The organism is Nitrospirillum iridis, from assembly GCF_014205765.1.
In the GTDB taxonomy this organism is placed as follows: Bacteria; Pseudomonadota; Alphaproteobacteria; order Azospirillales; family Azospirillaceae; genus Nitrospirillum; species Nitrospirillum iridis.
This window is the reverse complement of the sequence record NZ_JACIIZ010000027.1, coordinates 1-42,129: the sequence shown is the minus strand read 5'-3', so window position 1 is coordinate 42,129 and position 42,129 is coordinate 1. Positions and strand designations below refer to the sequence as shown.

Genomic DNA, 42,129 nt, shown 5'->3' with positions numbered 1-42,129 from the left:
GTCGTCCGGGGATAGGGGCGCCCGGGCTTGGGATGGACGTCGGCATAAGCCTTGGCGATGCCCACCATCTCGGGTGTGACCGAGGGATAATCGTCACGGATTTCCTCAGCCGACAGCCCGCCGGCCAGCAGGGCCGCAATCCGATGCACCTCGATGGCGGTTCCCTTGAGCAACGGCTCGCCATCGGCGCGGAACTCGACCTTGTCGGCCAGCGCCGACAATTCCTGCGCCCGCGCCTCGACCTCCGCCTCGAACGCGTCCATTGTCACGCTCAGCCGGCCGAACCGCACCTCCCGCGTACCCTCCGCAGGACTCCGCTTCAGAGCCAGGTAGAACTCGGTCCGGCCTTTGGGCGTCAATTCCTCGCGCAGGGTGCGGACGGCGTGGAGATAGACCAGATCCCGCCAAGCGATGGCCCGCACCGGCCCACCGCCTTTGGTGATCAACCGGGCCTGCACAGGCCCCTCGTCCATGGCCTTGCGCACCGCCTTGATTGGCTCCCGCAGGACGAAGGCGGCTTCGGCGGCGGTGAACTCGAGCATGTTCGGCATAGTGATGTCTCCAATTCTACTCCAATATTAGGGTTGCATTGGGCGATGTCAAGTCGATGGACGTCATCCTGACAGGCCATTCCGCCGGCCGTTTCTATTTCTACGCTGCCCTACGATGGGGACTGTTGGCTGTTGCGATAGCCTAAATCCGGTCTTCTTTATCTATCCCGTCTCTCTCAAGACGGGCCAATCCCATGACCGGCGGGCGCATCCTTTGGGGTCAGATCACGGCGGCACTGGTGTTGGTGCTGGCCGGCGTCTGGCTCGCCACCCAGTGGGTCGCCTGGCGCTTGGGCCATGCCCCCGCCTTGGGCCGGCCCTGGTTCTTCCTGGGCGCCAGCCCCGTCTACCGCCCTGAGCAGTTCTTCCTCTGGTGGCTGCGCTTCGACGCCTACGCGCCGCGCGTCTTCCTGGTTGGCGCCTGCATCGCCAGTGCCGGCGGCGTCGGCGCGCTGCTGGTGGCCGTGGTTGGCTCCACCCTGCGGGCCCGTGCCGCCGGCCAGGTGGCCACCTACGGATCGGCCCGCTGGGCGGTGGCCGAGGAGGTGCGCGGTGCCGGCCTGCTGGCTGACGCCGGGGTGATGCTGGGGCGTATGGGGTGGCGCTACCTGCGCCATGATGGGCCCGAGCACGTCCTGGTGTTCGCGCCCACCCGCAGCGGCAAGGGTGTCGGGCTGGTGGTGCCAACCCTGCTGACCTGGACGGAGAGCGTCCTGGTCCATGACCTCAAGGGAGAGAACTGGACGGTCACCGCCGGCTGGCGCACGCTGTTCTCCCACTGCCTGCTGTTCGACCCCACCAATCCCCGGTCCGCCGCCTATAACCCGCTGCTGGAGGTGCGGCTGGGCGCGTGCGAGGTGCGCGACGTCCAGAACGTGGCCGACCTCCTGGTCGATCCGGATGGCGCGCTGGAGCGGCGGAACCATTGGGAGAAGACCAGCCACGCGCTGCTGGTCGGCGCCATCCTGCACGTCCTCTATGCCGAGGCGGACAAGACGCTGGCCGGCGTGGCGGCCTTCCTCTCCGATCCCGCCCGGCCCATCGATCGCACCCTGCGCGTCATGATGCGGACCCGGCACCTGGGTGACCGGGTGCATCCGGTGGTGGCCCAGGCGGCGCGGGAGTTGCTGAACAAGTCGGAGAACGAGCGCAGCGGCGTGCTGTCCACCGCCATGTCCTTCCTGGGCCTCTACCGCGACCCGGTGGTGGCCAAGGTGACCGGGCGGTGCGACTGGCGCATCACCGACCTCATGGAGGGCGAGCGGCCAGTGTCGCTCTACCTGGTGGTGCCGCCCTCGGACATCAGCCGGACCAAGCCGCTGATCCGCCTGGTGCTGAACCAGATCGGTCGCCGGCTGACGGAGCGCCTGGACAACCCCGCCCGGCGCCGGCGCTTGCTGATGATGCTGGACGAGTTCCCAGCCCTGGGGCGGCTGGATTTCTTCGAGACGGCGCTGGCCTTCCAGGCCGGCTACGGCATCCGCGCCTTCCTCATCGCCCAGTCGCTGAACCAGATCCAGAAGGCCTACGGCGAGCACGACGCCATCCTGGACAACTGCCACATCCGAGTGTGCTTCGCCACCAACGACGAGCGCACGGCCCGGCGCATCTCCGACGCCCTGGGCACGGCCACCGAGCAGCGGGCCATGAACAACTACGCCGGCCACCGCCTGGCGCCCTGGCTCAGCCACCTGATGGTGAGCCGGCAGGAGACGGCGCGACCCTTGCTGACCCCGGGCGAGGTCATGCAACTGCCGGCCACCGATGAGTTGGTCATGGTGGCGGGCACGCCGCCGATCCGGGCGCGCAAGCTGCGCTATTACGAGGAGCCGCAACTGCGCGGCCGCGTCCTGCCGGCCCCGGCCCTCAACGACACTGTCTATCCCGACTGCCCTCCGGGCCGGCCCGACGACTGGTCCGGCCGGCCGGCCTTGGGTGAGCCCACCGGGCCTGGCGGCGGCGGCGCGGGCGGTGCCGATGGCGAGGAGGGCGGCATCCGGCAGGAGCCGGAGCTTGCCGGTCATGAACAGGCAGCACCAATCCTGGATCCCACCGACGAGTTCTCCGTGGCCGACGACGGCCCTGACGACGAGGGGCCGCGCCAGCGGGTCATGGCCAGGCTGCCCATCGCCCGTGCCGCCGCGCTCGACCCCAATGACGGCATGGGGCTGTGACATGAAGAGCCGCCTCAACTGCTACTTCGATCCCAAGCTGGCCGACCAGCTGACCGAGCTGGCCCTGCGCCAGGGTGTGCATCGCTCGCAGCTGGTGGAGGCGGCGGTGGCCTCCTTCCTGTCGCCCGATGCCCTGGACCGGCGCGAGGCCGCCTATGCCCGCCGGTTGGACCGGCTGTCGCGGCAGCTGGAGCGGGTGGAGCGTGACCTGACCATCGCCATCGAGGCCCAGGCGCTGTTCGTGCGCTTCTGGCTGTCGGTGACGATGCCCATCCCCGCCGAGCACCAGGCCGCCGCCAAGGCCCAGGGCAGCCAGCGATACCAGAACTACATCGCCACCCTGGGCCGCCGGCTGCAGCGCGGCGAGAGCCTGGTGCAGGAGATCAGCGTCGAGATCTGGCCGGAGCGTCACCAGGCGGTCAGCCCGGACAGGGCGGACGCCGAACCGGCGCCAGGCAGTGAACCGGCGGAGGCGGCCCATGTCTGACGGTCCCACCCTGATGGCTGCCCGCACGGCACGCATGCTGCGCAGCGCCCTGGGGCCGCTGCTGGCCGATCTGCTGCGGACACCGGACATCGTGGAGATCCTGCTCAACCCCGATGGCCGGCTGTGGGTCGACCATCTGTCCGCGGGCCTGGCCGACACCGGGCATCGCCTGTCCGCCGCCGATGGCGAGCGCATCATCCGCCTGGTCGCCTCCTGCGCCGGGGAGGAGGTGCATGGCGGCCGTCCCACGATCTCCGCCGAACTGCCCCTGGATGCCGATGGCCAGGGCGGGGAGCGGTTCGAGGGCCTGCTGCCGCCCGTGGTCACCGGCCCCACCTTCGCCATCCGCAAGCCGGTGGCCATGGGCCTGGGCCTGGACGATTACGTTGCCGCCCGGGTCATGACCGCCCGCCAGGCCGCCACCTTGCGCGCCGCGGTGGCCGAGCGCTGGAACATCCTCATCGCCGGCGGCACCGGCACGGGCAAGACCACGCTGGCCAACGCCATGCTGCGGGAACTGGCGCAGACGGGCGACCGCATCATTCTGATCGAAGACCGGCGGGAGCTGCGCTGCGACGTGCCCAACGTGGTGCCCTTGCGCACCCGCCCGGGCGTCATGGGCATGGGGGACCTGGTGCGCGCCAGCCTGGCCCTGCGCCCCGACCGCATCCCCGTGGGCGAGGTGCGTGGTCGCGAGGCCCTGGACCTGCTGAAGGCTTGGGGCACCGGCCATCCCGGCGGCATCGCCACCCTGCACGCCGGCTCCGCCCCTGGCGCCCTGCGCCGGCTGGAGCAGTTGGTGCAGGAGGCGGTGGTGACCGTGCCCCGGCCGCTCATCGCCGAGACCATCGACCTCATCGCCGTCCTGGCCGGCCGGGGCCCGCAGCGGCGCCTGGCCGGGCTGTGGCGTGTCGCCGGCCTCAAGGGCGACGACGGCTACGCCTTGGAACCCCTGGGCGCCGGCCCCCTGGCGCTACCCACCCCTCATCCATCGGGAGACCCGTCATGAAGCGTTTTCCCCTGCGCTGGTCGCTGGCCATCGCGGTGTTCCTGCCCCGGGCGGCCCTGGCCGCCGGCACCAGCATGCCGTGGGAGCAGCCGCTGCAGCAGATCTTGGACTCCGTCCAGGGTCCCGTCGCCAAGATCATCGCCGTACTGATCATCATCGGCACCGGCCTGGCGCTGGCGTTCGGGGAGACCTCCGGCGGCATGCGCCGGCTGATCCAGGTGGTGTTCGGCCTGTCCATCGCCTTCGCCGCCGCCAGCTTCTTCCTGACCTTCTTCAGCTTCTCCGGCGGGGCGCTGGTGTCATGACCGGCGACCTTCCCGGCTGGCTGGTGCCGCTGCACCGCTCCTTGACCGAGCCCATCCTGCTGGGCGGCATCCCGCGCGGCCTGGCCATCGCGCTGGGCACGCTGGCCGCCGCCATCGGGCTGGGCTTGCAGCTGTGGCTGGCGGGGGTGGCGGTCTATGCCCTGGGCCATGGCGTGGCCCTGTTCCTGACCCGCCAGGACCCGCAGTTCCTGCCGCTGTTCGCCCGCCACCTGCGGGTCGCCCGCCTCTTGCTGGACGTCTGACCATGCTCGACCTCCGCGAATACCGCGCCGAGCGCCGGGAACTGGCCGACTACCTGCCCTGGGCCGGGCTGGTCGGGCCAGGCCTGGTGCTGAACAAGGACGGCAGCCTGCAACGCACCGCCCTGTTCCGGGGCCCCGATCTGGACGCGGTGCCGTCGGCGGAACTGATGGCGGTGGCGGCGCGCGTCAACAACGCGCTGAAGCGCCTGGGCGAGGGCTGGGCCCTGTTCGTCGAAGCGGCCCGGCGGCCGGCCACCGGCTACCCAAACAGCCGCTTCCCGGATCCTGTCTCCCGCCTGGTGGACGAGGAGCGCCGGGCGGGGTTTGAACAGGAGGGCGCCCAGTTCGAGAGTGAGCAGTTCCTGACCCTCTGCTACCTGCCGCCGCCGGAGCGCACGGCCCAGGCCGGCCAGTTGCTCTACGACACCGCCGGCCGGCGGCGGGAGGTGGACTGGCGCTTGGTGCGCGACGCCGTCGTGGCGGAGGGGGACCGGGTGCTGGACCTGCTGGTGCCGCTGATGCCGCTATGCCGTTGGCTGGACGATGCCGAGACCCTGGCCTATCTGCACGGCTGTATCTCCACCCACGGGCGGCATCCGGTGACCGTGCCGCCGGTGCCCTTTTACCTGGATGGCTTGCTGCCCGACTGCGCCCTGACGCCGGGGGTGGCGCCGCTGCTGGGGCGGGCGCATTTGCGCACCCTGACCCTGCGCGGCCTGCCCGACGCCACCTGGCCGGGGCTGCTGGACGCGCTGAACCATTTGGCCTTGCCCTATCGCTGGGTGGTGCGCTGGCTGCCGCTGGAAAAGGCGGAGGCGCAGAAGGAGCTGGCGACCAAGCGGCGGCACTGGTGGGCCAAGCGCAAGGGCATCGCCGCCCTGCTGCGCGAGGTGCTGTGGCAGCAGGAATCCCGCCTGGTCGACAGCGATGCCGAGGCCCAGGCGCTGGACGCCGATGGGGCCTTGCGCGAACTGGGCTCCGACGCCGTCAGCTATGGCTATTTCACCGCCACCGTCACCGTCTGGGATGAGGACGAGGCGGTGGCGGCGGAGCGGGCGCGGGCGGTGGGCCGGGTGGCGCGCGGCCTGGGTTTCGTGGCGGTGGAGGAGGGGCTGAACGCCGTGGAGGCCTGGCTGTCCAGCCTGCCCGGCCAGTGCTACGCCAACGTGCGCCAGCCGCTGGTCTCGTCGCTGAACCTGGTGCATATGCTGCCGCTGTCGGCGGTATGGGCCGGGCCGGAGCGCAACGCCCACCTGAACGGTCCGCCGCTCTTGGTGGCGCGCACCGCCGGGGCGACGCCCTTTCGTCTGGCCACCCACCAGGGCGATGTCGGCCACACCCTCATCCTGGGCCCCACCGGCGCTGGCAAGTCCTCGCTGCTGGCGCTTATGGCCCTGCAGTTCCGCCGCTATCCCAAGGCCCGGGTGGTGCTGTTCGACAAGCGGCGCTCCTCCAAGGCGGCGGTCTGGGCCGCCGGCGGCGTGTTCCATGACCTCGCCCTGGGCGAGGGGCGGGCAGGAGAGCAGGCCATCGCCTTCCAGCCCCTGGCCCGCATTGATGAGGCGGCGGAGCGTGCCTGGGCGGCGGAGTGGATCGAGACCCTGCTGGTGCAGGAGGGCGTGCCCCTGACGCCAGCGGCGCGCGGCATGGTGTGGTCGGCGCTGGGCAGCCTGGCCGGGGCGCCGCTGGCCGAGCGCACGCTGTCCGGCCTGGTGGCGCTGCTGCAATCCAATGCCCTGAAGGCGGCGCTGGAGCCCTACACCCTGTCCGGTCCCTTCGGCCGGCTGCTGGACGCCGATGCCGAAAGCCTGAGCGACGCCAGCCTGCTGGCCATCGAAACGGAAGACCTGCTGGGCTCCAAGCGGGCGGCGCGGGCCGTCCTGCTCTACCTGTTCCATCGCATCGAGGGCTGGCTGGACGGCCGGCCCACCCTGATCGGGGTGGATGAGGCCTGGGTGGCACTGGATGATCCGCTGTTCGCCGCCAAGCTGCGGGAGTGGCTGAAGACGGTGCGGGGCAAGAACGCCCTGGTGGTGTTCGCCACCCAGAGCCTGGCGGACATCCTGGACTCCCCCGTGGCGCCTGCCGTCATCGAAAGCTGCCTGTCGCGCATCTTCCTGCCCAACGCCCGCGCGATGGAGCCGGAGAGCCGGCAGGCCTATGTCCGCCTGGGCCTGAACGACCGCCAGATCACCACCATCGCCCAGGCCGTGCCCAAGCGGGATTACTGGTTCCAGTCGGCCGCCGGCTGCCGCCTGTTCGAGTTGGGCATGGGGCCCGCCGCGCTCGCCATCTGTGGCGCCTCCCAGCCCGAGGACTTGGTGCAGGTGGACCGTGTCTTGGCCGAGGCAGGGGCAGAGGGGTTCGGTGCCGCCTGGCTGCGTGCCCGTGGCCTGCCTTGGGCGGCTGACTTGGTGGAGGGCTGGTCATGAGGCGGCGGCGTTGGACCTTTGCCCTGCTGGGCCTGGTGCTGCTGGCGCCGCCGGCGGGTGCCCAGTGGGCGGTCATCGACCATGCCAACCTGGTGCAGAACACGGCGGCGGCGGCGCGGGCGTTGCAGGAGATCAACAACCAAGTCACCCAGATCCAGCAGCTGACCCAATCGCTGCAGTATCAGGTGCGCAACCTGACGACGCTGCCCAATTCCAGCCTGGCGCAATTGCAGACCTCCATGACGCAGCTGACCAGCCTGGTGACTCAGGCCCAGCGGCTGAGCTTTGATGTCAGCCGGCTGCAGCAACAGATGCAGGTGCTGTACCCGGCCTACGACGGCGCTGTGACCCAAGCGGGGGTGGTGGCCGATGGCAATGCCCAACGCGCCGCCGCCGTGGAGGCGCATCGCCAGGCCCTGGCGGTGCAGGCGCAGGTGGTGCAGGGCGGGGCCGCTGACCAGGCGCAGATGGCGGCCCTGGTGGATCAGAGCCAGGGGGCGGTGGGGGCCTTGCAGGCCACCCAGGCCGGCAACCAGCTGCTGGCGCTGCAGGTGCGCCAGCTGGCCACCACCCAGGATCTGCTGGCCGCCAACGCCCGGGCCCAGACGGCGGAGGCCCTGCGTATCACTGAAGAAGAGGCGGCGGCGCAGGCGGAGTGGCGCCGATTCGTGGGCGCGGGGGTGGGGTATACTCAGATACCCGTTCAGGTGTTTGGAGGCTCCCCATGAAGACGCGCACTCTCGTCGCGGCGGTCGCCGCCGCTGCCGTTGTCACCGCCGGTTCCATCGCCCTGTTGGCCCGCGCCGCCGACCCCACCGTGGAGCAGTTGCTGGCCGACCATGCCCTGCTGCACCAGGAACTGGATCGCTGCCGGGATCTGGGCATGAAGGCGGTGGACGATCCCCGCTGCAAGGTCGCCGATGAGGCTGAGCGGCGGCGGTTCATGGGCAAGGGCGCGGGCCAGTATAACCCGCCGCCTGTGAACCTCTTCCCCAATACTCCCGACAAGCTGATTCCGGCCCAGCCTCCGCAGACCGCGCCGCCTAAGACGGAGCCTCCCCATGGCTAACGATGTCTCCGTTATCGACCACTTTCTGGATGTCTATGGCCAAACCATCGACAGCGGTTTCGGCTTGATCGCTGGGGACGTCGGCTACCTGGTGACCGTGCTGATCGGTATCGACGGCACCCTGGCTGGACTGGCCTGGGCTTTGGGGGAAGAGGAAGTCCTCCAAGTCCTGGCCAAGAAGGTCTTGCCCGTAGGTTTCTTCGCGCTGCTCCTGAACAACTGGAAATTCCTGGCAAAGACAGTCTTCGATGGCTTTGCCGCGCTGGGATTGAAGGCATCGGGCGCTACTCTGAGTTATCAGGATTTCCTGCACCCCGGCCGTCTTGCTCATGCCGGTGTGGAAGGCGCCCAGGTGCTGCTGGACCAGTTTCAGCGCCTATCCGGGTTCCCCAAGGTGTTCAGCAACTTGAGCGAGGTACTGCTGCTGACGGTGGCGATCCTCATCACCCTGCTGGCCTTCTTCATCCTGGCCATCCTGCTCTTCCTGGCGGTCATCGAGTTCAAGCTGACGACCCTAAAGGGCTTCATCCTGGTGCCCTTCGCGTTGTGGAAGGGCACGGCCTTCATTGCTGAGCCGGTGCTGGGCCAGGTGGTCACCTCCGGTGTCCGCATCCTGGTGTTCGCCGTCATCACCGGCATCGGCACCCGGCTCTACACGGAAATCCTGCCCACCGATCCGGCGCAGGAACTGAGCCTGCAGGACACAATGACCATCCTGTTGGCGGCCATGACCGTGGCCGGCCTGGCCTTCGCCGCCAACCGCTTGGCGGGCGGCCTCACCTCCGGCGCGCCGCAGTTGGGCCTGGGGGCCGCGGCGGCGCCGGTAGCCATGGTGGCCGGCACCATGGCCCTGGCGGCGGGGGGTGCCGGCATGGCAGCCCGCGCGGCCAGCGCCGATGCGGGGGCGGGGGGCGGTGGCTTGGGCCGGGCCATGGGCGGGGCGACGCCCTCAGCGCCGGCAAGTCCGCCATCCCCGCCGCCGGTCCCACCGGCGCCATCGTCGCCCGCCTCCGGCACCCCGGCCTGGGCGGAGCGCTTGCGCCAGCAGGTGGTGGTGCGCGCTACAGACCATCTGTCACGCGACGATGGCGGCGGCGGTTCTGCCATGCGGCCCCAGTTGAAGGGGGATGAGCCATGAGATGGCGCCGCCGACAGGTCCGGTATGGCGAGACACCCGCGCCGATCACGCCTTACCAACGGGCGGAGCAGTTGTGGGATGAGCGCATCGGCAGCGTCCGGGTGCAGGCCGCCAACTGGCGCCTCATGGCCTTCGGCTGCTTCGGTCTGGCCGCCGTGCTGCTGGGCGACGATGTGCGCATGCGGGCCCGCGCGGTGGTGACGCCTTTCGTGGTGGAGGTGGACAAGCTGGGGGCGGTCCAGGCGGTGGCGCCGGCCACGGCGGACTACCGCCCCAGCGATGCCCAGATCGCCTATTTCCTGGGACGCTTCGTCACCGAAGTGCGTGGCCTGTCGGTGGACCCGGTGGTGGTGCGCCAGGCCTGGCTCGACGCCTATGGCCAGATCACCAGCCGCGCCAAGCCGGCGCTGGACGCTTATGCCCGCCAGGCCGACCCCTTCGGACACCTGGGCCGTCATGCCGTGACGGTGGACATCACCAGCGTGGTGCGGGCCAGCCCCGATTCCTTCCGCGTCGCCTGGATCGAACACCCCTTCGAGGATGGGACGCCGCAAGCGCCCCAGCGCTGGTCGGCCATCCTGACGGTGGTGATCCAGACGCCGCACACCGAGGCCCGCCTGCGGCAGAACCCGCTGGGTCTGTACATTGACGCCATCAACTGGGCCCAGGAGTTGGGGCCGGGAGGATCGCCATGACGCGTTGGCTTTGCCTGGCCCTCAGCCTTCCCTTGGCCGCCTGCGCCCACAAGCCGCCGGCCATCACCTACGACGTCCCCCAGCCCGCCCAGCTGGAGCCGGCACCCCCCAAGCCGGTGGAGATCGTCACCCTGCCGGAGCCCTTGCCCCTGCCGGGGCAGCTCAAGCCATTGGTACCGGAGAGGGCAGCGGTCGCGGAGGCTGCGGACCCCGCCAAGCGGGTGCAGGCCGCCAATGCAGGCGCCAAGGTGCTGCCCACCCGTGATGGCTATATCAACGCCATGCAGGTGTTTCCCTACAGCGAGGGGGCGCTCTACCAGGTTTATGTGGCACCGGTGCATGTCACGGATATCGCCTTGGAGCCGGGGGAGGAACTGAAGTCGGTGGCCGCCGGCGACACCGTGCAATGGAAGATCGGCGACAGTGAGAGCGGCAGCGGCGAGGGCCGGCAGGTGCATGTGCTGGTGAAGCCCCTGGCCGCCACCCTGCCCATGAACAACCTGGTGATCCTGACCGACCGCCGCAGCTATCACCTGGAGGCCCATCCCACCGCCGCCACCTACATGGCCGAGGTCTCCTGGCGCTATCCGGCCGACGCCCTGGTGGCCTTGAAGGCGCATAACCGGGAGGAGGAGGGCCGTGCCCAGGCCCAAGCCGCCGATGGTGTCGATCTGTCCGCCCTGCGCTTTCGTTATGAACTGAGTGGCGACAGGCCGCCGTGGCGGCCGGTGCAGGTGTTCGATGACGGCCGCAAGGTCTACGTCCGCTTCCCCGCCGGCATCAGCCAGGGGGAGATGCCGCCTCTGTTCGTAGTGGGATCGGACGGCGGGACGGCTGAACTGGTGAACTACCGGGTGCGTGGCGCCACGCTGATCGTCGACCGGCTGTTCGCCGCCGCGGAACTGCGCCTGGGCGCCGATCCGCAGCAGGTGGTGCGCATCACCCGCACCGACGGCCGGGGCTGAGATGGACCCGACCCAGGAGCCCCCGCCCAAGGCGGACCCGGCGGCGTTCGCGCTCCGGGCGCGGCCACGCCCGGTGACGCGGCTGTCGCGCCGCACCTTGGGCATCGCCAGCGCGGTCCTGGCCCTGCTGGTGGTCGTGGCGGTGTGGTGGGCGCTGACCTGGAAACCGCCGAAGCTGACGGCCGATCAGCAGCTTTACGCCACTGAGGTCAAGCCGGACGACAGCCTGGCCGGGTCGCCACCGGGCTATGCCGACCTGACCCGGCGCCCGGCGGTGCCCTCTGCATCGCCGTCGGTGTTGCCGCCGCCGTTGCCGATGCCGGCGTTCACCAGCCCCGGCGGTCCGGCGAACCAGGCGGTGCAGGAGCGGGACCGCCAGCGCCAGCAGGCCGCCGCGTCCCCGGTGTTCTTTACCGTTACGGCTCGTGCCGCCGGTCCGTCACCGGAAGCGAAGGAGGCGCTGGGGCAGGGGGCGGCCGTTCCCGCTGGGGATGAGGTTGAAGACAACGATCCCAATCAGCAGGCCCATAAGCGCGCCTTCCTGCACGGACCGGCGGAAACCGCGACCGTGACGGCCCACCGGCTACAGCCACCGGTCTCCCCCTACATAATCCAGGCCGGGACGGTCCTGGCGGCGGCGCTGGTGACCGGGCTGAACTCTGACCTGCCAGGACAGGTTGTCGCCCAGGTGACGGAAGACATCTACGACAGTGTCACCGGCCGCTTCCTGCTGATCCCCCAGGGCGCCCGGCTGCTGGGCAGCTACGACAGTGCCGTGACTTACGGCCAGTCGCGTATCCTGGTGGTGTGGACACGCCTGCTGTTGCCCGACGGCAAATCGCTGGTCCTGGACCGCCTGCCGGCCACCGACACGGAGGGCCATGCGGGCCTTGAAGATGAGGTCGATTACCACACCGGCCGCCTGCTGCGCGGCATGGTGCTTTCAACGCTGCTGGGAGTATCCGGCGAGTTGGCCAGCAATGGCGACACCCAGACCAGCGGCGGCGGCAATATCGTGGTGGCCGTGCGCCAGAGCGGCGACAACGCCGCCAACCAGGTGGGACAGCGATTGGCCGCCAAGGACCTGGGCGTGCAGCCCACGCTTATGGGCCGGCCGGGGCTGCCCCTGCGCGTGTTGGTGAACCGCGACATGGTTCTTGATCCGTATTCTCAGAAGTGAATGCCTCCGACAATCCCGGCGCTGTTCAGCTTCAGTGAACGAATGGCTTGGGCTATGGTCCGCCCCCACTGGTTAGAGTTGGGTGAAGGCGAAGCATGGTTAGAGAATCTCTACGGGAGCGGTTCCTTGCGGCGCTTGCCGAACGCGGGGGGCGAGCGGGGAACATGGGGCTGCGCGATGACCTCGGCTGGCAGGACGCGACCTATGATCAGGTCAAGGCGGAACTGCTCGACGAGGGCGTGATCATCTCCGGCAGAGGACGGGGCGGATCCGTCGCCATGGCGGAGGCCGCTGCCGTAGCGGCCCCGGCGGCACGGGCTGTGAAGGCAGCGCCCCCGCCCGCACCCGAGGGAACGACGTCCTCTGCTCCGGGCGCAACGCCGGCGAGCTCGAAACCCAACGGCAAGGGTCGGCGGCGGACATCGGTGGTTAAGAAGTCAGACCTCTATTCTTCCCTCTGGGCTTCCTGCGATGAATTGCGTGGTGGCATGGATGCCAGCCAGTACAAGGACTACGTCCTGTTCATGCTGTTCATCAAATATGTTTCGGACAAGTACGCCGATTCCGACTACTTCAAGCCAGCTGTCGTCATTCCCAAGGGCAGCAGCTTCCAGGACATGATAGCTCTCAAGGGCAAGAGCGACATTGGCGACAAGATCAACACCCAGATCGTCCAGCCGCTGATTGAAGCCAACGATCGTCTCGCCCGCAGCGACTTCCCCGACTTCAACGATCCCAACAAGCTGGGCGAAGGCCAGGCTATGGTTGATCGCTTAAGCAACCTTGTCGGCATTTTCGAGAAGCCGGAACTCGATTTCTCGCAGCACCGCGCCGAGCACGATGACATCCTCGGCGATGCCTACGAATACCTGATGCGGCACTTCGCCACCGAGAGCGGCAAAAGTAAAGGGCAGTTCTACACCCCATCGGAGGTCAGCCGGGTCATCGCCAAGGTGATCGGCATCTCACCTGACAATACCAAAGGCTCCACCACCGCCTATGACCCTACCTGCGGCTCGGGCTCGCTGCTCCTCAAGGTAGCTACCCAGGCAGGCAAGCACATCACGCTGGAAGGGCAGGAAAAGGATGTGACCACGGCGGGCCTGGCCCGCATGAACATGATCCTGCACGACTTCCCGACGGCCAACATCCTGTCGGGCAACACCCTGGCCGCGCCCAAGTTCAAGGACGGCGAGAAGCTCCGCACCTACGACTACGTCGTCGCCAATCCGCCCTTCTCCGACAAGACCTGGAGCACCGGCCTCACCCCTGCCAACGACCCCTTTCAGCGCTTCGCCTGGGGCGAGCCGCCCGCCAAGCAGGGCGATTACGCCTATCTGCTGCACATTGTCCGTTCGATGAAGAGCACCGGCAAAGCCGCCTGCATCCTGCCCCACGGCGTACTGTTCCGTGGCAATGCCGAGGCCGCGATCCGTCAGCGGCTGATTCGCTCGGGCATCCTCAAGGGCATCATTGGCCTGCCGGCCAATTTGTTCTACGGCACCGGCATTCCCGCCTGCATCCTGGTGCTCGATAAGGAGAACGCCACCGCCCGCAAGGGTGTGTTCATGATCGATGCCGCCAAGGGCTTCATCAAGGATGGCAACAAGAACCGCCTGCGCGAGCAGGATATCCACCGGATCGTGGACACCTTCACCAAGCAGACCGAAATCCCGCGCTACGCCCGCATGGTGCCATTTTCCGAGATCGCCGACCCGAAGAACGACTTCAATCTCAACCTGCCGCGTTACATCGACAGCAGCGAGCCCGAAGATTTGCAGGACATCGATGGCCATCTGCGCGGCGGCATCCCCGAGCGTGACCTCGATGCGCTGCCCGATTACTGGCAGGTGCTCCCCGGTCTGCGCGCGGCCCTGTTCGAATCCGCCGGTCGCTCCGGTTATGCCCGCCTCAAGCTGCCCCTGCCCGAGGTGAAGCCCGCTATCTTCGGCCATGCCGAGTTTACCGCGTTCAATCGGGCGGTGACCAAACTGTTCGCCGAGTGGCGCAAGGCCACGACGCCCATCCTCACCGGCTTCGACCAGGGCGGCCACCCCAAGGCGCTGATCGAAACCATCGCCGAGGACATGCTCGCCACCTTCCGCCGGGCGCCGCTGCTCGATGCGTATGATGTCTACCAGCACCTGATGGACTACTGGGCCGAAACCATGCAGGACGATTCCTATCTGATCGCCGCCGACGGCTGGGTGGCCGAGACCAGTCGCGTTGTCGAGACCGACAAGAAGGGGCGGGCCAAGGACAAGGGCTGGACTTGCGACTTGATCCCCAAGTCTTTCATCGTCGCCCGCTATTTCACTGCCGAGCAGGCCACCATCGAAGCCACCGAGGCGGAGCTGGACGCCGCGACCGCCAGCCTTGCCGAACTGGAGGAGGAACACGGCACCGATGACGGCTTCCTTGGCGCGCTGGACAGGATTGCGAAGGCCGAAGTCAACGCCCGGCTTAGGGACATCAAGAACGACAAGGAGGCAAAAGACGAGGCGGCCGTGCTCAAGCGCTGGCTGGAGCTGTCCGAGAATGAAGCGGCGCTGAAACGCGAGGTGAAGGAGCAGGAGGCGGAACTCGACCGACTGGCCTATGAGAAGTACCCCGAACTCACCGAAGCCGAGATCAAGTCGCTGGTGGTGGATGACAAGTGGATGGTCCACCTGTCGGCCGCCGTCCAGGGTGAGTTGGACCGCGTCTCTCAGACACTCGCCGGGCGCATCCACCAATTGGCCGAGCGCTACGCCACGCCGCTGCCGCAGCTCACCGACGAGGTGGCGATGCTGGCCGCCCGTGTGGAGGGGCATCTCAAGCGAATGGGTGCATCGTGGTGAAGCCTGGATACAAGCAGACTGAGGTCGGTGTCGTTCCCGAAGATTGGGAAGTTGTCCAGGCGGCCGACCTTAATCCCTTCATTACAAGCGGATCACGTGGTTGGGCGAAATATTACTCAGATCGCGGCGCGCTGTTCATACGGATCACGAATCTGTCGCGAGAATGCATATACCCTGACTTGGCTGACCAGAAGCTAGTCGACCTGCCGCCAAGTGAAACTGAAGCACTCCGAACCACACTCCAGGATGGTGATATCCTTATTTCCATAACGGCAGACATTGGCATAATTGGTTATATTAATAGAGAAACACCAAAACCAGCATATATCAATCAGCACATTGCCTGTTTGAGACTTCCCCCTGAGAAAGCGGACAGCCTGTTCCAGAGCTATTTTCTGGCTTCATATGGGCCACAAAAGCGCTTTACGGAAATGACGGATGTTGGAGCAAAATCCGGCATAAATCTGACGACAGTTGGCAAGCTGAAGCTTCTACGCCCTCCACTCAGCGAACAACGAGCCGTCGCCACAGCCTTGAGCGATGTGGATGCGCTGCTGGCCAAACTGGACCGGCTGATCGCCAAGAAGCGCGACCTCAAGCAGGCCGCCATGCAGCAACTCCTCACGGGCCAGACCCGCCTCCCCGGATTTCACGCTGAGTGGATACAGGTCAACCTTGGTTCCGTCTGCACAATGAAAAGCGGTGAAGCGATTACAGCAGAAAGCATTTCCGATAATTACCCGTATCCTTGTTATGGCGGAAATGGCCTCCGTGGGTATGCGTCAAAGTTCACTCACGATGGCGATTTTGCACTGATTGGTCGGCAAGGTGCACTTTGCGGAAACGTGGTTACCGTCAAGGGGAAATTTTTTGCCTCAGAGCATGCCGTCGTTGTGACTGCAGAAGCTGACACGGACGTCCATTTCTTGGCGTACATTCTTCGCGAAATGAATCTTAACCGGTATTCGGAAGCTTCGGCCCAGCCGGGGTTGTCGGTGTCCAAGATTTTGACGCTGCCTTTGACAATACCGGCAGTAAAGGCGGAGCAAACCGCCATCGCCGCCGTGCTCTCCGACATGGACGCGGAACTGACAGCTTTACACGCGCAACGCGACAAGACCCGCGCCATCAAGCAGGCTATGATGCAGGAGCTGCTGACCGGCAAGACCCGGCTCGTGTGACCAGGGGGGACCATGCCTGAACAACCGCGTTCCGAACGCCGAACCCAGAACCGCGTGATCGCGTTGTTCACCGACCCGGCGCGGCCGGACGGCCTGGGCTACCGTTATCTCGGCGAATGGAACAAGCGCGCCAACAACCGCTCCATCGAAACGGACATCCTGCGCGACAATCTGGCGGCACGCGGCTACTCCGCCGCCCACATCTCCGCCGCCCTGCAGAAGCTGGAGACCGCCGCCGACGCCACCGGTATCACGCTGTATCAGGCCAATCTGCGCACCTATCAGCTTCTGCGCTACGGCGTGCCGGTGCAGATTGCCGCCGGCCAGGCGCACGAAACGGTGCACCTGATCGACTGGGAGCGGCCGGAGCGGAACGACTTCGCCCTGGCCGAGGAGGTGACGCTGAAGGGCGGCTACCAGCGGCGGCCCGACATCGTGCTCTACCTCAACGGCCTCGTGATCGCCGTGATCGAGCTCAAGCGCAGCTCGGTGGAGGTGGCCGATGGTGTGCGCCAGTTGATCACCAACCAGGAAGAGATCTTCAACAAGGGCTTTTTCACCTTCGCGCAGATTCTGCTGGCCGGCAGTGATTCGCAAGGGCTGCGCTGCGGCACCATCGGCACGCCGGAACAGTTTTTCGTCGAATGGAAGGACGAGGCCGCCAGCAGCGCAGGCGCGGTGCCCGAAGCCGGTGCCTTGCTCGACAAGCCACTCGCCCAGATGTGCAACAAAGATCGCCTGCTCGACCTGATCCGCAACTTCATCATCTTTGATGCCGGCCAGAAGAAGGTGCCGCGCCAGCACCAATTCTTCGGGGTCAAGGCCGCACAGGAACGTACCGCCAAACACGAGGGGGGCGTCATCTGGCACACCCAGGGCAGCGGCAAGAGCATCCTGATGGTGCTGATCGCCAAATGGCTGCTGGAGCACGATTCGGAAGCCCGCGTCCTTGTAATTACCGATCGCGACGAGCTCGACAAGCAGATCGAGGGCGTGATGAAGAACGCCGGGGTGGTCGGTGCCGAGGCTCCCTCTCCGCGCATCACTTCGCGGGCGGAACTAGTCCAGAAGCTAGGGGCGGCATCACCGCGGTTGCTGTGCGCCCTGATCCACAAGATCGACCCCGCCGACCTGAAGGGGCCGCCGCCTCCCGTCCGTGGGCGTTTCTATGTCTTCGTGGACGAATGCCACCGCACCCAGGGTGGGGCCATGAACCAGCAGATGAAGCGCTGGTTGGAGGGCGCCATTTTCATCGGCTTCACCGGCACGCCGCTGTTGCGCAAGGACAAGAAGCTGACGCGGGACGTCTTCGGCACCTATATCCACACCTACAAATTCCCCCAGGCGGTGGCCGACAAGGTGGTGCTGGACCTGAAATACGAGGCCCGCGACGTGCCGCAGCGGCTGATCTCGCAGGCTGCCATCGACCGCTGGTTCGAGCAGAAGACCAAGGCGCTCAACAACTTCCAGAAGGCCGTTCTGCGCAAGCGCTGGGCGACCATGGAGGAATTGATGAGCGCCGGCGAGCGCAAGCAGCGCATCGTCGCCGATATCATCCAGGACTTCGGCCTCAAGCCGCGCCTGAACGATGATCGCGGTACCGCGATCCTGGTGGCGGCCTCCATCTATGACGCCTGCCACTATTTCCGCCTGTTCCAGAACACCAGTTTCGGACCCTACTGCGGAATCATCACCTCCTTCGAGCCGAACCACAATGCCATCTCGCGCGAACCGCCCAACAGCGACGAGCGCTACAAATTCGATACCTACACCATGCACGTCCTCAAGAACGGCCAGACCGTCAAGCAGTACGAGGACGAGACGAAACGCCGTTTCATCGAAGAACCGTCGAATATGAAGCTGCTGATCGTGGTCAGCAAGCTGCTCACCGGCTTTGACGCTCCAAGCTGCACTTACGTCTATTTCGACAATGAGCTGCGAGACCATAACCTGTTCCAGGCCATTTGCCGGACTAATCGGCTGGACGGGGCTGACAAGGACTATGGCTACATCGTCGATTACAAGGAGCTCTTTGGTGACGTTCAACAGGCGATCGCCGTCTACAGCTCCGACGAACTGGACATCGACCAGGGCGGCGGTGGCGACAACAACGTTTATCTCAAGGATTGGCTGAAGGAGGGCAAAGAGCGACTGGACGAGACCCGCGAGGCGCTGTGCTATTTGTGTGCGCCGGTGACGTCACCGCGCGAGATCGAGCAGTTCCTGCACTATTTCTGTGGGGACGCGGCCGACCCCAATGCGCTAACCGATACCGAGGCGCTGAGGGTGTCGTTCTACAAGGCGGTCGCCGCCTTCGTGCGTGCCTATTCCGCCATCGCGCAGAACCTGAGCGAGGCTGGCTATTCCGAGGCCGAGGCAGCTGATATCCGCAAGGAGGTTGAATTCTACAGCGAGATCCGTGCCGCCATCAAACGGCACTCGGGGGAGGAGCTGGACATCAAGCCCTACGAGGCGGACATGCGGCACCTGATCAACACCTACATCCAGGCCGATCCGGCGACCGATATGGGCCAACTCGGGGCGCTTTCGCTGACAGAACTTATCATCGAGACCGGCATCCACGACGCCATCGCGCGTAAGCTCAATGAGAAGGGCAAGCTCTCTCGGAACGCCATTGCCGAGACAATCATCAACAACGTGCGGAAGACCATCATCCGCGATCAGCTGACCGACCCTCGCTTCTACGAGGAGATGTCCAAGCTGCTTGATGACCTCATAAAACAAAGCCGAGCCGATGCTGCCGCCTACGAGGAATTTCTGCGCCGGGCCGAGGCACTGGTCAAGCAGTTGGCGGCCAAGCAACCGACCGCTGGAATTCCGGCGGTCCTGCACGGCAAGCCAGAAGCTGCGGTGATCTTCAACAACTTGGCGTCGCTGCCCGTGACCGGTTTCCAGTGTCCGGCCGTCGACGATGACAAGGCTGCTTTGGCCGTGGAGATCGACACGACCGTGCGAGAACGGGCCCCTGCGGGATGGAAGGGTGACCAGGCGCGCGAGGCGCAGGTGCTAAACGCCCTGTTCCCTATCCTCAGCCGTGACCGTGTGGCGACGGCGGCGCTGTTCGACATCATCAAGAACCAACCGGGGTATGGGTGATGGAAACGATAGACCTCGGTGAAATCTGCATTGCGGTGACGCGCAAGGACATTAAGAATGTCCACCTTTCCGTTCACCCACCCGATGGTCGCGTCACCCTGGCCGTTCCCAGCGCAACACGGCTGGAGGTGGCGCGCGCATACGCCATTTCCAAGCTGCATTGGATTCGCGACCAGCGGCGGAAGCTGGCTGAGCAGGCCCGCGAGACTCCCAGGCAGTTCGTCACCCGCGAAAGCCACTACCTGTGGGGACGGCGATATCTGATGACCGTTGAGCATCGGGACGCCAAGCCCTCTGTTAAGATGGACCACAAACGGATTGTGTTGACCGTGCGGCCAGGCAGCGACGCAGTCAGGCGTGCCGAGGTGATTCACGACTGGCACAAGGCGCTGCTTCACGAGGTGGTTCCGGCGCTAATCGAAAAGTGGGAGCCGAAGCTCGGCGTCAAGGTCAGTGGTTACTTTCTGCAGAGGATGAAGACGAAGTGGGGAAGCTGCAACCATAATGCTGGGCACATCCGGCTCAATACCGAGCTGGTGAAGAAGCCGAAGGACCTACTCGAATACGTGATCGTCCACGAAATGGCCCATCTGACTGAACCCACCCACAGCGAGCGGTTCATCACCATCCTTGATGAGCACTACGCCACTTGGCGCGAGGCTCGGGTCGAACTTAATGAACTGCCATTGAGTTCGGACGGGCGTGAATTATGACGCCAGTCGAGATTATGCGCTCCGCGACCACGTCAAGAACCGTGAGCCCGGCGGTGATGTCTTCAGAGGCCGATACGCCCGGTCGCGCCATTGACAATACCAATTAGAGAACGTCCTGGGACACGATCGTTTCCCGCACTCTATTGAGTGACTATCACAAGGGGGCCGACCCCCACGACACGCTCGTTGATGTCGACACTATGATCTGGACCGTCGTCGGCGGGCTGGGTAGAAAATGATCCGCCAAACCAGCGCTGGGTCGCCTGGAGCGGATTGCCCTCTTCCCGCAGATCACCTGCGCCTGATACCCGTTGTACTTCCAGCAGCCGGAGGTGGGAGATGCCTCGGGTGTCGGGAACGTTGAAATGAATACCCTGCTGGGGTTGTTGTGTCCCCGGGACGATGGCGGCGACGCGCTGTCGTGGCTTGCCGGTGACGTCGACGATGGTGCGGATCAGGACCGCCATTACCTTGGAAAACAGGTAGGGATCATGGGGTTCAGTCGGCGCCCCATCAGCGCACAAATTGTACAGTCGATTAAAGCGAGCCGTGGCGGGGGAGCCGGCATCCGCGTTTTCGGTGAGCAGGATGCTGTTGTCCTCCATTCTGGCGCGAAAGACCGGCACAGGAATCATCTCACCGGCCACGCTCTTGCCGATGGTGCCGGCCATGTCAGGCAGAAGATGGACCCACAATGGCGCCGACCAATCGGAGAAATGCCCTCCCGCGGTCATGCGCACCTTGATTTTCGCCATGGTATCCGGGCGCAACAGATGTTTTCCGGCGGCTGGTTCGACGAAGGCGATGGCAAAAGGGAACTGTGGCGCGGGTGATCCGGGCTCCAGCGTTTGCCCGAGGATGGTACCGACGTTCAGGCTTAGTTCCTTCGGTTCTCCGTTATCCCATCCGCCTTGGCTCCGTTTCCAGAGAACGGGGGGCGCCGTATCCGTATTCTCCTCGAACGGGTTGACGGCGCCGTAGCGGATCGGATCGGTTCCCACCGTGAGGGCGGCGATCTCCTGAACGGCCTCGGGCTGGGGGGCCCCGGTCTCGACCCGTTCCACCGTTATCAGCACCTCAAGGCGCTCGGCCAGACCCCCGCCGTGCCGCGGGTCGAACATGGGATGATCGAGATAAAGGGCAAACCCTCCCGCCGTCGTCGCCGTCGTCTCGTCTGGCTCCACCCGTCCGAACAATGGCGCGGCCACGGAGATGCGGGGTGTCGGCAAGGGATCACTGCGGTGTACGCCCATGGTGTAGCCGCGCCATGGGCTGAGCCTGCCATCCTGAGAGTGTAACGCCGCACGGCGCCTGATCCCGACGGATCCCGGCCGCAAGGCCGCGTAGCGGCTGGTCGCGTCCAGCCGAAGGCGGAGATAGTCGGCCCCGCGATTGGGTGGGCTTTCCAAGGCGAAAAGCTGGGTGGTCGTGCCGGCCGTCCGCGGCACGATGGCCGTGACCCCGCCATCGCGCCGGTTCTCGAACATGAGCTGCTCGAACCTGACATAGTTGCCAATGCGGTAAGGTGTGTCCGGTGGCTCCAACTTGTCTGGACTCAATCCGCCGACCAAGTCATCCTCGTAGGAGATGACGGGTCCGCCGTCCCAGCGCCAAGTCTGCCAAGTCGACTGCAGGTTTCCGATGAAATCGGCCTTCTCTGCCAACGCTTCGCCGGGAGTGGGGGCTTCGAGATGGAAAGCGCGCGCTTCATCGACTGAGATTCCGCGCCATAGCTCTTCGGCCGTGGGCAGGTGATCGTCCAGCGGCAGGGATTCGATGGCCAACCGCGCCGCTCCAAACAGGGCGATGTTCCGATCAGGAAGTCTGGTGCAACTCACCTGCCCGTCGAAGCGCGGATCGGTTCCGTTGTCGAGAAAGCTGGCGTCACATGCCGTCCAGGCTTCCAACAGGAGGCGCTGGTCATGGGGCACCTGGATGTAAAGATTCGCTGCACCATTCTCAGCCGGCGGCGTATAGGTCATCTGGATCGGGAGCCCGCCACCCCTTTCGATCTTAACAGCCACACACTGCCCCTCTCCAAGCACCGCGTGGCATGGAGGCGCCGCCTCGTTCAGTCCGCCCCTACCGATTTCATGAATGCGGAAGTAGATGCCGCCCGATCCCGGTTGGCCGCCCTGTACCGGGCCGACGACGGCCGGGTCATCGGCGTCCGTGCCGGCTGGAATCGTGACCGCCGCTGCGGCCGGCCCCTGCCATTGCCGGTCCCGCTCTTGCCAATAGCGCCAAACGAGAGCGGTCGTCGCGTTGGGGTCTTGCTTGCCGAGCGCGAGAGCCGCCGGGCGGACGGTGAACGTGAATTCCCTTCTCGCCCTCGTGGTACCGATGTCATCGAGATAGAGGGTGGGCGCGTCCCGCAGGCCGTCCCGTACGGCGGCTCGGTCAGCCGGCCAGAGAGCCATATGTTCCCGCCACAATGGCCGGACTGTCGCTTCCACGGACATCGCGAATGTTGCCGGACCCGCATTGGCCTGGCCATCGGCGAGAAAGCGCGGCGGCCCCGGGATCAGCGTCCGCCGCAGTGACACCTCCCGCACGAACTGAGTGTCGAGATTCTCCAGCTCCTGAGGCGCGAAGCGCAGCGGATCGCTGGGCGTGGCGAAGTGCGAAGGCAGCAGGCCGCCAGGCGCCTGATAGCCGCAGACGATGCGATAATCTTGGCCATAGGCTAGGGGCGGGCACATGGTGCCGTCCGGCGCATGGAGAAACTGGATGGACATCACGGTCGCCGTTTCGGCGACGAAGCGCCTCTGGTCCTGCGGCACCTGCCGGGCTGACCATGGAATCATGGCCAGGCCGCGGTAGCTGGCCGCCGCCAGTCGGGTCTCCGTATGCTCCCCGCCCGGCTGCCCCACTTCGAAGACGACGGGGAGAGGCTCGTGCACGCCTAACACGGCATTCTGTGACAGGGGTGGCGGCGTGGTGGCGCCCGTATGGACGATGTCGAATGATCCTTGGGTCACCAACTCATAGGGGTTCCGAGTGTCGCGGATGCTTCGGTCACTGACCGCAACCAGATAGCCATCGAGTATCCGGTGGATATCGAGCGCGCCCGCAGGGTTGTGGAAGATCGTATCGACACGGAATGGCAGCCCGTCCCGGGCGGCGCCATCTACCCCTTCCGGCTTGATATGGAAAACGCGGTCTTTCGTGGCCTTGATTACCTTTTCAGGTGCTTTCAGTTGCCATCTCTCCAGCCGTGCCCTGAACAGCGAGGTGAACTTTTCCCGCAGCGGTTCCCAGTCGGCTGGCTCGCCCCCCACCTGGCGGACAAGTTCCGGCAGAAAGCTCCGGCGCGCCAGGGCCTCTGGTAAAAGCGCGCGATAGACCGTCTCGACATTCCCGCGCCCCTCCAGCCAGTTCTTCGCGGTTTGTTGCAGAGTGTCCGGGGATGTCGGCACACTCGCACGCAGGGTGTCGCGGATCAGCGCGACGAATGCGGCGGCGCCGTAGTGCTCCCGCAGCACGGCCGCGTCGACCATCCCGGTTCCCGGGGCCACGGCCGATGCCAGATCGCCTGCGAGGGACTTGGCCAACTGGTCGCGGCGGCTGCCGAATGCGCCGCTCCAGGCTTGCGCGAAGGCCTGCTTCTTATCCACCGTTGCAGTCGGGTCCAGATTGGCGATGGCGAGAAGGATCTCGGCCACTCCGTCCTTATCGTAACCAGGCCCGCCGAACAGATCGATCAGCATGGCTTCCAATTTAGGGGGGACGCTTTTACCGCCTATGGTGGGCAGCCCGTCACAGGCTTCGGCAAGGTCGGCCAACCGCGGCAGTGGATCAATCGCGCGCCCCAGACGGGAGGGAAGCTCGGCCAACCATTGGGGCGTGCAGAAATCGGCCATGTCTTGCGTGACCAGCCGGGTGTCATGGTCGATCAGCCCGGTTTTCTTACCAGCCGGCAATACCTCGGCAGGCTCCGCCCTGCACCGGACCTTGACCGTCCGCGAGCCGGCCCCGCTGGGCACTTCAACCTCAGCATCTATCGGATAGTCCTTTCCATCGATGACGATTTTTTCTATGCCGATGTCGGGCTGTGGGCTCGCTATCACCTTCGCTAGATGCGCAAGCCGCAGCGGATGGGAGACCTGCGGTCCCAGCCGGCTCAACTGGGCGAGTAGGCCCGGCCAAATCGGCTGATCTTCTTCCGCGTCATCCGGTTTGTCCTCGTCCGGCACGTCGAAGTTGACGCGGAACGCCAGGCTGTCGAGGTCGCCAGCAAGCAACTGCTTCAGATAGGCTTCCAGTTCGCCGGTGGGCCCATTGGGGACCGGTGAGGGGACCGGGTTCCCTGGCAGATGCCAGTGGATGACGGCCCACCGCCATGGGCACAACAAGGCCAGGAGCAGCGCTTTGTCTTCACTTCCAAGAACATCGCGCGGTTTTCCGGTCAACGCCACCGTAAGAGTACGGCCGAGCCATTGTTCATTGCCGCCTGGGGGGGCACCGACCGGCGCGGTGAACCCCTCGACATAGATGGTCAACTCGAAGTCGGCCATGGAAGGGCTCCTAGAGGCGATAGGTGATGGGGCGCGAGAACTGCTTGCGGAAGAAGCGGCTTATGCGGACTTCGACGCTGATCGAGCCGCTGCCTAATAGCTTCGTGTCGACGTAGGTCAGGGCCAGCATCACGCAGATGTTGACGGTGACGAATCCCCAGGCTGTGACCGACCCCGACAGGACGAACAGTGCAGTCACCGCGATGCGCGATCCCGCCGTTCCGGACTCGAAGTTCGCCTCGAAGCCCAGAAAGATCTGGATGCTGCCTCTGAGGGGGCCAAAGCTGAAGCCGGTACCGGCGGCAAGTCCGATGCTGACGCGCAACGCGATGTCGGTCTTGCGGGAGGCGGGCAGGTGAGTCGCTTCCGCCTCCAGATAACCGCCACCGCCGAGCAGGCTAACGGTCATCGCGAAGGGGCTGCTCTTCCGCCCGAAATAGGCGAAGCTGCGGATTTCGAACTCCGACCGCTGGGCGAGTTCCAGGTGCACGCCGAAGGCCGCGTTCATCACCGCCACCGCGCCCAGCCCGAACGAGGTCGGTGGCATGTCGTAGCACGACTTCAGCCCGATCGTCCGGCCGGTGGTGGGATCGTTCAGCGTCTCCAGCGTCAGGGGCTTCGTATCGCCGAGGCTGAGCGATGACACGGCGTCGGTAAGGATCTGGAGCGCGCCGGGAAACTCGATCTTCTCGGGCTTGATGTCGAAATCAAGCCCCGTCTTGTCGTCATAACGGATCGCCGCGTCGCGGATGCGCACCAGTTCCAGCCCGCCGATGATCAGGAGCCAGTCGGATCGCAGGTTGGCCTTGACGCTTCGGCTTTCGCTGCTGGCAAGGCCCCGCTCGTACAGCGATACGCCGTCCAGGACCATCTGCTCCGCGACGATCGTGAAAGCATCGTGGCTGAACAGGTCTTCCGTTTTCGGTCCGTAACCGATTTCCGCCCGGAGCCAAGCCATTCGGCGGGCGGCGTCATAGTCATGGGTGATACGGACCGCCTTGGCGAGGTCCGGTCCGAAATCGAGGTTGGGCAGTAAATCCTTGAGGCCAGCGAAATCCTTCATGACGTCCTGGGCCTTCAACTTCACCTCGTCCAGCCCGCCCTCCGCTTGCTTGCGGAGGTCGTCGAATGTTTGGTGCATGGGCGCCAGCAGCGCGCCATCCAGGCCCAGCGTGGGCAGGGCGATGCCCAGGCCACGCAGGGCCTGGTCCGCCTGATCGACCAGTGCCGTGACGGGCGTCATGATCAGACGCTGCGCCTCTGACTCAAAATAATAAGCGATCCTCTCGCGGTTGAAGACCAGTTGCTCAACGATAGGCGGCGCTCCGGCGGCGCGCAGTATGTTGAGCGCGACGGCCGGGGCCAGATCGGTGGGTGTCACTTTATCCAGCAAGAGCTTTTCAAAGATCTTGCCTTCCAGAACCTCCTCGACCCCACTTCGCATCCGGCTCAGGGCGTTGCCAATGCCGCACGCGTAGCCATCAATCTTCGCCTGCAGCTTCTCGATATCCCCGGTGAAGCCCTGGAGTTCGGCGACGATCGTATCGACCTTCTGCGACCAACCCTTCAGCAAGGCGCCGGCAACCTCGTCCGCCTGGCCCAGGAAGGTGCAAAGCGCGGCGCCGGTCTTTTGGAGCTTGTCGCTGACATTTCCCAGCAGCTCGTCCATGGGGGTGATCGTTTCGCCCAGCTTCTCGAGCAGACCGGTCGGAACGGTCTGCTTCCCCACCTCCCGCCTCAGATTGCCTAGGATTCCCGACAGGTAGCGTAGGCTCTGCTCGATTGACTCGAGGGGCTCCGAACCAAAGTCGTCCACAGTTTGGCGAGCCTGCCGCACCTCGCTCTCAAGCGCGTCGAACAGCGCCTGGGATGCGTTGTCGATCAGCGATTGCAACGCCGCCGCCTCGCTGTCGACCCCAGACCGCAATGCGGCGGCCGAGGCGCCAATGTCGCTGACGACATTCTGCAAGTCCTGGATGTCCAGTTCCGTTCCGCGGGACCATTGCGCCACCTGCATCTGTATGGCGCCGGACGCCTTTGACAGGCCCTCGCCCTTTGGCGTCAGGTAATCGACCAGCCGTTTTCGCGTTCCTTCCAACTGGGTCGCCAAGGTCAAGGCCAGGCCGCCCGCTTTCGGGGAGACCTTGGCGATTTCCGGCGCGGCCCCCCGCAACTCGGTCGCGGTCTGATCCAGCGCCGCGAGCTGCGCCACCAGTTGGCCAATGGCTGTCTGGGCCGCCCGGGCGTTGTCGGAAAGGGCGCCGCGGGCCAAGGCCAGCACTGCCTGCGCGTTCGTTTGGCCCTTATCGAGTTCTTTCCTCACGTCATCGGCCGCCCGCGTCAGGCCTTCGACCGAGGCGCCCAGAACGGCTACTGCGGCGGTGAGCCCGCCCTTCACTGCACCAAGCTTGCCGTTGACCCCCTTCCGCAGGTTGTCGCCGGTGCGTGCAACCTGCTCCACGACGCGCGTGAAGATCGCGTTGTGGGTCGGCTCCAGCGGCAGCAGGGCATCCACCCTGGCCTCAAGCCGGCGCAGGGCCAGCATGGCCTCCTGGCGGTTGCTGGCCCAGAGCGCATTGATCCCATTGACCGCCTTCAACTGGTTGCGAAGATCTTCGATCCTGCGCTGGGGTTCGTGCGCCCATCCGCAAAGCCCCTCCAGGTTGACGGGGGTCTTGAGCGGCGCCATCCCTCTGAGCGCGTTCACCTGCTCGATGGCCTTTTGCCGCAATTGCCCGATGGGGTTGTCGGCCGCGGTGGGCTTTCTGGCCAACGCCGTCAGGAGGTCACCCGTAATCGCCATCCTGGCCAAGTTGGCGAGATCCTGTGTCTCTGCCTGGTTCTCCGCTTCCGCCGCGGATGTTCGTGATGCGCGGGCCCGCATCAACAGGACGCTGCGCAGGTCGGCGATGGTTGGGTTTCTTGCTCGACCTTGCATCAGGTTGATGCCTGGACCCGGTTCCAGCAGCAGGGTGAACCTCTCGGTGCCGGGGGATTCCAGATTGGCTGGGTCCAGCATCGTACCGGGCTGGCCGGGCACCTGAAAATCTCTCTGTGCGATACCATTACGGATCGGATTGTCCAGGGCGGTATCGATATAGTCCGCCCCGTATACCAGCGGCCATGCCTCGACATCGCCGGGTGGATCATCCGGCCCCGCCAGCGTGAGCGTGTAGAATCGCAGGCGCTCCGGGTTCTCCACCCTGCGCGCGGGGGGCTCCGGCTCAGATCGACCAGGATCACCGGCGACAAGCAGATCGACGGCCGGTCGTGGATAGATGGCCGGATCTTCGCCTTGGCGCCAGAGGGGGATCTGGTAGCCTTTTACCCGTGGATCGCGCAATGGCGACGCCCAGGATCCGTTCACGGGGATGCGCACTGTCCGGAATCGCACGCCGAGTACGGGGCCGCTGTTCAGTTCGGTTCCGCCCGGCTGGTCCGGGTAATTGCGAAGGGGTTGGGTGATCTCGATATACTCTTCCACCTTTCGCACGATTGGCCGGCCTAGATTATTGGGCTGCTGCTTCAACCCGAACTGGCGGCTGGGCAGGAAGGCGCGCCGATAGACGATGACGTGCTTTGCCAAGGTGTGGAGCGCGCCGATGCGGCCCTTGCGCTCGAACCTGGCCTCATGCACACGCCCCATGGCCACGTCGGCCGCGATGAGGGTCAGGCCGTTCTGGAAGGCCGCGCGCGGTCGCGTCCATGCCCCCAGCGCGGAGAGCTGTAACCCTTCCAGATCGCCGATGCCATCGCGACGCGGGTGCTGCTGAAGGCTATCGATGACGGAGCTTTGCTCAAAGCCCGCGAAGACGCCGCTGAGAATCCCGCCCTGGTCGCGATCGGTCCAGTATTCGTTCTGCACCCCGTCAGGGCTCGCGTATTTCGCGTCGTCGTTTTGCTTGGACCGCAGCCGATAACGAACACCTTCCAGCCGGGGAAGGGTCAGCGGGTTGCGTTCGTCGCGCAGGTCGAGTACGGCCAGGCGGCGCGACCAGGTTTGCTGTGCGCTGAGCCAGCGCTTGCGCCGTGTGGCGTCGGTGGTGATGGCCTCGCGCGGGACACCGCGCCATCCGGCAAGTTCCGCCAAGCGAAAGCCCGCGAGGTCGCTCGTCCAGCCCTCCAGCCCATAGAGAACTTCCAACCGGCCGATCCGCATCAGCCGGGCGCCGGGCAGGTCGGCGTCGCTGAAACCCAGGATATGGCGGAGGTTCCAGGGCGCTTCCTGGTTGCGGCCGCGCTCATCGCCTTCAAGGAACAGGTCGGCCGCCGGGACGAGCCGGGCAGGAATGCGGGCGTCATTCAGCACTTGGTCGTCCCCGCCGCGTTCCCAGGCTTCCGCCACCCCCTGCGGTGGCAAGGTCAGCTGGATTTCCTGCTTCTTGTCGGAGGCCGGCGGTAGCCGCCAGTAGCCTTCGGCCGACTGCCACGTGGCGGCGCTATCCCTGATGGCGTCGGGCGCCGACAGTCTTTCGGTGGATACTTTCACGACCATCATGGGGGCGGGGTCAATGATCGTCACCTCGGCGCGGTCCGTGGTGCGGCCGGGCCCCTCAGCCTCGGCCGGCCCCAGATCGAAGGTGATCGTCCGTCTCCCACTGGTCCGGGAACGGTAGTCGCGCCCGTCCAGGGTGCCCTTGTTCATCAGGGGGGTGGCCCAAAGCAGCGGATGGGTCGCCTGATCATCGTCATCCAGATCGCTGCCCCCGACCGTAACGCGCTCGGTGGGAAGGATCAGCGGTTCGTCGTCTCGACCGAGTTGGTAGTCGATCATGGCGCCATTCCCTTCGACGCTGAGCGTGAAGGGCGCAAGGGAGCCACCACCGAACCGGATATCCAGCCCGCCGATGGCCGTCACGGCGTCACCCACAGGAGTGATACTGAAGGTGTCCACCGATCCGATCTGGACCTTATGGTTGGTCTTCAGATGCCATTGGAGGTTGGCATCGACATCGAACGCCAGGCCGTCCGCGCCTTCCATGTCCAAGCCGACCTTCAGCCGTCCGCTGAATGTTAGCACGGGAACCTGATCAGATTGGATGCGTATACCCGGGAAGCGAATCTGCGCCGCTTCGAGCTGCCATCCGCCCGGACCGTTACTCGCTGGCGGGGGGCTTGACAGTAGATCCCGTGCCGGCGCTGCCTGGCCCGCCATCCGATTCAAGGTCACGCGATTCAGGATGTAGCGACCAAGGAAGCGGCCTTCCTCCGCGCCCGGCCAGGGTTCCTTGCAGTCGAACTCGACATACCAGTCGCCAGGCTGTTGCGCCGGGGCCAAGCCTGTCCCGCCGGCTATGTCCGGCACCAGCGTCAATGCGCCGGCGGCCCCTTCTCGGCGGGCGTTTTCCCGAAGAATGGCGGCGACTTTGCCGGACCAGATATGGGCGAAATGGCGATCCGTCAGGCCCTCCAGGATGATCGTCAACGCGCCGGCTTCATTCGGTGTGCCAGCCCCGCGACGTACGCGCAGCAAGACGGGCACGGCCGATGCGCCTGCGGCATCCCCCGCCTCCGGATCGGATGCCAGCGCCAACCATCGGCGCCACTCGATCTCTCCACCCACGCTGCGCGCGTGTAGGTGATGGAATGGAACGGTCTTTCCACCCGTGCAACCGGGAAGTTCGGCCGCCGCTGGCGGTGCCACAGCCGCCGTTTTCAAGTCGAGCTGGTCAAGGATGGCAAGCGGCGAGGTCGCCGCGATTCCAGGGGCTTCCAGCAGCGACAGGATTGGCCGTCCCGGTGCGGATGGCGGTGGTTCTGGTGGAAAGCAGGGAAGCCAAGCCAGGGCATTCTTCAGTGTCAGGCGTGCTGCCGGATCGACGGCCTTCGGAGCTGTGGCCCACCAGAAGCCGTCGGCCAGCGCCGAAACGGCTCCCCACCGATCAACGCGGGATGGAATCATTTGCGTTCCTGACCAATCGGGAACGACGGCCCCCAGCACTTGAATGCCCGTGGCGTTCCAGGCAAAAGATTCAAACGCCCGCTCGAAGTCGCCCTTGTGCCGGAAGCCAGCCGCGAGATAGGGCGCGCGGCGTCGCAGGACATCCTGCAGTTCCGCCGTCGCAGTCTGCCGCTTGAGACTCACGAAATCACCCTCGGAGCCCGGATCAAGGCCGGCCATCGCGGCCTTTACGACCTGGTCCGGCGACAATGAACGTCCCCTGGCGGGGGTGTCGAACAGGCTGGTTTCCAGCAGCGAAAGCCGGATCGCCAGCCATTGGCCCGCCGGCTTATAATCTGGAGCACCCGGTTTTGACGTCACTTCCCGTTTGGTTAAGCGGACGGTGCTGAAGCCCAAGGCGCACATCTTCACAAGCCGGACATGGGCGCGCAGGAAGTCGTCGTCGTTTTCGAAGGGCAAGGCTTCATCGCGCAGCTTTTCCGGCGCGGGCAGATCAGCGATTGACCTGAAGCTAAAATCCGGCATGCCCGCCACCGGCCACCCGTCGGCATGGAACCTTAAAAAGGCGACACCGACCAAGGTGATGGACCACCTTCTCTCTGCATTATTATGTTCGTCAATCTCATGCCACGGGAGCGGGGTGTGATCATCGCCCTTCTCGACGCTGAATCCCTTCTCATTGTCATATTGGATATTATATAATCTGGGCGTTGCCGGCGGGCCGGCCGGAATGTCTGGCAGAACGCCTGTAGCCCAGACCGATAGAATAGGCGCCATCTAAGCTTCCTCCAAAAAATGGGGACGTGGCGGTAAATCGTCTTCAGAGCGACCCGGACTATGGACATTTTTAGATGCGGGGTTTTAAGTTGGCCCTGCGTCTTCGCGGGCTCCACCATGCCTACTAGGGTAGGGGGCCATTGGGAGATCAGATAGCGCAAACACGCTCATGTACTGAGGAGGCCAGCAACGTGGCCCGAATTTGCTATATGAAAAATTGCATCGGGCTGTCAGAGGCGTCCATATTAGTTCTTTTCAATGCCTGCAAGGTGGTTATCATATACGCACTATTGACAATAACACAACTTTAAAGTTTGAATTGCTCAAGTTTTCGTTGATCTGCGTCCCTGGGACGCACATCTGACTGCAGATGCCTTGGCCCTGGCCTTGCTGTGAAGGGGAAAATCAAACCGATCATCCAGATCCAAGAGCGCAATGCCAAAGGTACTGGCCAAAAACCACTCGCCAAGGTTGTCGGCCGTGGCGATCTATAGTAATTTCAGTCGTGCTTGATCGGGGGCCGGCGGAGCGGTGCGCTATGCTTACGTGGGTGGGGATGGCCTGTCTCGGCGCTGTGGTTGGCTGGCTGACTATCCTGGTGGCTTGTCCTGGTGAATTTTCAGAAATAACTTCGCTTTCGCTAATTTTTATTTTGTTATTTTGGGTTCTGGTTGGCGCAGTTGTGTATTTTCAAGTCGGTCAATCTGGTGATTGGATTACGGCCACTGGAGTTTTTTTAGGATTAGTAATGGGGAAGCTATGGCAGTCAGCGCGCCAAGTTCCGTGACAATGATGGGGTATTAAAATGGACTGGAAGATTGGAGGGGCAATTGCTTTCGGTGCTGTAATTGGTTGGTATCTTTACTTCATTAATCGTTACCGAAAAGGGGATGTTTCCCTGGGTGATATAACTACAGTCATTGGCGTTATAGGTGGCGCTGCAGTTCTTTCCGTTTTTGACAAGGGGACCGATGTTTTTGGTGCATATGGTGTGGGATTGGCCGTCGGCTTTTTTGGATATTTTCTTGTTTTGATTTTTCTAGTTCGCAGGTCGAGCGGTTTTAATTTTGACTATTTTATCGATGGGCGCCGGCCCAATCCTCCGGGAGGTTGGGGATTCGGTCCTGATTCGCAGCAGCCTGTGCATCCGATGACCGGGCTCCTACACTCGACCGGAGTGAATAGTACGCAGAGCTTCCATCTTGGCCAGGCGCTGCCGTCTCAGATGCCGATCACCAGTAGTCTGGATGTTAATGCCAGTTCATCCATCGACTATTACGAAAATAACTTGATATTCGCGCAATCGAAGGCTGATCGCGTGAATAGAGCGAAAGCCCTTCTTTCAGCTGGAGCAATTTATCCAAGAGGGTGCAGCGAATTTGTCTGTGCAGTTTTAGCGATTCCATACCGTCAAGCGAATGATCTGATGGGAAATGCCCCGTCGACCATAGGCACTGGGCCGATTTATATTGACCTTGAGCCCGGCGATATTGCGGGATGGGTTGCAGAAGCGGGATCGGGTCATGTAGCAGTATATATCGGTGAGGGCCCCGACTGTGTCTTCATCGATGTACGTGAACCTGGCGCGAAACCACGTTCGAAGAATGGTTACTACAACCACGAAATGTTTAAGGCTCCATTCTGAGATATTATCATACTTATTTGAGGCGGTAAATTTTGTTGAAGAGTGGAGGAATCCAGCCGCCAGCGCAATAGATGCGGAACATACTTTCTGATTATGCGGGAATTTTGCACCTTCATACCGATCGTTCAGCTTAAGGACTACCTCTCCCGAAACCTATTATTCGGTCATCATAAGCGGTGGCGAGAGTGAATTCAGAGCGAATGCGGGTTATTCGCGTCGTTAGCGTCGCGCAGTCCCAGCTTCATACGCAATTATTGGGGGCGGAATGAATGGCGCAGCGTGACGACAGCCTGTTCCTGTTCATTTCACACGCTAATGACGACAAGGACGCGCCGAAATTCTGCGCGTTGCTCGAACGCCTGCATGAAGCTGGCATCCCGATGGGAATCGACCGTCCCGGTAAGATCAAGGATCTGACGATCAAGTCGACGGATTTCGTCTGGGGGCTCGACGGCAGCAACGAGGACTGGTTGCAGCATTTGACCAGAGCAATGGCAGAGGGCGCATGTGGTATCGTGGTTGTGGCGAGCCCGAATACCAACGATGTGGCGACCCCCGCCAAAAAGCGTAGCAAAGTCTGGGATGAAGTCCTTGTCGCTAGGACGTTGCAGGCCACTATCAATCCCAATCTTGGCTTCTTTCTCATCGCGCTTGAGCCGGGGGCCCATGCAACGGCGCCCGCCGCGCTGCGTAACAGCACATTCATGGATGCAGTCGATGAACTGGATGGTGAGATCGCCCGAATGCGTGCCCATGTCGAAGGCGAACGACGGCGGCGGGCGGAACGTTCATCCGCAAGGCAGCTTGTCAACCTTGCGATGCGGGCGCTCATCCGTGACAAGGGCGTTCTGCTGCTATTCGGCGGGACGCGCGTGCCACTCGATGCGGTTTACACACCGTTGCGTGGAGACGCGCTCACGGCCTCCGAACGGCAGGCGGCGCAGGACGAACTGCTGGATCCAGATCGCGAGCTGATCCATTTGCAAGGTCCCGGCGCTTTCGAAGACCGCATCACACGCCTAACCGCGGCGCGCGCGGCGCATATCCTTCCGCACCCGGTCATGCCCGGCATGCCGCAGGGCTTGGCAGCGGCGCTTGATCCTTTCGCTGTGGCTGGCGGCACCACGAAACTCTCGGACCTGATTGCCAGCCACGGACACGTCATCATTCTTGGTGAACCAGCGGCAGGCAAGACGACGCTTCTGAACTGGCTTGCCTTACGTTTTGCGGAGGCTTGGGCCGCGAGCGAGGATCCGCTTCAACAAGAGCTGTCGGTCCAGGCGCTGAAATCCCATGTCGATCCTACGGCGCGCCACGACGAGAAGGATGAGGAGGTTGACAACTATGTCTCGTTGGGACCGCTGCGCCTACCGATCCACCTTCCGGTGCCTGAGCTGAGCGCGAACATCCAGATTCATGGCGCCAGTGACCTTGTCACGTTCCTTGCCATGAGACTCGCCTGTCAGATTGATCATATCGCTTTTCCCGACCGTGAAACTATTGCCCATCAAGTCGTCGTCGAGACGCTAGCCAAAGGGCGCTTGCTGGTGCTGCTCGATGGGCTGGATGAAATCGACGAGCATCACCGCCCGGACACGATCGCGCTGATCGAACAATTCGCCGAACTCTATACAAGCGCCGATCCCGACGCGCAGCCGGGGCGCGCCAATCGTCTGCTCGTGACCAGCCGAATCGTTGGCTATCATGCTCTTCCACTGTCGGCGCAATGGCCCCATGTGGTGGTGGACCGCATGACACCCGCGGTCGTGCTCGACTTCTGGACCCGCCTTTATCGCAGCGAAGCGTTCGGGGAGGTCGAGGCACCTCAAGCGCGGGCGCAGTCCCTGCATGAAAAGGTCTACGCCCGCCATCGCAGCAGCGTTGCCGATCTGGCTGGGATTCCACTCCTTGCGACCCTGCTTGCCCGCGTATTTGAAGAAAACGAGCAATTTCCCGATCATCGCGCGCAAATCTACGACCGCGCGCTCGTCTCCATGTTGAAAGAGCAGCGCAAAACTGACATGGATCTGGGCTTTCTTTATCAGTGGCTCGCACCCCTCGCTTACGATCTTCATGGTAAGAGTGGTCCGGCATTGATCGAGGAAGCGGCGCTTATCACTAAGATGCGAGACCGTCTCAGGACGATCGAACCGAGCTTTGCGAGCGACCGCGAGCGCACCAAATTTGTCCAAGACTTTCTCGACGAAAATGGCAAGCGTCTCGGACTGTTGGTGAAGCGATCACCGGAAATATGGGCCTTCGTCCATCGAACCTTTCAGGAATATTTCGCAGGCCTCTGGCTTGCGGAAGTGACGCTACAAGGCGGTCTGGGACTTAGCCAATTGACTGAACCACGGTGGCGCGAACCATTGCTGCTACTGCTGGGCTCGTCTTTTTATGCCGGGGCGGAAAAGGTGGTCGAGCGCGACGCCTTGTTCAACATGCTTCTGAACGCCGCCACTGAACCGGTAGGCCAAGCGCGGATCGGCCGGCTTCTCGCCGAAGCACTCGGAGAGATGCCGGATCTGCCGAGCGACGCGATACTCGCTCGCGTCGTTCGTTCCATGCTTAGCGACCTCGTTGCTGGGGATTGGAACGCCATTCCGGCTTATGCTAGGGCGCGAACGGTCGCCGCTCTCTATGCCTTCGGACGGCGCGATGCGGATCGGCTTGAACAGTCTCTCATCAGCCTGCTCGAGGAAGGGCCTGCCGCCTTCAGCCGGATCGTGGCTCGCATCATTCTTGACCGTCATTGGTGCAGCTTCGAGCTTGAAGTGGCGCTGGGGAGGGCGGAACAGTTTGACTGCGCTGCCGAGCAGTTTCCGATTCTACAGGCTCTCCAACAGGTCCGCAGCGAGACTGTCCACGGCGAGTTGGGCGGCAGCGCGAAAATGATGGCGATGGACCGACAGATGGAGGCCAATCGTAAGAATGCGCTCGACGGACTGCGGCATCTTGCCCGGGCGCCCTATCCGGGGGAGACCGTCTATCAGGTCGTTCGCCGCCGAGCCGAGCGGGGGCGTTACGCATATATCAACCGCTTCAATCTGTTCGACGAGGAGGTTGATGGCCGCCTCAAGCGCGCGAGCGGTGCACGCAGCGGTCCGACCTCCTTGTCAGGAGCTGAATATGTCCCAATCGATCTCAATTGTTGGGGCGATATGCGCGCCCTCGCTGAGGTCACGCTGGGGCGCGGTTTTGAATATCGCGGTCGGCTTGCTACCCTAATCGAATATCGGCGCTTTCTTCAATTTATTAACTTCAACGACGCAGCTCGCCACACCGCACTCGAATATTTTCCAGAATTCAGGATGATGTTCGGGGCTGACGATCCGATCTATTATCTTGCGGTCAATCTCGATCTTTTCTTTGCGCCCACATTCAAGGACGTGGCGCCCCCTTATCTTATGCCGCCCTCAGGCGGTCAAACGGCTCCCTTGCCCGCAAATGTCGAGGCCTTTCTGCGATCGTCCGGAGGATGGTTTGACAGGATGCGCCAAGCGGTTTGGCGCTTCTTAAGCCGTCAGAGAATGACCGCTCGCGACTATGCCGCCTCCATCCTGTGTGAGGCGCTGGCCGATATAATGGGACGCAAATCGGCGTACGACCTGATCGGTTTCGCAAATGATGAACAGCGGCGGGCCCTCGTACTGCTTCTCCAATCCATCCTTGCCTCGGGGCTCGATGGTGTCCTGCATGCTGGACAACATCTCGCGGCGCATTTCCAAGCGCTTGCTGCAACCGATGAGCAAAGCGCGATTCAGGCGCTCGCGACTGTGAGCGAATTCATTCCCCAAGCACCGCTTTGCGTCTCCGATGCCGTGGACCATTCGCATCCTCGCGCCTTTGCCGAGCGTTTAGCCTACCGCCTGCTCGGTTTTGACGATAATTATCGGCAATACTCTGCGGCTGTCGCGCTGGACGCCCAGACCGGATTGCCGACAGCGACACTGCTGCCTATACTCCAGGCGCTTAGCGAGTCAGTGACCTTGGCTTGGGCTCGATCACGGCTGGGTCTAGGCACGGCGCTGCCATGGCCCATCGATCAGGATAGAAACGAATTCACGCTGGCGGTCTTCGACATGGCGGCGGTTTTCGATGCCGGCGACGATATGAGTCTGCGTTCGGCGCAAGCGAGCACTTTGTTCGACCGGCTCCGCGCTCAGTCCAAGCTCCAAGCCGCAAGTCTCGCGCCGTACGCTTCGTTGCCGCGCAGTGTGTTGACTTGGTCGATGGGCATCGAGGAGGCGGGCGAACTTGTCGCGAACTCGGACGACCCCTATCATCAGGCGCGATACGCGCTTGGCATGGTCGAAGCGATGCATTGGGCCGACGGCATCGATCAGGCAGCCGCACTTCTTGAGCGGATCGATAGCCCGGTCCTTCGTCTCGACATCGCGGAACGACTGGCGAAGCTTGCAAGCCGGGATGCGGCGCCCGGCTTTCGAACCGCCGCGCTTGGCGCGGCACGGTCCATCGTCGAACCGTCGCAACGATGGCGCGGTCTGCTGCGCCTCGCCGCTCAACCCAACTATCCCGCTCAGGATTTGGAGCGGGAGGCGGTCCTCGCAATTGATGCCATCGCCGATCCCGCGCAGCAGCGCGCCGATGCCGCAAGTTTTCATCGCTTGTTTGCGCGGGAAAGAAGGCGAAAGGGCAAAGCCTTCCCATCATTGTCCAGTCGCACCATACCGGCTGGCTTGCGCAACGCGCGACTGGCGTCATGTATCAGGCCCGACATGACGGGCCATGGCGACGCAGGAGTCATTCTCTATATCGCGCAGACCTGCGCCGATCTCCTGGAAGGGCTTGCCGGTTCTGGACATGATGCGCCGCCACAGACTTTAAAGATCAGTGACCTGACGGTCGAGATGGCGGACCTGTTACTCGAAATGGCAAGAGCCGAGCAGCGCGTCGGGATTTGCCCCTCGCCGTCGGTCGCTCGCGCGAAGGAAATGCGAATTCAGACCAGCTTCAGTCTCTTTGCCTGCGAGCGTTGGTTGGACAACCCCAGCCATCCATTAGCCTGGATTGCCGCGCTCGCTATCGTCAAGACTCGTGCTCGGCGGGACCGCCGCGTATTGGAGCCCCTTCTGCAGGCGTTGCGAAGCGATGATGAGGATCTCGCAGCGCAGGCAACCTGTATGCTTAGTCGCGGCCGTTTGCTCATGAAGCGCGAGCGCCCCGATACCAATTTTGACGATGTGGGCTTTGAGACCTTGCTCTGGTTGGGACAGCGCGGTGTAGATCCAGCCAACGCTGATATTCGCGTGCTCCTTGCCTGTATGGTCATGGACATTGAGTTTCACGGGGCTACGCCGATTGAACAACTGTTCGAGCATATGGATGAGGTGCCGGAAGATCAGGCTGCCATCACCTTCCTTCTCGACTGTTTGACGTGGACGAATATGGAGGCAATGCACGCCTTAGCAGATAGAATGAAGGGACGCGCTCCCCAACTCCAGGCTGGCTTCATCCTTGCCTTGGGCGGCCTTGATCTGTCGCAGCGCGTTGAGGAAAAGCAGTTGGACGCACCCAGTGGCGAAAAGCGCCCGGTAACCTATGTCCGCCCCATCTCGGCTGATAAGCTCGCGAGTTTAATTAGCGCCCTGGGATCGACGAACGACACGGCGCCATTCCGAATTTTTCCAGATGGCGGCGCAAGTCTCTGTATGTTGATCGAATCTGTCATCGCCCAGGAAAGACAACCCGAGCGTCGCGTGGCTGCCTTTAAGTTGGCACTTGAAATGGCACGGATCGACATCCGTGACACGATGTCCAAGGCGGAGACCAGTTATGATGCTATGGATCGGTTCCTGAGTGCAAAAACCCAACTAGCCGGACAAGCTCATCCCTATCGCCACAATCATTTTGCTTGCCATGAGCTGCGGAATCGAGTGGGATCAGACGCAGTTCGACTGGCTTCCGAACTTTTGGTCGAGCTCACACGCTTTCCTTGTCCAGATTATGAACTTGCGGGCCTGGTTGCGACCCTCTGTTTTGAATATGCTCTAGTCACGCCATCACTGGTCGCGTCGGCGCTTAAATCCCATCTCGGTGGCGAAGCCGAGCTGATGAAATTTCTAGCAGCTATCATTGACGCGCCGCCGCGGGGTGTGTCGCACACGACCGTTATTTCGTTGGCATGCCTTCTGCGTCATCTTGATGAGGGCTGCGTCAAGTCGCTGATCACGGTTTCTGGGCGTCCCGATCTTGGCAACTGGGTTCTGGTTGAACAGAGTCTGTTGGGCGTCGGTAGAGTCGAGGCTGCAACTTTGCCCTTAATCCTGGAAGCTCTAACAAGCGCCCGGCCGCGGACTGTCCTGCTTGCAATTAGGCTGCTCGGCATTCTCGCACGTGACGCGGGCGCTGAAATTGCGACGCGGCGTGCGGCTCGGCTCGCCTTGGAAAACTTCGACACAAGTCCAGTGGCCACTCACTCTTTGCATCTTTTCATGCCATCAACGCAAATAAACGACGAGGGCTGTATTGTCTCGTGCGGAACGCTCACCAATGTTGCCGCCACCGAACTTTTCTTTGCAGACGGCGCCCAGTCATGAGGTCTCGCCGCGCGAGATTCTGCTCGGTGAGCGTTTCGCATGCCGTCGAAAGGAGAGGCAATGATAACTGCCGATGATGTGTCGCGCATCATCATGCTGCTCAAGGGCGTGATGGATCATGGCGGCCCCTTCTGGTGCTACGTTGCCCTCAAGCCGTCCCAATTCGAGGCATTCAAGGCTGCCGAGGCTGCAGGCGCAATAGATCTGTACAAATTTGACGATTTTGGTGAGATCGTCGTCTCGGCTGAGGGCGAGATGCCGCCTTATATCGTCACCGAAGAGGTCGCGCGCATGTACGGAACAGATCCGCGCACTTTTTTTCGCGATATTGATCCGCTCGCAGAGATCGCAGAACGGATGCGTGTCCTTGGCCATGGCCAGGAACCCGATCCCAATCCGCCATCCCCGAGCAGCGGGTCGCGCTGGGCCGATCGATTCGGCAAGAAGAGTTGAACTGGAAATCGCGCTGCGCCGATGTCCGCTGTGGCGCAAATCACGCCGCCACTTGCAGGATATCCGTTTTGGCTGCTGTCCCAGCGGTGCGGCATCTTCATCCTTACTCCCGCATAGGAACGACCGCCCGTGGCCGAGAACCAAATCGTCGAGATCGTTGTCGGTATACTCGCGGGGACAGCGGGGGCCTTTACGCTGGGCGCGCTGAGTGCCGCGATCACCATTCGCCGCCGCGTAGGCTTGTTCGCTCGTATCAAGCATGAGCGATCAAGCACGCCACCAGCCTGGCTAATGACCTTTTCACCCGCGGAGCGATCCGCACACAAACAGCGCGACAAGGCGATGCGACAGTTGCTCGCCTCCGTTCACGCAGAGGCGAAGGCCTTCCAGGATCGCACCCTCGCGCAGTTGGTTGCAGCCAGCGCCGTACTTTTTGGCGCTCTCGTCGTGACGGCGCTGGGCGTCACGCTCTGGAGGGATTCAAATTTCATTCATTTCGCCTCTTCTTCCTTCGATCTCGCTGCTCTGATTGTGAGTTTCTCTGCGTTCCGCCGATCGGGCCGATATCGAACAGCCTGGTTGCGCCGGCGTGCGGTTGCCGAATTTCTCCGCCAATGGCTCACTGTAGACTATCTTCTAACCTCGCCAGGACCTGCGCTGACCCATCGCGTGGAGTGCCTGTTGGCCGAATGGGAAAGCGCGATCACCCAGGATCCACAAACATTGCTGGCGAGTACCGGGGTATTGGCTCGGAAGCGGATTGCGGATCTCGGCCTTGCTGTCGCCGAAGCAGACCCGTCCGATGATGATCTGCGGTCCTACTGGTCAGTCCGACCACATAGGCAGGCACGCTGGTTCGAAGACTCACTCGAACGGCTTGAGCGCAGCCACCACAACCGAGGTCGGTTCATGGCTTGCACCTTCGTCGTGGCGGCGATTGCCGGCTGCGTCAAACTAGTGGCCCTGACTGCTCACAATGATGTGGTTGCGAATGCTGCCCTGTTTATCTTCCTCATCTGTGTCGGGCTCGCCGGCGCTTCGTCGAGCGCCTATCTCGGACAGAACCAGCGCAGCCTCAAGCATCGCTATTCGCAGCAGCTGCGCGCGATCGAGCATTGGCAGGACAGCTCGAAACAAGACGGTCTAGCAGCCAGATTGAGCGGCAACGCCAGCGTGCGGATAAGCGAGATCGTTCGTGACATTTGCGCATTCGAACGTTTGATGATGGTCGAGCTGCTTGATTGGATGGCCATCACGACTGACGATGCGATGGAATTAGCTGCATCTTAATCGCGAGTCTGGTGAACTGCGTATCAGTCAGCGCCGAACATTGGCTCAGCATAGGCGTCGAATGCTGACCCATGGCGTTGAGGTTTTGAACCGCAGTTCATGTCGGATTGTCCCGGTGGCGCATAGGAGGGGCCCGTCCCCGGGGCACAGTGCACGTGGCGATGCGCTGAGCGGAGGTACGGGAGGTGGTTGTGCGCCCACCGTGGGAACCTGCGGCGGTAGGGGCCGGGGCAGTGACGGGAGCCTCGGGATGGCCGTCAGGTACGGTTCTTGAAGCGCCAGCTCTCCGCGCCCAGTAGGTCGCCGACGATGCTCTGGGGTACGTACTGGCGTTTGACGGTAAGCGCATGGCATGCGGGAAGAGGGAGTTTGACGGACTTTTGAGAGCCCATCTGTGGTTAGCGGACATAAACGACGCTGAGGGGCGTTAGCGGCTTTTTTTCGATAGATAGCGAAATTACGATTTATGATTTCCGATCAAAAGACTCAATTATTTCAAGAGCTGAGGTTCCTGATGTGGACTTGCCCTGGAAAAGTGGAGAGCCATCACCCTAAAATTTGGGAATGATGGAGGTGAAGATGGCGCGGGCGAAGCGGTCGCAGATCACGGGGGCTTTCAAGGAGGAAGCGCTTCGGATTTTATCGACGAGCGGGCGGACGGTTGCGGAAGTGGCGGGGGATCTTGGGATCGGGAAATCGACGTTGCAGCGTTGGAAGACGCAAGCGACAGAGACAGAACTACTTTCGGGCCCACACCCGGATGTTGAGAAAGAACTGGCGCGGCTTCGGCAAGAGAACAAGATTCTGCGCCAAGAACGGGATCTGTTAAAAAACGCTGCAGCCTTCTTCGCCCGGGAGACAAGTCG

General features: G+C 63.3%; 23 protein-coding genes and 1 pseudogene. 21 read left to right on the top strand and 3 right to left on the bottom strand.

Annotation, left to right across the window (positions count from 1 at the left end; all coding sequences use genetic code 11):
* The coding region (locus FHS74_RS28975) for a DUF433 domain-containing protein (RefSeq protein ID WP_184807748.1) at positions 1–551 on the bottom strand (551 nt) is incomplete at its 3' end.
* 194 nt (positions 552–745) lie between these two features.
* Here FHS74_RS28975 and FHS74_RS28970 point away from each other — a divergent pair.
* The 16 genes from FHS74_RS28970 to FHS74_RS28895 all read left to right on the top strand — a co-directional run bounded on the left by FHS74_RS28970 (position 746) and on the right by FHS74_RS28895 (position 20,119).
* Positions 746–2,725, top strand: a complete 1,980-nt coding sequence (locus FHS74_RS28970; protein WP_184807747.1) for a conjugal transfer protein TraG — start codon at positions 746–748, stop codon at positions 2,723–2,725.
* 1 nt (position 2,726) lies between these two features.
* Positions 2,727–3,212, top strand: coding sequence for a conjugal transfer protein TraG (locus FHS74_RS28965; RefSeq protein WP_184807746.1), 486 nt, complete (start codon positions 2,727–2,729; stop codon positions 3,210–3,212).
* Positions 3,205–4,221: a P-type conjugative transfer ATPase TrbB gene (trbB, locus tag FHS74_RS28960; RefSeq protein WP_246463453.1), complete on the top strand. Its 1,017-nt coding sequence runs from the start codon at positions 3,205–3,207 to the stop codon at positions 4,219–4,221. The genes FHS74_RS28965 and trbB overlap by 8 nt, the downstream gene beginning before the upstream one ends.
* Positions 4,218–4,526: a TrbC/VirB2 family type IV secretion system protein gene (locus tag FHS74_RS28955; RefSeq protein ID WP_184807745.1), complete on the top strand. Its 309-nt coding sequence runs from the start codon at positions 4,218–4,220 to the stop codon at positions 4,524–4,526. The genes trbB and FHS74_RS28955 overlap by 4 nt, the downstream gene beginning before the upstream one ends.
* Complete coding sequence (locus FHS74_RS28950) at positions 4,523–4,789, top strand: VirB3 family type IV secretion system protein (RefSeq protein WP_184807744.1); 267 nt, start codon at positions 4,523–4,525, stop codon at positions 4,787–4,789. The genes FHS74_RS28955 and FHS74_RS28950 overlap by 4 nt, the downstream gene beginning before the upstream one ends.
* A gap of 2 nt (positions 4,790–4,791) precedes the next feature.
* Entirely contained in the window at positions 4,792–7,221 is a 2,430-nt protein-coding gene (gene trbE / locus FHS74_RS28945) for a conjugal transfer protein TrbE (RefSeq protein WP_184807743.1), read from the top strand.
* Positions 7,218–7,949, top strand: coding sequence for a P-type conjugative transfer protein TrbJ (trbJ, locus tag FHS74_RS28940; RefSeq protein ID WP_184807742.1), 732 nt, complete (start codon positions 7,218–7,220; stop codon positions 7,947–7,949). Before trbE ends, trbJ begins: the two co-directional genes overlap by 4 nt.
* Entirely contained in the window at positions 7,946–8,290 is a 345-nt protein-coding gene (gene trbK-alt / locus FHS74_RS28935; protein WP_184807741.1) for a putative entry exclusion protein TrbK-alt, read from the top strand. Before trbJ ends, trbK-alt begins: the two co-directional genes overlap by 4 nt.
* A complete protein-coding gene (gene trbL, locus FHS74_RS28930) occupies positions 8,283–9,428 on the top strand; it encodes a P-type conjugative transfer protein TrbL (RefSeq protein WP_184807740.1) in 1,146 nt (381 codons plus the stop codon). The genes trbK-alt and trbL overlap by 8 nt, the downstream gene beginning before the upstream one ends.
* A complete protein-coding gene (trbF, locus tag FHS74_RS28925) occupies positions 9,425–10,123 on the top strand; it encodes a conjugal transfer protein TrbF (RefSeq protein WP_184807739.1) in 699 nt (232 codons plus the stop codon). Before trbL ends, trbF begins: the two co-directional genes overlap by 4 nt.
* Entirely contained in the window at positions 10,120–11,088 is a 969-nt protein-coding gene (gene trbG, locus FHS74_RS28920) for a P-type conjugative transfer protein TrbG (RefSeq protein WP_184807738.1), read from the top strand. Before trbF ends, trbG begins: the two co-directional genes overlap by 4 nt.
* A 1-nt stretch (position 11,089) precedes the next feature.
* Positions 11,090–12,268 (top strand): TraB/TrbI/VirB10 family type IV secretion system protein, encoded by a 1,179-nt coding sequence (locus tag FHS74_RS28915; RefSeq protein WP_211106619.1) that lies wholly within the window; start codon positions 11,090–11,092, stop codon positions 12,266–12,268.
* A gap of 164 nt (positions 12,269–12,432) precedes the next feature.
* A complete protein-coding gene (locus FHS74_RS28910) occupies positions 12,433–15,108 on the top strand; it encodes a type I restriction-modification system subunit M (RefSeq protein WP_184807737.1) in 2,676 nt (891 codons plus the stop codon).
* Positions 15,102–16,289: a restriction endonuclease subunit S gene (locus FHS74_RS31250; RefSeq protein ID WP_184807736.1), complete on the top strand. Its 1,188-nt coding sequence runs from the start codon at positions 15,102–15,104 to the stop codon at positions 16,287–16,289. The genes FHS74_RS28910 and FHS74_RS31250 overlap by 7 nt, the downstream gene beginning before the upstream one ends.
* 12 nt (positions 16,290–16,301) lie before the next feature.
* Entirely contained in the window at positions 16,302–19,406 is a 3,105-nt protein-coding gene (locus FHS74_RS28900) for a type I restriction endonuclease subunit R (RefSeq protein WP_184807735.1), read from the top strand.
* The gene (locus tag FHS74_RS28895; RefSeq protein WP_211106618.1) at positions 19,406–20,119 is read left to right on the top strand and encodes a M48 family metallopeptidase; all 714 of its coding nucleotides are present in this window, start codon (positions 19,406–19,408) and stop codon (positions 20,117–20,119) included. Before FHS74_RS28900 ends, FHS74_RS28895 begins: the two co-directional genes overlap by 1 nt.
* Before the next feature lie 140 nt (positions 20,120–20,259).
* On the opposite strand, the gene FHS74_RS28890 is transcribed toward FHS74_RS28895, so the two are convergent.
* Both FHS74_RS28890 and FHS74_RS28885 read right to left on the bottom strand, forming a co-directional pair.
* The gene (locus tag FHS74_RS28890) at positions 20,260–24,636 is read right to left on the bottom strand and encodes a hypothetical protein (protein WP_184807733.1); all 4,377 of its coding nucleotides are present in this window, start codon (positions 24,634–24,636) and stop codon (positions 20,260–20,262) included.
* 10 nt (positions 24,637–24,646) lie between these two features.
* The gene (locus tag FHS74_RS28885) at positions 24,647–31,315 is read right to left on the bottom strand and encodes a hypothetical protein (protein WP_184807732.1); all 6,669 of its coding nucleotides are present in this window, start codon (positions 31,313–31,315) and stop codon (positions 24,647–24,649) included.
* An 805-nt stretch (positions 31,316–32,120) separates the two neighbouring features.
* On the opposite strand from FHS74_RS28885, the gene FHS74_RS28880 reads away from it, so the two are divergent.
* The 5 genes and pseudogenes from FHS74_RS28880 to FHS74_RS28860 form a co-directional block, all read left to right on the top strand.
* Positions 32,121–32,960, top strand: coding sequence for a hypothetical protein (locus FHS74_RS28880; protein ID WP_184807731.1), 840 nt, complete (start codon positions 32,121–32,123; stop codon positions 32,958–32,960).
* A gap of 269 nt (positions 32,961–33,229) precedes the next feature.
* Entirely contained in the window at positions 33,230–39,520 is a 6,291-nt protein-coding gene (locus FHS74_RS28875; protein WP_184807730.1) for an NACHT domain-containing protein, read from the top strand.
* Between the two features lie 60 nt (positions 39,521–39,580).
* Positions 39,581–39,973, top strand: coding sequence for a hypothetical protein (locus FHS74_RS28870; protein WP_184807729.1), 393 nt, complete (start codon positions 39,581–39,583; stop codon positions 39,971–39,973).
* A 129-nt stretch (positions 39,974–40,102) separates the two neighbouring features.
* Entirely contained in the window at positions 40,103–41,263 is a 1,161-nt protein-coding gene (locus FHS74_RS28865; protein WP_184807728.1) for a hypothetical protein, read from the top strand.
* A gap of 579 nt (positions 41,264–41,842) precedes the next feature.
* Positions 41,843–42,129, top strand: a pseudogene (locus tag FHS74_RS28860) (transposase); the annotation flags it as partial.

Bases quoted from the DNA above. Each gene is read 5' to 3' on its own strand.
- FHS74_RS28885 (WP_184807732.1), bottom strand. From the start codon at position 31,315: ATGGCGCCTATTCTATCGGTCTGGGCTACAGGCGTTCTGCCAGACATT.
- trbB (WP_246463453.1), top strand. From the start codon at position 3,205: ATGTCTGACGGTCCCACCCTGATGGCTGCCCGCACGGCACGCATGCTG.
- trbE (WP_184807743.1), top strand. From the start codon at position 4,792: ATGCTCGACCTCCGCGAATACCGCGCCGAGCGCCGGGAACTGGCCGAC.
- FHS74_RS28895 (WP_211106618.1), top strand. From the start codon at position 19,406: ATGGAAACGATAGACCTCGGTGAAATCTGCATTGCGGTGACGCGCAAG.
- FHS74_RS28890 (WP_184807733.1), bottom strand. From the start codon at position 24,636: ATGGCCGACTTCGAGTTGACCATCTATGTCGAGGGGTTCACCGCGCCG.
- FHS74_RS28875 (WP_184807730.1), top strand. From the start codon at position 33,230: ATGGCGCAGCGTGACGACAGCCTGTTCCTGTTCATTTCACACGCTAAT.
- FHS74_RS28965 (WP_184807746.1), top strand. From the start codon at position 2,727: ATGAAGAGCCGCCTCAACTGCTACTTCGATCCCAAGCTGGCCGACCAG.
- trbK-alt (WP_184807741.1), top strand. From the start codon at position 7,946: ATGAAGACGCGCACTCTCGTCGCGGCGGTCGCCGCCGCTGCCGTTGTC.
- trbF (WP_184807739.1), top strand. From the start codon at position 9,425: ATGAGATGGCGCCGCCGACAGGTCCGGTATGGCGAGACACCCGCGCCG.
- FHS74_RS28955 (WP_184807745.1), top strand. From the start codon at position 4,218: ATGAAGCGTTTTCCCCTGCGCTGGTCGCTGGCCATCGCGGTGTTCCTG.
- FHS74_RS28915 (WP_211106619.1), top strand. From the start codon at position 11,090: ATGGACCCGACCCAGGAGCCCCCGCCCAAGGCGGACCCGGCGGCGTTC.
- FHS74_RS28910 (WP_184807737.1), top strand. From the start codon at position 12,433: ATGGGGCTGCGCGATGACCTCGGCTGGCAGGACGCGACCTATGATCAG.
- trbG (WP_184807738.1), top strand. From the start codon at position 10,120: ATGACGCGTTGGCTTTGCCTGGCCCTCAGCCTTCCCTTGGCCGCCTGC.
- FHS74_RS28950 (WP_184807744.1), top strand. From the start codon at position 4,523: ATGACCGGCGACCTTCCCGGCTGGCTGGTGCCGCTGCACCGCTCCTTG.
- FHS74_RS28900 (WP_184807735.1), top strand. From the start codon at position 16,302: ATGCCTGAACAACCGCGTTCCGAACGCCGAACCCAGAACCGCGTGATC.
- FHS74_RS28870 (WP_184807729.1), top strand. From the start codon at position 39,581: ATGATAACTGCCGATGATGTGTCGCGCATCATCATGCTGCTCAAGGGC.
- trbJ (WP_184807742.1), top strand. From the start codon at position 7,218: ATGAGGCGGCGGCGTTGGACCTTTGCCCTGCTGGGCCTGGTGCTGCTG.
- FHS74_RS28970 (WP_184807747.1), top strand. From the start codon at position 746: ATGACCGGCGGGCGCATCCTTTGGGGTCAGATCACGGCGGCACTGGTG.
- trbL (WP_184807740.1), top strand. From the start codon at position 8,283: ATGGCTAACGATGTCTCCGTTATCGACCACTTTCTGGATGTCTATGGC.
- FHS74_RS28880 (WP_184807731.1), top strand. From the start codon at position 32,121: ATGGACTGGAAGATTGGAGGGGCAATTGCTTTCGGTGCTGTAATTGGT.